We start from the raw sequence: 55,624 nt of genomic DNA, 5'->3' as shown, positions 1-55,624 counted from the left end.
AGCGACAAGTGGGGCGTGGGGGAGCGGGCGCCGGGCAAGCTGGTGTGGGCCGAGTTCGCCAAGTGACCACGGCCGCCGACCGGCTGTCGCCCCCACGCCGCCGGGGCGTGAACGCGACAGCCGGACGATGCGTCAGAGCCGCTCAGGCGTCCTGATGCCCAGCAGCGCCATGCCCTGGTGCAGGGTGCGGGCCGTGACGTCGCACAGGAACAGGCGGTTCTCCACCTGGGCCGGCGTCTCGGCCTTCAGCACCGGGCACTTGTCGTAGAACGACGTGTACAGCGAGGCCAGTTGGTACACGTAGGCCGCCAGCTTGTGCGGGGCGTGCTCGGCGGCCGCCTCGCGGACCGCCTCCGCGAACGCGTCCACGTGCAGGCCGAGGGCGCGCTCCGCCGCCGTCAGCTCCAGCTCCGGGCGGGCGGCCGGGCGGACCTCGCCCGCCTTGCGCAGGATGGACCGGATGCGGGCGTAGGCGTACTGGAGGTAGACGCTGGTGTCGCCGTTGAGCGAGACCATCTGGTCCAGGTCGAACTTGTAGTCCCGGTTCGCCGACGTCGACAGGTCCGCGTACTTCACCGCGCCGACGCCCACCTGGGCGCCCCGCTCGGCGATCTCCTCCTCGGACAGGTCCTGGGCCTTCTCCCGGACGACCGCCGACGCCCGCTCGATCGCCTCGTCGAGCAGGTCGACCAGGCGGACCGTCTCGCCCTCACGGGTCTTGAACGGCTTGCCGTCCTTGCCCAGCACCGTGCCGAAGGCGAGCTGCTGCGCCGTGACGTCCTCGCCCAGCCAGCCGGCCCGGCGCGCGGTCTCGAAGACCATCTTGAAGTGCAGGGACTGCCGGGCGTCCACCACGTACAGCAGGGTGTTCGCCTTGAGGTGGAACACCCGGTCGCGGATCGCGGACAGGTCGGTGGCCGCGTACCCGTAGCCGCCGTCGGACTTCTGGACGATCAGCGGGACCGGGTTGCCGTCCGGGCCGGTGACGTCGTCGAAGAAGACGCACAGCGCGCCCTCGGAGCGGACCGCCACGCCGGACTCCTCCAGGAGGCGGCAGGTCTCGGCCAGCATGTCGTTGTACCCGGACTCGCCGACGATGTCCGGGTCCCGGACCTCCATGTCCAGCTTCTCGAACACGGAGAAAAAGTAGATCTTCGACTCGTCGACGAACTTCTGCCAGACCGCGAGCGTGTGCGGGTCGCCTGCCTGGAGGTCCACCACCCGGCGCCGGGCGCGCGTCTTGAACTCCTCGTCGGAGTCGAACAGCCGCCGGGCGGCCTTGTAGAGGCGGTCCAGGTTCGACATCGCCTCCTCGCCGGACACCGCGGACGCCTTGTGGTCCAGCTCGTGCGGGTGCTCGTCCAGGTACTGGATGAGCATGCCGAACTGGGTGCCCCAGTCACCGATGTGGTGCCTGCGCACCACGGTCTCCCCGGTGAACTCCAGGAGCTGCACCACCGCGTCCCCGATGACCGCCGAGCGCAGGTGGCCGACGTGCATCTCCTTCGCCACGTTGGGCTGGGCGTAGTCGATCACCGTGGTGCCCGGCTGGTCGGCGTAGGGCGCGCCGAGCCGCCCGGCGGGGTCGGCGGCGCGCTCCGCGAGGTTCGCCACGATCGCCCGGTCGGTGACGGTGACGTTGAGGAAGCCGGGGCCGGAGACTTCGATCTCCCCGATCACGTCGCCGGTGACCACCCGCGAGACGACCTGGGCCGCCAGCTCCCGGGGGTCGGCCTTGGCCTTCTTCGCCAGCGCCAGGATCCCGTTGGCCTGGAAGTCCGCCCGGTCGCTTCGTCGCAGCAGCGGGTCCGCGTCGGCGCTCTGCGGCAGGGCCGCCGACAGGGCGTCCGCGAGGCGCTGGTGGACGGAGGCGGTGAGGGACGTGACCGAGGCCATAAGAAGGGGTGCCGTTCTCCTCGTGGGGGCAGATCGTCACCGCCAGTATCCCATGGGGGGTAAAGCGAATTCTCCGCCCGGCCGCCCAACCCGGGACCGCCCGCGGCCGTCCCCTGCGGTGAGAAGGCGTTTTCGCGGATGCGCCGCCGCCTGGGACAATGGCTCCTGCCGTGACGTCCGCACCGGCCGCCCACGGAGAACCGCCACAGAACCTTCGGACACAGAGGACGTAACGATCGTGGCTCAGAGCACCGAGACCACCGACTGGGTCTCCCGTTTCGCGGACGAGGTCATCGAGGAGTCGGAGCGTCGGGCCCCTGGCAAACCGGTCGTCGTCGCCTCGGGTCTGTCCCCCTCCGGCCCGATCCACCTGGGGAACCTGCGCGAGGTCATGACCCCGCACCTGGTCGCCGACGAGATCCGGCGCCGGGGCCTTCAGGCGCGCCACCTGATCTCCTGGGACGACTACGACCGCTACCGCAAGGTGCCGGCCGGCATCGCGGGCGTCGACGCGTCGTGGGCGGAGCACATCGGCAAGCCGCTCACCTCCGTCCCGGCCCCTCCCGGCTCGGCGCACCCGAACTGGGCGGAGCACTTCAAGGCCGCGATGGTCGGCCCGCTGGCCGAGCTGGGCGTGGAGTTCGACGGCATCAGCCAGACCGCGCAGTACACCTCCGGCGCCTACCGCGAGCAGATCCTGCACGCGATGCGGCGCCGCGGCGACGTCGACGCGATCCTCGCCCAGTACCGCACCAAGGCCAAGCCGGCCGCCAAGAAGCAGCAGAAGGCGGTCGACGAGGCGGAGCTGGAGGCCGAGGAGGGCTCGGGCGCCGCCGCCGAGGACGACGGCAGCTCCGCCGCGGGCGACTACTACCCGTACAAGCCGTACTGCGGCGGCTGCGGCAAGGACCTCACCGTCGTCACCGCCTACGACGACGACTCCACCGAGCTGACCTACGCCTGCACCGCGTGCGGCTTCTCCGAGACGGTGCGGCTCAGCGAGTTCGACCGCGGCAAGCTGGTCTGGAAGGTCGACTGGCCGATGCGGTGGGCGTACGAGGGCGTCGTCTTCGAGCCGTCCGGCGTCGACCACTCCTCGCCGGGCTCGTCGTTCCAGGTCGGCGGGCAGATCGTCGGGATCTTCGGCGGCGAGCAGCCGATCGGCCCGATGTACGCCTTCGTCGGCATCTCCGGCATGGCGAAGATGTCGTCCTCGCGGGGCGGGGTCCCCACGCCCGCCGACGCGCTGACCATCATGGAGCCGCAGCTCCTGCGCTGGCTGTACGCCCGGCGCCGGCCGAACCAGTCCTTCAAGATCGCCTTCGACCAGGAGATCCAGCGGCTGTACGACGAGTGGGACAAGCTGGCGGCCAAGGTCGCTGACGGCTCCGCGCTGCCCGGCGACGTGGCCGCGTACACCCGGGCGGCGGGCCCCGCCGCGGGCGAGCTGCCGAAGACCCCGCGCCCGCTGCCGTACCGCACGCTCGCCTCGGTCGCTGACGTCACCGCCGGTCACCAGGACCAGGCGCTGCGCATCCTCACCGAGCTGGACCCGGCCGACCCGCCGGCCTCGCTCGACGAGGTCCGCCCGCGCTACGACAGGGCCGAGGCGTGGATCAACGCGCACGTCCCCGCCGACCAGCGCACCGTCGTCCGCGCCGAGCCCGACGTCGAGCTGCTGAAGTCGCTGGACGAGGCGTCCCAGCAGTCGGTGCGGCTGCTGCTCGACGGGCTGGCCGCGCACTGGTCGCTGGACGGGCTCACCCACCTCGTCTACGGCGTGCCCAAGGTGCAGGCCGGGTTCTCCGCCGACGCCACGCCGAAGGAACTGCCGCCGGAGATCAAGACGGCCCAGCGGACCTTCTTCGCGCTGCTGTACCACCTGCTGGTGGGCCGGGACACCGGCCCGCGCCTGCCCACGCTGCTGCTCGCGGTGGGCCAGGAGCGGGTGCGGGCCCTGCTCGGGGAGTAACGCAGGACGGCCACGCGGCGGCCACGCGGCCGCGCGCCGCGCGGCCGGATACGGCGAGGGGGCGCCCGGTGGATTCCGGGCGCCCCCTCGGCGTGACGGGTGACGGGTGACGGGTGAGGGGCGGGGCCGAGGCGGGTCGGCGCTCCGCCGGGGGTCAGGCGATGTGGTCTTCCTGGAGTTCCGTGCTGTGGCGGTTGGCGAAGCGGAGGGCCATGCGGTTGGCGTCGTTCGGGGAGAGGGTGATGCCGAACGTCGCCTCGACGTCGCTCCGGAACTGGGCGCCGGTGGGGTAACCGCCGTCTATCGACTTGCGGAAGACGAGGTAGAGGTCCTCCTCCGTCGGCTCCGGCTCCACCACGCCTCCGCCGCCGCCCAGTTCGCGGGTGCGGTTGGGGCCCACCGGGCTGGGGAAGCCGCCGGTGTCCTCCGGGGAGGGCTGCGGGAAGTCCTGCGGCTGCGGGAAGTCCTCCGGTCGCCGGAAGTCCTGCGGCTGCGGGAAGTCCCGCGCCTGCGGGAAGTCCTCCGGCTGTGGGAAGTCCTGTGGTTGCTGGAAGTCCTCCGGCTGCTGGTCCTCGTACCAGTCCCCGTACTCGTCCTCCGGGACGTACTGGGGGTCCGGGGCGGGGCCGTAGCCGGGGGCGTAGTCGCCGTGGTAGTCCGCCTGCCGCTGGGACTTGAACCAGGGGCTCTGCTCGTCCGGCGCCGCCCCCGCGGGGGGCCCGGCGAGCTGTCCGCCCTGCGGCGCCGCCTGCCGCGGGGCGGCGGGCGCCTCGGCCGCGGGGCCAGCCGCCGCCACGGGTCCGGCGGCCGGCGCGGCCGTCACCGGGCCGGAGGCGGCGACCGGCTCGGCCGCCAGGGCGCCCGCGGCGGCCACCGGCTCGCCCGGCGGCAACTGGGGCTGCTGCGGGGCCGGGGGGAGCAGCGCGGGCTCGATGCCCGCCGCCGCCAGGCCCGCAGGGGCCGTCTCCATCAGCGGGACGCCGTAGCGGGCCAGCCGCAGCGGCATCAGGGACTCCACCGGGGCCTTGCGGCGCCAGGCGCGGCCGAAACGGGAGCGCAGCCGGGCCTGGTAGACGAGGCGCTCCTGCTCCAGCTTGATGACCTGCTCGTAGGAGCGCAGCTCCCACAGCTTCATCCGGCGCCACAGCAGGAAGGTCGGCAGCGGCGAGAGCAGCCAGCGCGTGATGCGGACGCCGTCCATGTGCTTGTCGGCCGTGATGTCCGCGATCCGGCCGACGGCGTGCCGGGCCGCCTCCACCGCGACCACGAACAGCACCGGGATCACCGCGTGCATGCCCACGCCCAGCGGGTCCGGCCAGGCGGCGGCGCCGTTGAACGCGATCGTCGCCGCGGTGAGCAGCCACGCCGTCTGGCGCAGCAGCGGGAAGGGGATGCGGATCCAGGTCAGCAGCAGGTCCAGGGCGAGCAGCACGCAGATGCCCGCGTCGATGCCGACCGGGAAGACGTAACTGAAGTCCCCGAAGCCCTTCTTGAGGGCGAGCGCGCGCACGGCCGCGTAGGAGCCGGCGAAGCCGATGCCGGCGATGATCACAGCGCCCGTCACGACCACGCCTATGAGAACGCGGTGCATCCGAGTCAGCTTCAGTGGCGCGGCCACCCGTACTCCCCTCCCCTTGCGGGCTGTTGCGCGCTACAGACTGGCACACTCGTGCGACGCGCGGACAGCCGGATCGGATTGCCCCGATCCGGCTGTCCTCTCCGGTCTCTCCGGTCAGCGCTTCTAGGCGGCCGTCTTCGACGGCGACGCCGACGCCGACTTCGGCCCCGAGGTCGCCTTCGGCCCCGAGGTCGCCTTCGGCTTCGGCTTCGGGGCCGACGGGGAGGGGGACGTGGAGGACGAGCCGGACGGGGCTGAGCCGCCCGAGGCGCCGCCGCCGTCCCCGTTGGCCTCGGACACCGCCGCCACGGCCTCCTCGGCGGCCTTCTCGGCGGCCTTGGTCAGGGCGTCCGCGTCCGGCGCCTTGTCGCCGGCCAGGCCCGCGCCGTTGTAGTCGACGGTGACGACCACGTTCGCCGCGCGGGTCACGACCGTCTGCTGCTTGAAGGCGCCTTCCTTCTTCTTCAGGTCGTAGCGCACCGCCGTCGCCTCGTCGCCCGTGCCGGACACCGGCACGGACGACGTCTTCTGCGCGCCCTCGGTGGACTTCGCGTCCTGGACCTGCTTCGCGTAGTACGTGTGCGCCTGCCGGTCGCCGGCGCCGCGCGCCGGGTCGGAGTCGAAACGCAGCAACGAGACGTTGAGCCAGCGGAACTGAGAGCCCTTCACCCCGTTGTTGACCAGGCTGCTCCAGGCGCAGCCGGCGCGCGCGGAGGCGTCGCTGCTGCGGCTCTCCTTGGCGGACTTCGCCCCCTTGGGCACCAGGGCGTCCAGCGTCTTGCCGGAGAGCGCCTCGCACGCCCCGGGCAGCTTCGCGTACTTCGCCGCCTGGACGGTCGGCGAGGCGCTCGGACCCGTCGGCGTCCCGGCGCCCGCGGCGGCCGTCCGCTGGGCGCCGTCGCCCGGCTCAGCGCTGGAGTCCGAGGAGCAGGCCGCCGCCAGCAGCATCACGGGGACGGCCGTCGCGCAGACAAGGACGCGGTTCAGCCGCTCGGCTCGCGGGTCACGCCGGGCACGCTGGTCTCGCTGGGCTGCTCGCTGCATGGTTCCTTCGCTCATCACGCTGGTGGTTCCTGCGGTCGGATCGGTTCCGAGGGGCCACGGTACGCGCTGCGCCAGCCGGGCGTTCGCCCTTCACGGGGGTCGCGGCACGCCGTCAAGTGGCCCGGAAGCGAGGTCAACCGCTCAGCGCGTCGGCCAGCCGTGCGGCCAGTTTCCCTGCCTTGTCCTGCATTTGCGCGCTGTCCGGGACCACGCCGAGGGCGGCCGGCTGCTCCTCGTACTCGACGGTCACGATGACGTTCGACGTGCGGAACGCCACAGTCACGGTGCGCTGCTTGGCGCTCGAACCGGAGCCGGCGAGCCGGTCGTCGAGGAACGCCTCGTCGCCCAGGCCGTCCAGGGTGCGGGGCTGGAGGTCGGCCGGGCTGGAGCTGGGGGAGCCGGCGCCGCCGTCGGCGGAGGAGCTGGGCGCGCCGGTGGGGGGCGCGGCCGGGGAGGACGGCGCGGCGGAGGAGAGGGACGCCGGGGCGCTGGGAGCGGCGGAGCCGGGTCCTCCGGGGGCGGGGGCGGCGGCCCGCGCGGGCAGGTCCGCGGCGGCCTGGCGGGAGGCGAAGACCGTCTGCGCCTGGCTGTCGTCGCTCACGGAGTCGTCGTAGGAGACGACCCGCTCGAAGTCGATGTGCAGGCGGTCGGTGGCCTCCGCGGAGTCCACCTTCCAGCGGCAGCCGACCTTGCGTTCGGTGTCGTAGGTGAGCGCGGCCTCGCCCTGGTACGCCGTGTCCCGCTGGTCGGCGTCCCGGATCTGCCGGATGCCGGGCAGCAGCGAGTCCAGCGTGCCGTGGCCGATCGCGCCGCAGGGCTCCGGGAGCGTGCGGTACTTGCCCGGCTGGGCCGCGGCGGTCGTCGTGCCGTCGCCCTGGGGGTTGGCGTCGTCCGTGCGGCCGTCGCCTTGCGAACCGCCGGTGCAGCCGGCCAGCAGCGCCGCGAGGAGCGCGGCAGCGCCGGGTACGTACGCCTTGCGCAGCACGGTCGGGCTCCCTTCGAAGGTGGGTCGGTCCGCGGTCCCCGCTGGTTATTCGGTTGCCGGACGGGGGCGGCCGCCGGAGACAATGTGTATCGCACGCGCTGCCGTGGACGCCGGTCCGATGCCCTGTTTCGCCGACCCTGGCGCCGTTATTGCGATGAGCGAGTTCTGAGAGCTTCTGTGCCTTTTCCGGGGGAATGAGGACGTTATGCCGTACGTGGAGATGCCGGGCGGGAAGGTGCCCATCCGGATGTGGGCCGACCCGGCGACGGTCGAGGGCCCGGCCCTCCAGCAGTTGCGCAACGTCGCGGCGCTGCCCTGGATCGAGGGCCTCGCCGTGATGCCGGACGTGCACTACGGGAAGGGCGCCACCGTCGGCTCCGTGATCGCCCTGCGCGGCGCGGTCTGCCCGGCGGCGGTCGGCGTGGACATCGGCTGCGGGATGTCGGCGGTCAGGACCTCGCTCACGGCCGGCGACCTGCCCGGCGACCTGTCCCGGCTGCGCTCGCGGATCGAGCGGGCGATACCGGTGGGGCGGGGGATGCACGCGGACCCGGTGGACCCGGCGCGGCTGCACGCGTTCCCGACGGCCGGCTGGGACGGCTTCTGGGGGCGGTTCGACGCCGTGGCCGAAGCGGTCCGGTTCCGCCGGGAGCGCGCGCACCAGCAGATGGGCACCCTCGGGTCCGGCAACCACTTCGTCGAGGTGTGCACGGACACGACCGGCGCCGTCTGGCTGATGCTGCACTCCGGGTCCCGCAACATCGGCAAGGAACTGGCCGAGCACCACATCGGCGTCGCCCAGACGCTCCCGCACAACCAGGGCCTGGTCGACCGCGACCTCGCCGTCTTCGTGGCCGACACCCCGCAGATGGCGGCCTACCGCAGCGACCTGTTCTGGGCGCAGGAGTACGCGCGCCGCAACCGCACGATCATGATGGCGCTGCTGAAGGACGTGATCCTCAAGGAGTTCAAGAAGGCCAGGCCCGTCTTCGAGCAGGAGATCTCCTGCCACCACAACTACGTGGCCGAGGAGCGCTACGACGGCGTGGACCTGCTGGTCACCCGTAAGGGCGCGATCCGCGCGGGGGCCGGCGACCTCGGGATCATCCCCGGCTCGATGGGCACCGGCTCGTACATCGTGAAGGGCCTGGGCAACGAGAGGGCGTTCCACTCCGCGTCCCACGGCGCAGGGCGGCGGATGAGCCGCAGCGCCGCCAAGCGCCGCTTCACCGCCCGGGACCTTCAGGAGCAGACGCGGGGCGTGGAGTGCCGCAAGGACTCCGGCGTGGTCGACGAGATCCCGGGCGCGTACAAGCCGATCGAGCAGGTCATCGACCAGCAGCGCGACCTCGTCGAGGTGGTGGCCCAGCTCAAGCAGGTGGTGTGCGTGAAGGGCTGACGTCGCGGGGGCCTCGCGGGGGGCGCGGTGACCTCGCGGGAGCGCGGTGACCTTGCCGGGGCGCGGTGACCTCGCGGGGGGCGGCGCTCCCGCGCGGGGCCGGCGCTCGCTGAGGTCAGGCGAAGGCCACCACGTCCGCCGGCCGGTCGAGCCACGGGCGGGCGGTCCCGTCCGGGCGGACGGTGAGGCCGAAGCGGGCGAGGTCCGGCCTGCCCTTCTCGCCCCACCACGTCAGAGCGCGCTCCACCTCGTCCCACAGTCGGCGCGGGCCGGACTGGCAGACCACGGCGTCCGGCTCGTCGGCGGAGAACGCGACGGCGGCCCATGACCGGCTCGTGAGGTCGAAGAACCATGCCTTCGCGGCACCGTCGCCGCCCTCGTTGACGACATGGGCGCAGTCCGGGACGCAGAGACCGGTCACGAACCGAGAGGACGTGTAGCGGCCCCCGAGGTCCGCGAGGGTGAGCCGCGTCCGGGACACGTCGGCGTCGCCCGGGAAGGCGGGGACGTGCCCGCGGAAGCGGTTCCAGTCGAGACGCTGAGCCCGGAGCTTCATGAACTCGACCATGGACAGGAACGGGCCGGACGCGCTTCCGTCCTCGTCCACGGTCAGCCGGACCAGCGCGTCCTGGTCGCTGTAGTGGGCGCCCCACGGGGCGAGGACGATCCCGCCCGGCCGGGTCTGCTCCAGCCAGCTCGGCGGGACGGCGCGCACGCCTGCCGTGGCGACCACGCGGTCATACGGCGCCCCGTCCGGCCAGCCGTCCCCGCCGTCGCCTCGGATCACCTGCGGGCTGAGTCCGGCGCGCTTCAGGGCGGCGCGGGCCTGCTCGGCCACGGCCGGGTCGATCTCGACGCTGACCACGTGCGAGCCGCCCAACCGGTGCGCGAGCAGGGCGGCGTTCCAGCCGGTGCCGGTCCCGACTTCGAGCACCCGCATGCCGTCGCTCACGTCCAGGTCGCGGAGCATGGAGGCCACGACGTAGGGCATGCTCGCGGAACTGGTCGCCACCGTGCCCGGCTCGCCGCCGGTGTGCCGGCCGTCGTCCCACTGGGTGACCAGGGGAACGTCCGCGTACGCGGCGCGCTGCCACGCCTCGGGGTCCTCGCCGCGGGCGACGCGAACGCTGCGGCCGGTGGCCATGTCGTACGGCCAGACGAGATCCGGCAGGAACCGCGCGCGCGGCGCCGCCCTGAACGCCTCGGCCCATTCGGGCGTCAGGGCGCCGATGCCGAGGAGGGACCGCACCAGCTCGTCGCCGGCGCGGTCGTCCTGCTCATGGGTGAGCGTCACTTACGGTGCTTTCCGTCGCCCTCGGGGCTGCCGCCGTCCGGGGGCGGCGGCGGGGGCGGAGTCCAGGGCTGACCGGGGACCTTGTCCTCCCCGTCGCCCCCGTTCCTCACGATCGGACCGTTCATCGTCGTGCCTCCCTTGGTTCGTGCGGAACACGTCAGGCGGTGCGTCGAACGGGGTGGTGCGCGTGGTTGCGGATCTCGACGTTCACGTCCGTGGCCTTCGAGAGATCCCCCTTGGCTCGGGCCTCCGCTCGCTCGCCGTCCAAGGCTCGGCACACGTCGCATCCGGGCGTCGGCTCCGGATCGGCTCCCAGGCTCAGCGGCAGTTCGACCGGCTGTGGCGGATAGGTCGGCGGGTCGGTCATGAGGTCGTCCCCTCGCACGTCGTACGCGTCGCGACCACGCTAGGGAGGCCGGGGCCTCAGCTCCCAGGCGATTGCACACAGTTGCACGTCGATTACGCGAGGGCGTCCCTGGCGTCCGTGATCAGCGCACGTGCCTTCGGGCCGTACACGGCCAGGTCCGCCAGTTGCGCGAACTCCTCGCCGTACATGGCCACTTCCCGGGGCTGCGTGAGGGTCAGGTAGCCCGACACCAGCTCGACGTTCACCTGCGCCGTGTCGTAGAGCCAGAACTCCTCCACGGGCATCCGGAGACGACGGAGCCCCGTGGGGACCACGCCCAGGCTGACGTTGGGGAGCGAGCCGACGGTGCGCAGGTGCTCCAGTTGCTCCCGCTGCGCCTCGGCGCCGCCCAGCGCGTTGCTCAGAACCGACTCCTCCAGCAGGAACGCGAAGCGGCGGTCGCCCTCGTACAGCACGCGCTGGCGTTCCATGCGGACGGCCACGGCGTCGGCCACGTCGTCGACCGCGACCCGGCGGCGCTGGACGGCGTGCAGGACGTCCTCCGTGTAGCCGTGGGTCTGGAGGAGGCCGGGAACGAGCCACGAGGAGTACGCCCGGAACCGGCGCGTGCGCTCGAAGAGCGGGCGGACGGCCTCCTGGGCACGCCGCAGACCCGCGCGCTCCATCCGGCGCCACTCGACCCACATGCCTTCCGCGGCGCGGAGCGAGGCGATCAGGTCGCCCGTCTGGTCCTCTCTGTCGCACGCGCGGCACCAGGCACGGATGTCGTCGGCGGACGGAGAGGTCTTGGCGGTGGAGATCCGGGACACCTTGGACGGGTGCCAACCACATGCTTCGGCGAGCTGTCTGCCGTCCAGCCCGGCGTCCTCGCACATCTCCCGAAGGCGATCGGCGAGGACCTGCCGGGCCGCCTGCACACTTGACGACTCTGCTGCGGGCACGGCGCGGACCGGTCAGACCGCTTGGTGCTCGGCGTGCTCGGCGTATTCGTAGTATTTGTCGTGCCCGTCGTGCCCGTCGTGCGGTGCGGCCGTCGTCCCGATCGTCTCGACCGCTGTGCTGACCATGTCCACGACCTCCGGTTCGGTACGCCACGCCCGGCTCACCATGGTCGCCCACTCCCGCCCCGTGCGCCCTCCCTCACCCTGAACGGGTGCGTGTCGAAAAGAAGTCCGCGTGGTCTTCAGGCCGTCAGGTCCCGGCCACGAGGTGCGGGCCAGCCGTCAGGTCCCGGCGGGCAGTCGCTTCTCCAGCAGGGCGACCGCGTACGGGCTGCCCGCGCCGTCGGTCTTCGCGCGCTGCTCGCCGACGACCGTGTAACCCGCCGCCTCGTAGTAGGCGCGCAGGCGGCGGTTGGCGGCCAGGCAGTCCAGGCGGGCGTAGGGGCGGCCCGCCGCGGCGATGCGGGACTCTGCCTTCGCCAGCATCCGGCGGCCCGTTCCGGGCGGCGCCGCGTGCGGTGCGGTCATCAGCCGGTGGACGTAGCCCGCGTCGGCGGGGCGCGGGCCCCAGGTGTCGGGGTCCTCCCACCACAGCTCCCAGGCGCCGGCGAGACGGCCCCCGGCGCAGGCGAGCCACACCTCGCCGCGCTCCATGCGGGTGCGGAAGTGCGCCTCGTCCTTCTCGCCCGGCTTCCACTGGTCGATGCCGCGGGCCAGTTGCCACAGCGCGGCGGCGTCCCGCAGTCGGACGAGCGCGGCGGCGTCGGCGGGGGCGGCCAGGCGGTGGGTCAGCGGCGGCGAGGCGTCGTCCGGGGCCGGTCTCCCGTCGGGGGAGGGGTGTCCGTCCACGATGGTCGTCTCCAGGGGTGCGTGTTCGGGGGCGCCGTGTCCCGGGGTGTCGTGTCCGGGGGCGCCGTGTCCCGGGTGTCGTGTTCAAGGCGCCGAGTCCAGAGGCGCCGTCTCCCGGCCTTCCGGCCTCCCCCGTCCGGGGCGGCCGGTCGCGTTCAGGGGCCGCGTCCGTCGGCGCGGGCGGCTCAGCGCTCGCGGTGCACCTTGGTGTTCGACGCCTGGGCGCGCGGGCGCAGGACCATCAGGTCGACGTTGACGTGGCTGGGCCGGGTGACCGTCCAGGCGATGGCGTCCGCCACGTCGTCGGCGGTCAGCGGCTCGGCCACGCCCTCGTACACCTTCGCCGCCTTCTCCTCGTCGCCGCCGTAGCGGGTCAGGGCGAACCCCTCCGTCCTGACCATGCCGGGCGCGATCTCGATGACCCGGACCGGCTGCCCGACGATCTCCAGGCGCAGCGTCTCGGCGAGGACGTGCGCGCCGTGCTTGGCGGCGACATAGCCCGCGCCGCCCTCGTACGTGCCCAGTCCGGCCGTGGAGGAGACCACGATCACCGTGCCGTCGCCGCTCGCGACCAGCTTGGGCAGCAGGGCCTGGGTGAGGTTCAGGGTGCCGATGACGTTCGTCTCGTACATGGTGCGCCAGTCGGCCGGGTCGCCGGTGGCGACCGGGTCCGCGCCGAGCGCGCCCCCGGCGTTGTTGACCAGCACCCCGATGCTCTGGAAGGCCGTGGCGAACTCGTCGACGGCCGCGCGGTCGGTGACGTCGAGCTGGTAGGCCGCGGCGGAGCCGCCGGAGGCGTTGATCTCCTCGGCGAGCGCCTCGACGCGGTCCTTGCGGCGGGCGGTCAGCACGACGCGGTAGCCGGCGGCGGCGAGCCGGCGGCCCGTGGCGGCGCCGATGCCGCTGCTCGCACCGGTGACGACGGCGACGCGGGAGGCGGCGGGCGGTACGGCGCTGGCCATGGGCTGCTCCTCGGGAGTCCGGTGTCCGGTGTCCGGTGGGGTCTGGTGGTGTCTGGTGGTGTCTGGTGCGGTCCGGTGTTCGGTGTCCTGTGGTGTCCGGTGTCGTGTGACGTCCGGTGGTGTCCGGCGTCCGGTGTCCGGGCGGTCGCGGTACGGCTGTTCTCGCCGCCTGGACACCGGCGGCGGCACGACTGTCCCCGCCGCCCTGACCGGCGGCGCGATCGGTCTCTCCCAGCCTAGGCGAAGTTCAGCCGCCGTTCCTCGGGGCCCACATGATGACCGCCATGCCGGCCAGGCAGATCAGCGCACCGGTGAGGTCCCAGCGGTCGGGGCGGTAGCCGTCGGCGACCACGCCCCACAGGATCGAGCCGGCCACGAAGATCCCGCCGTAGGCGGCCAGGATGCGGCCGAAGTGGGCGTCGGGCTGGAAGGTGGCGACGAAGCCGTACGCCCCGAGGGCGAGGACGCCGCCCGCCGCCCACAGCCAGCCGCGCTGCTCGCGCACCCCCTGCCACACCAGCCAGGCGCCGCCGATCTCGAAGAGCGCGGCGACGACGAACAGGGCGGCGGAACGGAGGATCGGCATACGGGCAGCTTGGCACGCGGCCTGTCGCGCGGCGCCCGTGCGCCTCTCCCGGGGGGCGCTGTGCACCTGTTCCGGGCGGGCCGGTGCCCCCCTCCCGAGCGGGCCGGTGCGCCTCTCGCTCGGGCGGGCCGGTGCGCCCCTCCCGGGCGGGGCCGGCCGGTCCGGGGGAGTGCCGGGCCAGGGGAATGCCGGCCCGGGGAATACCGTCGGGGCGGGCGCCGTTCTGCCCATATAGTTGAACGATGAACAAAATGAAGGGCGAGTGACCATGCAGTTCGGGATCTTCAGCGTCGGCGACGTCACGCCGGACCCCACGACCGGCCGTGCCCCGACCGAGCGCGAGCGCATCAAGGCCATGGTCGCCATCGCCCTGAAGGCGGAGGAGGTCGGGCTGGACGTCTTCGCGACCGGCGAGCACCACAACCCGCCGTTCGTGCCGTCGTCCCCCACCACCATGCTCGGCTACATAGCCGCCCGCACGGAGCGGCTGCTGCTGTCCACGTCCACCACGCTGATCACCACCAACGACCCGGTGAAGATCGCCGAGGACTACGCGATGCTCCAGCACCTGGCCGACGGCCGGTCGGACCTGATGCTGGGCCGCGGCAACACCGGGCCGGTCTACCCCTGGTTCGGCCAGGACATCCGCCAGGGCATCAACCTCGCCGTCGAGAACTACGCGTTGCTGCACCGGCTGTGGCGCGAGGACACGGTGGACTGGGAGGGCCGGTTCCGCACCCCGTTGCAGGGCTTCACCTCCACGCCCCGCCCGCTGGACGACGTACCGCCGTTCGTCTGGCACGGCTCCATCCGCTCCCCGGAGATCGCCGAGCAGGCCGCGTACTACGGCGACGGCTTCTTCCACAACCACATCTTCTGGCCCGCCGAGCACACCAAGCGCATGATCGAGCTGTACCGGACCCGCTACGCCCACTACGGGCACGGCGGCCCCGAGCAGGCGATCGTCGGCCTCGGCGGCCAGGTGTTCATGCGCCCCAACAGCCAGGACGCGGTGCGGGAGTTCCGCCCCTACTTCGACAACGCCCCGGTCTACGGCCACGGGCCCTCCCTGGAGGAGTTCACCGCCCAGACGCCGCTGACCGTCGGCTCGCCGCAGCAGGTGATCGAGAAGACGCTGTCCTTCCGCGCGTACGCGGGCGACTACCAGCGCCAGCTCTTCCTGATGGACCACGCGGGCCTGCCGCTGAAGACCGTGCTGGAGCAGCTCGATCTCCTCGGCGAGGAGGTCGTGCCGGTGCTGCGCGAGGAGTTCGCCAAGGGCCGTCCCGAGGGCGTGCCGGACGCGCCGACCCACGGGTCGCTGCTGGCCGCGCGACGGCGGGAGGCGACCGAGGCAGCCGCTGACGGAGCGACTGGGGAAGTGAAGGAGGCAGCGGTATGAGGGTGGTCGTCGTCTCGGCGGGGCTGAGCGTCCCGTCCTCCACGCGTCTGCTCGGCGACCGGCTGGCCGCCGCGGTCGCCGGCGCCGTCGGGGCCGACGTCGAGGTCGAGGTGATCGAGCTGCGCGACCTCGCCGTGGCCGTCGCGCACCACCTCGCCAGCGGCTTTCCCGGCCCCGCCCTGGCGCGGGCGCTGGACGCGGTGACCGGCGCGGACGGGCTGATCGTGGTCACGCCGGTGTTCTCGGCGTCGTACAGCGGACTGTTCAAGTCCTTCTTCGACGTGCTCGGGGCGTGGGACCAGGACGCGCTGCGGGGCAAGCCGGTGCTGGTCGCCGCCACCGGCGGCACGGCCCGGCACTCCCTGGTCCTGGACTACGCCCTGCGCCCGCTCTTCGCCTACCTGCGCGCCGTGGTCGTGCCCACCGGCGTCTACGCGGCCTCGGAGGACTGGGGCGCGGAGGGGCTGCCCGAGCGGATCGAACGGGCGGCGGGGGAGCTGGCGGCGCTGATGAGGGGGGTGTCCTCCGGGGCGGCTTTCGGGGCGCCTGCCGGAGCGGTGCTCGGGGTGCCTTCGGGGGCGGTTGTCGGGGTGCCCTCCGGGGCGGTTTCCGAGGCGGCCTCCGGGGCGGTTTCCGGGTCGCTTTCCGGGACGGTCCTCGGAGCGCCTTCCGGGGTGGCCGAGGCGGCGGGGCCGTCGGCGAGCGGTCGCGTCCCGGGCGAGCGGGGGCGGGACGGGCGCGGTGCGGACGAAGACGGGGCGGCCGGGCGCCGTGTGGCCGGAGACGGCGCCGCGTCGGGCCGTGTGGACGAAGACCGGGCCGATCAGGCCCGGACCGGCGGGTTCACGGTCGTCCCCTTCGCGGAGCAGCTCGCCGCGCTGCGCGGAGGGCTGACCCCGGCCGGGGCGGTGAAGGGCGGCTGAGGCCGAGTCCGTGAGCGGCGGGTGGAGCCGGGCCGAGAGGCCGCAGGCGGCGCCCGGTCGGTCAGAGCCGGTGGAGCCGGGGCGGTGAGGGGCGGCTAAGTCAAGCCCGTGAACGGCAGGTGGAGCCGGGACCGTAAGCGGCACATGGCACCGAGCCGGGAGAGGCGTGGTGCGGCCGTGTCGGTGAGAGCCGGGTAAAAAGGGTGATCGTCACCCTGCCCGCCCGGCTCGCCCCGCCCTGACCTTGGCAGACTGGTCGCGTGCCTCAGACCGTGCTGCTCGCCGAAGACGACCGCGCCATCCGCCACGCCCTGGAGCGGGCCCTGACGCTGGAGGGCTACGCGGTGACGGCGGTCGCCGACGGCGTCGAGGCGCTCGCGCAGGCGCACAAGACCCCGCCGGACGTCCTCGTCCTGGACGTGATGATGCCCGGCATCGACGGGCTCCAGGTCTGCCGGGTGCTGCGCGCCGAGGGCGACCACACCCCGATCCTCATGCTCACCGCCCTGGTCGAGACCGCCGACCGGATCGCCGGCCTGGACGCCGGCGCCGACGACTACGTCGTCAAGCCCTTCGACGTCGAGGAGGTCTTCGCCCGGCTGCGCGCCCTGCTGCGCCGCACCGGCTCGCCCGGCGCCGTACCGGCCCCCGCTCCCGCCGCCGAGGGCGCGCCCGCGCGGGAGGCGCACCTGCCCGAGCGGCAGATCGAGGCCGCCGGGATCCGGATGGACCTCCAGGCCCGCCGGGTGTGGCGCGGCCCGCGCGAACTGGAGCTGACCCGCACCGAGTTCGAGCTGCTCGAACTGCTGGTGCGCAACGCCGGGATCGTCCTCGACCACTCCACCATCTACGACCGCATCTGGGGCTACGACTTCGGGCCCGGCTCCAAGAACCTCGCCGTCTACGTCGGCTACCTGCGGCGCAAACTCGACGCGCCGGACGCCCCGCAGCTCATCCACACCGTCCGGGGTGTCGGGTACGTGCTGCGGGAGGACTGAGTGGGCCGCCTCGCGCGCCTGCTGGGCCGCTCCCGTCCCCGGCTGTCGTCGCTGAGGACCACCTTCGCGGTGACGTTCGCCCTGGTCACCGCGGCCGTCACCATCCTCGTCGGCATCCTCTCCTACGACTCGGCCGCGCGCCTGGTGCGGGTGGACGAGCAGTCGGTGTTCACGCAGGTCGTGCAGGACGTGCAGGACGAGGTGCGGCGCCACGCCAGCACGCCCGACGACTTCATCTCCTCACGGCCCGGACACGACGTGGTCCGGCCCAGCCGCACCGACGTGCAGGTGCTCGGCGGCCGGGGCGAGATCGTCGACCACGGCAGCCCCGAGCTGCCCGTCACGGCGGCCGACCGGACCGTGGCGTCCGCCGCCGACGCCGGGCGGACGGTGCAGTACAGGGACGTGGCCGTCGCCGACGACGCCTACCGCATCGCGACGGTCGGACTCGGCCGCGGCCGGGGCGCGGTGCAGGTCGCCCAGGAGTTCAGCGACACCGAGGACCTGCTGCGGGCGCTCCAGCAGCGCACGCTCATTCTGATGGGCGCCGTCGTCACCGCGGCCGGACTGTGCGGCTGGTGGCTGGCCCGCCGCATCACCCGGCGGCTGATCCTGCTCACCTCCGCCGCCGAGGACGTCGCCCGCACCCGGCGCCTGGGCATCCAGGTGCCCGTCACCGGCTTCGACGAGGTGGCCCGCCTCGGCCGCTCCTTCGACCGCATGCTGGGCCGCCTCGCCCAGTCCGAGGAGGACCAGCGCCGCCTGGTCCAGGACGCGGGCCACGAACTGCGCACCCCGCTCACCTCGCTGCGGACGAACATCTCGCTGCTGCGCCGCATCGACGAGCTGCCGCCCGCCAGCCGCGAGGAACTGGTCGCGGACCTCTCCCAGGAGGCCCGCGAACTCACCGACCTCGTCAACGAACTGGTCGACCTCGCGGCGGGGCAGTCCGACGCCGAGCCGCCGCAGCGCGTCGACCTCGCCTCCCTCGCGGAGGAGGTGGCCGGCGTCGCGCGCCGCCGCACCGGACGCGACATCGCCGTCCGGGCCAGCGGCGACACGACGGCCGACGGGCGCCCCGGCATGCTCCAGCGGGCCCTGTCCAACCTGGTGGAGAACGCGGCCAAGTTCGACCGCGGCGGCACGGATCCCATCGAGATCGCCGTCCTCGGGCCCGCCCGGCCGGGCGCCGTCCGCGTCGAGGTGCTGGACCGCGGGCCCGGGATCGCCGAGGGCGACCTGCTGCGCGTCTTCGACCGCTTCTACCGCGCCGCCGACGCCCGTTCCCTGCCCGGCTCGGGCCTCGGACTGTCCATCGTGCGGGAGGTCGCCCTGGCCCACGGGGGCGCGCCGTTCGCCTGCCGGCGTGCGGGCGGCGGGGCGGTGATCGGTTTCACGATCGGCGCGGAACGCGACCGCGACCGGGACCGCGGCCACCAGGACGCCAGGGGAACGAGCCACGGCCCACGCCCGACCGGGGGGTGAGCCGCGGCGCGGCGGCCGAGTCACCGTCCGGCGTGGCTGTCGGGCCGTCGTCCGGCAGGGCGGGTGAGCAGCCGTGCAGCGTGGCAGGTGAGCCGCTGTGCAGCGCGGCGGCCGAGTCGCTGTCCGGCGTGGCTGTCGGGCGAGGAGCGGCCTCGGCGCGCGTAGGATGCGGCGGCTCAGAGAGCGTCCGCTTGGCGTGACTGCCGAGCGGACGCCTGGTGCGGCCGTCGAGTCACCGCCTGGCGCACCCGCCGGGCCACCGCCCGGTGCGGCCGCCGAGCCACCGCCGGGCACGGCGCGCGCCCGGCGGTCCACGACAACGCCGCGGTCCCGGTGAGCCCCCGCCCGCGTCGCTCAGCGGCCGCGCGGCCGCCCGGAGCGGGCGTTCAGGACGCGTCGACCTCCGTGTCCGCCGGGCGCGGGCCCCGGCGCCGGGCGAAGGCGGGGAGGGTCGGCGGCGTCAGGAAGCCCTCGGCGCGGGCGCTGGCGATCCCGATGCGCGGGATGTCCGCGCTCTTGGCGAAGAGCAGGAAGCGCGGCTCCCAGACCGGCCGGTACTTGGCGTTGGCGCGGTAGAGCGACTCGATCTGCCACCAGCGGGAGAAGAAGGTGAGCACCGAGCGCCACAGCCGCAGCACCGGACCCGCGCCGAGCCGGGCGCCGCGCTCGAAGACCGAGCGGAACATGGCGAAGTTGAGCGAGACCCGCCGTGCGCCGATCTCCCCGGCGCGCAGCAGCAGTTCGACGACCATGAACTCCATCAGGCCGTTCTCGGAGTCCCGGTCACGGCGCATCAGGTCCAGGGACAGCCCCTGCTCGCCCCACGGGACGAAGCTGAGCAGCGCCCGCGGCTCGCCGTCGGCGTCCCGGCACTCCAGCATCACGCAGCGGCCGTCGCCCGGGTCGCCCAGCCGCCCGAGCGCCATCGAGAAGCCGCGTTCGGTGGCGCCGTCGCGCCACTGGTCGGCGCGCGCGACGAGCAGGGCCATCTCGTCGTCCGGGATGTCGCCGTGGCGGCGGAGGGTGACGGTGTATCCGGCCCGGCGCACCCGGTTGTGCGCCTGGCGCACGACGCGCATCGCCCGGCCCTCCAGGCTGAAGTCGGCGACGTCGACGATGGCCTCGTCGCCCAGTTCGAGGGCGTCCAGCCCGTGCCGGGCGTAGACGGTGCCGGCCTCCTCGCTGGCGCCCATCACGGCGGGCGTCCAGGCGTGCCGGTGGGCCTCGGCCAGCCAGGCGTCGATGGCGCCGGGCCACGCCTCGGGGTCCCCGATGGGGTCGCCGGAGGCGAGGCTGACGCTGCCGACCACGCGGTAGGTGACGGCGGCCTTGCCGGTGGGGGAGAAGAGGGCGGCCTTGTCGCGGCGGAGCGCGAAGTAGCCCAGCGAGTCGCGCTCGCCGTGCCGGTCGAGCAGTTCGCGCAGCTTCGCCTCGTCCTTCTCGGTGAGCAGGTCGCGGCCGCGGGGCGAGCGGAAGCAGACGTACAGGACTAGCAGGAACGTCGCCGCCATCAGGGCGTTGATGGTGATGTCCACCCAGCGGGGCGCGTGCACGGCGGGGACGCGGTCGGCGAGCGGGCCGACGCTGACGCCGCGCAGCAGGGCGTAGAGGAGCTTGTCGGCGAGGGACGCGCCGCCGGTCGCCTTGTTGGTGGCGTCCACCAGCCAGGTGCCGACGCCGCCGGTGACGAGGACTCCGGCGACGCCGACGGCGAGCGCGAGCCGGGGGTTGGAGCGGTCCCCGATGGCGTAGAACTCGCGCCGCCCGATGAGCAGCGCGGCCACGAACAGCGCGGTGAGCGCCGCGGAGACCCAGTTGAAGCCGTGTTCGCGGAAACGCGCCTGGGTGAGGGCGAGGGCGTAGAGCGCGAGGAGCGGACCGGCGAGCAGCAGGTTGAACAGCCACGCCGCTCGCTTGCGGCGGCGCATCACCATCGCCAGGAACAGCGCGAGCGCGGCCGAGACCAGGCCGGCGGTGGCGAGATAGGGCGTGAAGAACTCGCCCGCGTTGTGCGCGTGCACCTTCTCGCGGAACGGCAGCGACAGCACCGCGGCGATGTTGAGCACGGCGAGCAGCCGCAGGTACCAGACGGTGGCCGCGGCGGCCCGCGCGCGCAGGCGGGGCCCGATGTGGTTCCGTGAGGAGCCGTCAGAGCCGCGCTGGGAGTCGCGCTGCGTGGGGATGAGAAGCGAGTTCAAAGCGGGCATGGGTGACACGTCACCTCGAAGGGGGCCGGTGAAACCGACCGGAACCGGATGGAGTGGGCGGCGCTTGAACGCCAGGGCGGGCAGCAGCCGACCCTACTGTTCAGGTCAAAGGTAAGGAACAGGGGTACGGCTGCTTACCCGCCGGGTATGGGTGCGGGATCGCCGCCGCTCCCGGCGGAGACGGAGCGGCCCCGACCGGGGCTCGGGCGGCCCCGCCGCGCGCGGGACGGGTTACGCCACCCGAGTGCGGTGACCGGAAAGGACCGGGAGGGCGAGAAAGGGACCGTAAGGAGCCGGAGAGGACCGTAAAGGTCCGTAAGGCGCCGAAGATGCCCGTAAGGGACCGGAAATTACCGGAAAGGCCCGGAAAGCATCGGCGAGGTTCACCGGCTAGCGAAGCCCGGCGCGGCGCCTCGCGCGGCTGAGCACCGGACGCCACGCGCTGTCCGGCACGCCTTTTCAGCCACGGCACTAGGCCGGACGGGGGACGTCGCCCTCGGCGGGGGCTTCGCCGCCGCCGCGCGCCGCGTCGGCCGCGCGTCTGCGGGACGCGGTCAGCAGCCAGGCGAGGTTGCCGACCGCCGCACCGGCTGCGACCGCGGCGACGATCACGCCCGCCGTCGCGAAGCCGTCGCCGAACAGGTGAGGCCGCCTGTCCAGGCTGTGCAACCCGAACCCGCACAGCTCGTACACCCCGACGGCCGCGACCGCGAGGCTCACGGCGAGCAGCGCGACGGTCGGCCCGAGCCGGCCCACCGCCTCCTCGCCGTCCGGCGCCGGACAACGCGCTTGCTGCATGGGTCCCCCGGAAGCTGTTGGTTGGCGAGCCGGACCCTACAGTACGTAGTGCCTCCCCACATTACGCAGTGCCTCCGCACAGTACGGTGTGCCTCCGCTCGCGCCGGTGGAAGCGGAAGCGCACACCCGCCGGGGACATGGCGCGCGCGGGGCGCCGTAGGCGAAGCCGACCAGGGGGCGTGACGAACAGGCCAGACGGGGCACCGCCGGTTTCCGGTGCCGGGCCGCTTCACACCACCCCGCTGCTACGGTCTCGCCCATGGCCCTCTCGTTCTCCGCCGTTCAGGACGTTGATCTACGGGTGCAGCCGGTCGACGAGGTGCTGGAGCGCGTCGCACGCTCTCTCCGCACGCGTTTCCTAGGGGACACGGTGGTGCGCAAGCGACGGTCCGTGGGGGCTCGTACGGATCGTGCCACCTGGGTGCGGATCGAGCGGCGCTCGCTCGCCAAGATCACCGATCAAGGGTGGAACGGCACGGAAGCCGCTGCCCGGCTGAAGGGCGTCGCCATGCCGGCGTGGCGGCAGTGTGTCGTCTGGCAGGACGAGGACGGTCCGGTGATGTGGCGGGCCGACGAAACAAGCCTTCTGCCGGCCGCACCCCTGGGAAGTGCCGTCCTGAGCGATCCTCCGGGCCTTCCCGAGGAGTGGTGGAGCGGGCTGAACGCATCCCTGGACGCGCTGGCCGGGCACGAGACCGGGAGAGTCGCCACCCCCGACACCGAAACCATCACGCAGGATCTGGTCACCACGTCGATCCGAGGCGTCTTCTCCGACGGCTTCGATGCGACCGTCCGTCGCTGGGCGCCGGCCCACGCCGATCTGAACTGGGCGAACGTGACGGGGCCGGTGTACAGCCTCTTCGACTGGGAGGACTGGGGCAACGCGCCGCGGGGACTGGACTCCGCCTCCCTCTGGGCCGCCTCGCTCGCCGTCCCCGCCCTCGCCGACCGCGTGCGACAGGAGCGTCGCCACGACTTCGACAGCAGGGACGGCAAGCTGATGACGCTGTTCGTGTGCTCGAAGATCCTCGGGCCGCACGCCCACCCGCAGGACCCTCGGCGGGAGCCCGCGCAGCACATGGCGGATCAGGTCGTCGAGGAACTTCAGGCTGGCTGAGCACGCGGGCCCTCCTTGAGGAGACGCCGGTACTCCTGGACCGTCCTGTCGTCGACCTCGCCCGCCAGAGCACCGACGAGTTCCCGCAAGTGGGCCGGATCGTCGGTGCCCACGGCGACGGTGTCGACCCTGGGCAGGCGGTACGCGGCACGGAAGGCCGCCTGGGCGCGGGAGAACCGGCGACCGTCCCGGAGGAAGACCCGTGGGTCGAACCGGGACCACACCGCATCGCTGCCGGCGCCCCCGAAGGGGCTCATTCCCCAGACCTGATCGTGCTCCAGAGCCCATGCCCTGGTGAGGGCCTCCGCGCTCTCCAGGGTCCTCGTGCCGACGAGCAGGCCGGCGCGGACCATGAGGACGGACGGTGTCGGTACGGTCGGGTCGATCAAGTGGGGCAACGGCGCCGGGTTCCATGACGCGACGCCCCACGCGGCGCACACACCTGCCGCCGCGGCGTCGTCCAGAGCGGTGCACGCGCCCGCCAGCACGTCCCGTTGGTTCGAGCCGGCCCTGTTCAGGGAGTGCTCCGGGTTGTGCAGGAACACCAGGTCCGGCTCCCGGCCGAGGTCTTTGACCGTCTGTTCCACGGCCGCGCGCAGTCGCACGGGGTCGAGGGAGTGCTGCGTACCGCCCGGTCTCTGGAAGTAGCCGACCTTGGTGGAGACCGCGAACGCGGGCAGCAGGTCTCCGGCGGTCCGTGCCAGCATCTGGTGGGAGTGGAATCCCAGGTAGTTGGTGCTGGTGTCGAGTGCGGTCACGCCGAGGTCCAGCGCTCCTGCCAGGAGGCGGCGCTCGTGACGAGACCGGTGTAGCCCGAGGACAATTCGGGGGTCAGCACCGCGCACAGCTCCTCCTTCACCAGGATCTCGGCGACCTCCGCCACGTCGGCGCCGGCCGCGGCGACAGCCCGCTCCAGCGCGACCGGCTCGCCGCTCAGCAGCAGACGCAGCGCGGGCAGGGCCCCGGCGGCGAGGGTGATCCTCTTTCCCGAGGCCACGACGTCGACAGTCCCGCCGTTCTCCTCGATCCGGGGAGGGAAGTGTGTGGTGCACACCACGGCGTCGAGCGACCCGAGGACGTCGAGGAACGGCACGTGCCGGGGCAACGTCGTCTCCCGCTGGTACGCGGCGAGGAAGTCGGCCGGGGAGCGTTCGGCGAGCAGTGCGCTGGCGGCCTCCATCAGCGCCATGTCGTCGGGGCCGTGTCGGCGGTCGAGGTCGTGTCGGAATATCTCCTGCTCGCGGCACCAGTCGGCGAGCCATGCGAACCAGCTCGCTCCGGTCCGCTTGGTGATGCCGAAGGTGACGTGGAGGCTCTTCCCGGTTCCGCTGCCGGTCCGCGTCGCCTGGTGCCAGTGTCCGCGGGGGATGTGCATGACGTCGCCGGTCCGGAGGGCGCCGGACCAGACGACCTCGTCGCTCGGGGTGGCGTTGGGGTCGGAGTCCCGATACATGGGAACCGCTCGGGAGGTGGAACGCACCTCCCAGTCCTTCTCCCCCACGACCTGCACGATGAGCACGTCGTGGTCGTCCCAGTGCAAGGGGAAGCCGGCGGCGTCGTTCGTAGTCAGGTAGGCGTTGACCTGCACCCGCTCGTGAGACCACCACTGCAACGCCCGGCAGGCCACCTCCATGGTCGGGTCGAAGACGTTGGCCTGGTCGAGGATGAGCGTCGCGCCTTCGCCGAGCAGCCTGCCGAGGCTGCGCATGTCGACCATGGGGATGCTCTGCCCCCGGGGGCTGACGCTGTCCGTGAAGTAGACGGCCGGGTGCACCTCCTCGCCCTGCTGGAAGCACCGGATCTGCGGGCGGTTCAGACTCCTGCGCATGGCGATGTCGAGCAGGCGGTTCGGGGTCAGGAGGCGGGAGACGAGTTCGGCGTCTCCGATGCTTCCCCGTGCGAAGCGCCTGCCCAGCTCATCCGCCCCGCTCCAACCGAGTGCCGTCTCGATCGCGCTGATCAACCGATGTTCCATCCCCGTGTCCTCCATGGGTTCGACCACGTGATGCGGACACGGCCGGGGCCGACACGACACGTCGTGCCGACCCCGGCCGCCTGGCGCTATGCGCCGTCGTGCAGGTTGCCGTCGCCGCCGGGCCACGGCGCGTCGCCGGAACTGCCGGAGTTGTCGGACCGGAGACCGTCGTACCGATCGTGGACGGCGGTCAGCTCCTCCACCGCCACCAGGAGGCCCGTGCGGGCCGGAGGCGGCGTCGTTCGCTCTTCCACCTCGTGCTCCTTCCTCATCGGGTTTCCCGCCGGGGGATCCGGCGGGAGGTCATGGCCGTCCCACGGCCGGGAAAGAGTCGGAATTCCGTGGGACGGCGGTAATCGGGCGGCGTGAAGCCGAGGCGCCGGGACCGCCTGCCGCTTACCGCCATGCCGCGTGGCCGGTCAGCGGCGGAACGGCCGCGTCCTGCCGGATGCCGGTTGCCGTTCGCGCCGGTCCCACAGCGCCCCGGCCGCCGGTTCAGGGTCGCCTGTGACCGGATCCACGTCACGACGGCTGGGCCTGTAGACGACATCGCGACCAAGAGGCCGAACCCGGCCGGACCGCGTGCCGCCCGGTCACGCGGCGGCCGGCGTGAAGAACTCGGGCCCGGCGCCCGTCCGGCCTCCCGCCCGTGTGGTGGGCAAGTCACGCGGGACGCCGACACGAGCGACGGACAGCGGTGCGGGAAGCGCGAGTTCAGCCCATACACGCTTCCCGCGGTCGGTGGGCTCCCAGGCCCAGGACAACGCGAGGAGACCGACCAGTGACAGGCCGCGCCCGCTCTCGGCGTCGGCTCCGCCGTTGGCCGCCCGTGGAGCAGCCGTGCTGCCGTCCAGAACGTCGATCACGAGACGCCCCGTCGAGTGGTACAGCGCCACGGTGATCGGCCCGGCCCCGTGGATCACGGCGTTGGCGATGAGTTCCGAGGCGACGAGACGGATGGCGTCGACCGTTTCCTCGTCCAACGGCACGCCCCAGGCGCGCACCCTTTCGACGATGTCGCGCCGGGCCAAGGGCACTTCGCTCTCCGTACCCGCGAGAACGATTCGATGGATGAGCGTGGGCATGGCAAACGCCTCCGAGGAAAGGGGGGGCGGCTCCACTCCGACGGGGCGAGGAAACGGAACCGCCGATCTGAGAAGCCGTTCCGAGAGCGGCCCCCCTACGGGCCAACCGTCAGCGGCTGATACCGAGTCAACGGCTCCTGTCCGCAAGCCGGAACGTTTCCAGGGGGTTTCTCCTGGAGACGACGCTCTCCTCGAAGCCGAATACGACAAGTAGCCTCACCACTAAGCCTTGAGGGGATGACGGGGGGATGACATGCCCAGTGAGTCATTAGCAGCTCATCCGTTGAGCTTCCTCCTCCAGACGCACGGCTGGGGGAAGGCCGAGTTCGCCCGCATCATGCAGAAGCACGGAACGTCGCTCGGCATCCCGCTGACGACGAACCGTACGACCGTGTGGAAGTGGGAACAGGGCCAGGAACCGGACACGGACGCCCAGCGCGTCCTCGCCGATCTGCTGCGCGTGCCCTACGAACGGGCTAGAGCGCAAGGATGGCCTCGCTGGCTCCCCGTCTGGGAGGTCACGGGGCTCACCGCTCCCTGGACCGAGGCCGGCACCGTCGAGGCGTTGTCCGATCTCGTGGGGAGTGGTCGCATGGATCGTCGTGGCTTTCTCACCATCACCGGCTCCGCCCTGACGGGTCTCGCGGCGAGCTGGGTGGACGCACCCTCCGCAGTCGCCGCGGCCCTCAACGGCGACCGGGTCACCGACACGATGGTCGCCACGGTCGAGCAGCGCGTCAGCACCCTCCGCACCCTCGACGACCAACTCGGCGGCGCTCGTCTGCTGGACCAGGCACGAGGTGACCTTGCCGTGGTCACCGGCCTCCTCGGCGGCGGCCGCTACACCGACAGAGTCCGGCTCAGGCTGTACGCGCTCGCCGCCCGCGTCACACACCTGACCGGCTGGATGGCGTACGACGCCGGACTGCGCTCCGCGGGCCAGCGCTACTGCATCGGCGCCCTGCGCAGCGCCCGCACCGCCGGTGACGACGCCTTCGGAGCCTTCGTCCTCGCGGAGATGGGCATGCACGTCTCCGAAGCGGGACGCACCGCCGACCGGGTCGCCCTCATCACCACCGCCATCGACAACGCACCACGGACGCTGTCCCCCGCCACCCAGTGCTTTCTGTATCTGCACAAGGCCGAGGCGTCCTCCCGCGACGGCGACCACCGCGCCGCCGGCACAGCACTCCACCACGCCACGTCGCTATGGGAGCGCGGAGCGGCCGAGGAGACGCCTGACTGGCTCGACTGGTTCGGCGAAGCACAACTGAGGTCGACCGAGGGCAAGGTCCTGCTGCGCGCCGGCCAGGTGGAACGCGCGACGAGCTCCCTGGAGACCTCCGTGACGGGCGCGGCGCCACGGGACAAGGCCGTACGCTCCAGCCGCCTGGCGGAAGCGAGACTCACCGGCGGCGACCTGGAGGGAGCCCTGGACGCCGCCCACCACGGCGCCGAGCTGCTGGAGGACAGCGTCAGCTCCGTGCGAGCCCTCGACCGTCTCAAGGAGTTCTCCGCGCGGCTCGGACCGCACAAGTCCGTCCCCTCCGTACGCGAGTTCCGCGAGCGTCTGCACGAACTGCCGACTGCCGTCTGAGCGCCGCAGGAGCCGACTGCCGTCTGAGCGCCGCAGGATGGGCGGCGAAGTCAGCCTGCCCAGTCATGCCGTTCATCCCGGCCGTTTGCCAGGATGAACGGCATGACGACGATCCACGGTGAGGTGGGGCCCGGGTTCGAGCCGGTGCGCGAGGCGTTCGCGGCGAACTTCGCCCGGCGCGGTGACCTCGGCGCGGCCGTGTGCGTGTACCGGCACGGTCGGCCGGTGGTGGACCTGTGGGGTGGCGTCGCCGACCCCGAGACCGGTCGCCCGTGGACACGCGACACGCTGCAACTGGTCTACTCGGCGACCAAGGGCGCGACCGCGACCGCCGCGCACCTGCTGGCCGAGCGCGGCCTGCTGGACCTGGACGCCCCGGTGGCCGAGCACTGGCCCGAGTTCGCCGTGAACGGCAAGGCGGACATCCCGGTGCGCTGGCTTCTGTCCCACCAGGCCGGTCTGGTCGCACTGGACCAGCCCGTACCTCTTGAAGAGGCGCTGGCCTGGCATCCCATGACGGCGGCACTGGCCGCCCAACGCCCCCAGTGGACCCCGGGAACAGCGCACGGATACCACGGTCGGACATGGGGCTGGCTGGTCGGCGAGGTGGTCCGACGGGCCTCCGGCCGCTCACCGGGCCGCTTCTTCGCCGACGAGATCGCGGCGCCCCTCGGGCTGGACTTCTTCATCGGCCTGCCCGAGGCAGAACGCGCCCGAGTCAGCCGCATGGCGTACCAGCGCCCGTCCGTCGACCTCACCGCCGTCCCCGCCGACTCCGTCCCCGAGGGACTGCGCGAACAGGTCGGCGCCTGGCGCGACCCGGACTCACTCAGCAACCGAGCCTTCGCGGTCACCGAACCGGCCGAGATCGACTTCGACTCACCGGAGGTACAGGCCGCCGAGCTCCCGTCCTCCAACGGCATCGGCACCGCGCACGCGCTCGCACGGATGTACGCCGCACTGATCGGCGAGGTGAACGGCGTGCGCCTGCTCACCCCGGAGACCGTGGCGGCGGCCACTGCGGAGCAGGCCGGCGGGAAGGACCAGGTGATGCTGATCCCGAGCCGGTTCGGCTCCGGATACATGCTGCCCACCGAGTCCACCCCGATGATCGGCCCGAGCTCTTTCGGCCACACCGGGCGCGGGGGATCGCTCGCCTTCGCAGACCCTGAGTACGGCGTTGCCTTCGGCTATGCGATGAACCACATTGTCGGAGGGGCTGACGACGCGCGTGCGGATGCGCTGGTGGGCGCGGTGCGCAAGTCGCTCGCATAGGGGGAGAGCCACCGGAGACCGACCGGTCACGGCCTCTCCCCGCACATGACGAGGGCGGAGCCCGAAAGCCCCGCCCAAACCGCATGAAAACCAGCTCAGGGCCACACCAGGCAATACGGCTGATGTCCCGCCTCGTGCAGCCGGTGGCTGAAGTCCTGCCACTCGTGCAGCAGCCGGTACACGTTGAACGCGTCTCCCGGGCCGCCGCGGTCGGGGACGGTGGACCAGATGAAGGCGGCCGCGCCGACCGCTTCCTCGCCGATGTCGCGCAGGGGGTCGACGACGGTCATGGGGAGCTTGACGACGGCGTAGTCCGGGTGCAGGACGACCAGTTCCAGGGGCGGCACCTTGTGCAGGGGGACGCCTTCGATGCCGGTCAGCACCATCGCGGCCATCGTCTCCGGCTTGATCTTGGTGAACATGCCGTTCATGCCCAGCTCGTCGCCGCCCAGCTCTTCGGGGCGCATCGAGATCGGGACGCGGGCCGCGGTCGCGCCGTCCGGTGCGCCGAAGTACTTGTACGTCACCCCCACCCGACCACCATTCCCGCTTCCCGCCCGGAGGCGGTCGACCCGGCGGTCGTGCCGCTCGGGCTCACCCGGCGCCCGGTGCGCTCCGGTCGCCTGCTCCGCGTCGCGCCGGTGTCTTCCCCGACGGGCACGCCGAGGACCGAGGTCATCAGTCCCCTCGCCCAGTCCGCCACCGCGATGCATATCTCCACCCGACTGCTTTTCTAGGACGTGCGGCCACCGCCACGCAACCCGATCATCGTGTCAGTGACCTCCCCCACGGCCGCACGCCGAAACGTGCGCTGAAACATACGGCCCGCGGGATCCCAGAGGATCTTCCCGGCCCTCGACACGAACGTCCGTGCCGTCCACTCTCCATACGTACGGGGAGCCCAGTTTCTCAGATAGGCGGCGACGAATCCGCTTCTTCACGCCTGCTGATCTTGGAACATCGGCCTCCGGCCGCCCGCACCGCCCCCCGCCCCGGCAACCAGAACGCCGGCCGCCCGCATTCCCGGCCGCTCGCATTCCCGGCGGGCCGGATCCGCCGCACCCCGGCCCGCCGACGCTCCGGCCGCGTGCTCCGCCGGGCGGGGCGCTGCCTCCGGGACCGCGACCGCCCTGGCCTACCCTGAACAGGACGCCGCCCACCGGGTCACGCGACCTCGACGAACGCGACGGACGCTGAGACCCCAGCACGCCCAGACCGCCGAGCAATCGTGAGAACCCCCACGCCCGCGAGAATCGCCAGAATCGCCAGTACCCCGACACCCGCGAGAATCGCGAGAACCCCGACAGCCCCGGGAACCCCTACACCCCGGGGACGCCGACAACCCAGAGAACCCCAGCAACCCCGCCACCCCTGACAGCCCCTAAGAACCCCCGACACCCCGAAGAACCCCTAGAACCCCCGAGAACCCCGACACCCCCGAGAAATCGGAGAAGCCGCAGGTCATGAGCGAACTGCCCTACCCCTACGAAGCCCCCCTCTCGCAGGCGCTGTTCGACCGTGCGGCGGCCGTCACGCCCGGCGGCGTGAACTCGCCGGTGCGCGCCTTCCGCGCCGTCGGCGGCACGCCCCGGTTCATGGTGTCCGGCAGCGGCCCGTACCTGACGGACGCCGACGGCCGGGAGTACGTCGACCTCGTGTGCTCCTGGGGGCCGATGATCCTCGGGCACGGCCGGCCCGAGGTGATCGCCGCCGTGCAGGAGGCGGTCGCGCGGGGCACCTCCTTCGGCACGCCCGGCGAGGGCGAGGTCGCGCTCGCCGAGGAGATGACGGCGCGCGTCGCGCCCCTCCAGCAGGTCCGGCTCGTCTCCAGCGGCACCGAGGCCACGATGTCCGCGATCCGGCTGGCCCGCGGCTTCACCCGGCGCGGCAAGGTGATCAAGTTCGCCGGCTGCTACCACGGGCACGTCGACTCGCTGCTCGCCGCGGCCGGTTCCGGCCTCGCCACGTTCGCGCTGCCCGACACCCCCGGCGTCACCGGCGCCCAGGCGGCCGACACGATCGTGCTCCCCTACAACGACCTCGACGCCGTACGGGCCGCCTTCGCCGCACACCCGGACGAGATCGCGTGCGTGATCACCGAGGCGTCGCCCGGCAACATGGGCGTCGTGCCGCCGCTGCCCGGGTTCAACCAGGGGCTGAAGGACCTGTGCCGGGAGAACGGCGCGCTGTACGTCTCCGACGAGGTCATGACCGGCTTCCGCACCAGCCGCGCCGGCTGGTACGGCGTCGACGGGGTCGAGCCCGACCTGATGACCTTCGGCAAGGTGATGGGCGGCGGCTTCCCCGCGGCGGCGTTCGGCGGCCGCGCCGACGTGATGGCGCACCTGGCCCCGGCCGGGCCCGTCTACCAGGCCGGCACCCTCTCCGGGAACCCGGTCGCCACCGCCGCCGGGCTCGCCCAGCTCCGGCTGCTCGACGAGGCCGCCTACGCCACGGTGGACGCCGTCTCGCAGCAGATCCAGGCGCTGGTCTCCGGGGCGCTCACCAAGGAGGGCGTCGCGCACACCGTGCAGAACGCCTCCAACATGTTCTCGGTGTTCTTCACCGACCGTCCGGTGCGCGACTACGACGGCGCCAAGGCGCAGGAGTCGTTCCGCTTCACCGCCTTCTTCCACGCGATGCTGGCGGGCGGCGTCTACCTGCCGCCGTCCTCCTTCGAGTCCTGGTTCGTCTCCACCGCCCACGACGACCAGGCCCTCCAGCGGATCGCCGACGCCCTCCCGGCGGCGGCGCGGGCGGCTGCGGAGGCCACGGCATGAGCAACGACGCCAACGACGCCAACGGCATCGGCGCCGGCGACGCCGGCGAGGACGTCACCATCGTCCACCTGATGCGGCACGGCGAGGTGGAGAACCCCGACGGGGTCCTCTACGGGCGGCTGCCCGGCTACCACCTGTCCGCGCTGGGGCGGCAGATGGCGGAGCGGGTCGCCGAGCACCTCGCCTCCCGCGACGTGACCTACGTCGCCGCCTCGCCGCTGGAGCGAGCGCAGGAGACGGCGACGCCGATCGCCAAGGCGCACGGGCTCGACATCGGGGTCGACGACCGGCTGATCGAGGCGGACAACGTCTTCCAGGGCAAGACCTTCGGCGTCGGCGACGGCGCGCTGCGCCGGCCGGCGAACTGGAAGCACGTGCTCAACCCGTTCAAGCCGTCCTGGGGCGAGCCGTACGCCGACCAGGCCGCGCGGATGACGGCCGCGCTGGACGCGGCGAAGGACCGGGCCCGCGGGCACGAGGCGGTGCTCGTCAGCCACCAGCTCCCGATCTGGGTCGTGCGCTCCTACGCCGAGCGGCGGCGGCTGTGGCACGACCCGCGTCAGCGGCAGTGCACGCTCGCCTCGCTGACCACGTTCACCTACCGGGGCGACCGGATCGTCTCCGTGGGCTACACCGAGCCCGCCCGCGACCTGGTCCCGGCCCACCTCCTCGCGGGCGCGAAGCCGGTCAAGGGGAAGAAGGGCGCTGGCCCGCAGGGGAAGGCGTTCGGGGCGTAGCCCCCAGCCGCTCGCGGGGACGGTCCCGGCCGTCCCCGCGTCCGGCTCGGACCGCCCGTCCCCCCGTACGGGCCGCTCGGACCGCCCGTCCGACCCGTACGGGCCCGGCGTTCCCCCCCCACGTACGGGCCCGGCCCCCCCGTACGGGCCCCCCGTACGGGCCCGGCGCCCCCCGTACGGGGCACGGGCCCAGACGCCCCCGCCCGTCCCCGAGAACGGCGCCGTCCCGCCGCCCCAGGTGGACGAGATGTGAAGTCCAGGTGAGTCTTCTTCCGAAAACGGACAGTTTCGACAACATTGTTGTGAAGCTTGTCAGGGCCAGCGCAACCTTTCCGTCTCTCGCGGCCTCTCAGTGGGTGACCACATCAGAGGGCGCGACCGATCGGGGACATCATGCGCACCTTCTCCCGGAGGGGAGCACTCGGCTTCGGCGCGGGCGCGGCGGCGGCCGCCGGGCTCGCGGCCTGCGGCCACCACACGGCGGCGGACGGCGCGGACCGCGCCGGCGCCCCCAGCGGCGCCGGGGCCGGTGCGCACGGCCATTCCGCGTCGCCCGCGGCCCAGTTGATCGGGGACGGCTCGACGTCGTTCACCGGCAAGCAGCCGCACCAGCCTGCCGCGCCCACCCCGCTGGCGCCGGGGGAGACCCCGCCGCAGTTCGTCGTCTTCTCCTGGGACGGGGCCGGCGAGGTCGGCAACGGCCTGTTCCCGCGCTTCCTCGACCTGGCCAAGCAGCATGACGCGCACATGACCTTCTTCCTATCCGGGCTCTACCTGCTCCCGGAGGACAAGAAGCGCCGCTACGCCCCGCCGAACAACCGGATCGGCGCCTCCGACATCGGCTACCTGACCGACGAGCACGTCAAGGCCACGCTCGCCAACGTCCACCGCGCCTGGCTGGACGGCCACGAGATAGGCACCCACTTCAACGGCCACTTCTGCACCGGCTCCGGCACGGTCGCGCACTGGACGCCGCAGCAGTGGCGCAGCGAGATCGACCAGGCGAAGTCCTTCGTCAAGGAGTGGAAGACCAACACCGGCTGGCACGACCTGCCCGCGCTGCCCTTCGACTACGAGAAGGAACTCGTCGGCGGCCGTACGCCCTGCCTGCTCGGCCAGGACAACCTGCTGCCCACCGCGCGCGCCCTGGGCTGGCGCTACGACGCCTCCTCGCCCGGCGGCCGCCAGACCTGGCCGGTGAAGCGGATGGGCGTGTGGGACCTGCCGCTTCAGCAGGTGCCGTTCCCCGGCCGCAGCTTCGAGGTCCTCTCGATGGACTACAACATGCTCGCCAACCAGTCGGTGAACTCCACCAAGGCGCCCGCCTACCACTACCCGGCCTGGCGCAAGCAGTCCGCGCAGGCGTACATCCAGGGCTTCCAGCGGGCGTACGAGACGAACCGGGCGCCGTTCTTCGTGGGCAACCACTTCGAGCACTGGAACGGCGGCATCTACATGGACTCCGTCGAGGAGGCGTTCAAGCACATCGCCGCCGAGAAGGAGAAGGGCGCGGACGTGCGGCTGGTCTCCTTCCGGCAGTTCGTCGACTGGATCGACGTGCAGAAGCCCGAGGTGCTGGCCAAGCTGCGCACCCTGGACGTCGGGCAGCGGCCGGCGGGCGGCTGGAACGCGTTCATGAAGAGCGCCCCGCCGTCGAGCCCGACGTCGAGTCCGACGGCGGCCTGAAGGCAGCCTGAAATGCGGTTTTCCGCCCGAGAGGGGGGTGGGCGTGAGCCCCGGGCACGGCATGCGAAACTTTTCACATGAGTGCCGTCAGCCGCGCCCCCCGCAGCTCGATGCGGGCGTACCGCACGTCCCGAACGCAGCGCACGCGCCCCGCGTGCGTGCGCGGCCGCGCCGCCCTGCTCGCCGCCGGGACGGCCGTCGCGGCGCTCGCCCTGTCCGCGTGCGGCTCCGGCGGCACCTCCGGCGGCTCGGGCGACACCAACTTCATCACCGGCTCCGACGGCATCGCGACCGTGCCCCAGGGCGACCGCAAGCCCGCGCCCGACCTGTCCGGCAAGACCATCGACGGCAAGCAGCTCGACCTCGCCTCCTACAAGGGCAAGGTCGTGGTGCTCAACGTCTGGGGCTCCTGGTGCGCGCCCTGCCGGGCCGAGGCGCCCAACCTGGTCAAGGTCGCTGAGGACACCGCCGCCGAGGGCGTGCGGTTCGTCGGCGTCAACACCCGCGACACCAGCACCCAGCCGGCCACCGCCTTCGAGCAGAGCTTCGGGGTGCCGTACCCGAGCCTGTACGACCCGACCGGCAAGCTGATGCTCCGGTTCAAGCGGGGCACCCTCAACCCGCAGCTCATCCCGACCACGATCGTCCTGGACCGGAACGGGAAGATCGCGGCGCGCGCCCTCCAGGGGCTCAGCGAGGAGAAGCTGCGCAAGATGCTCGACCCGGTCGTCGCGGAGAAGTGACCGCCGTGCTCCTGGCCGCGGCCTCTGACCCCAACCGGACGGTGTTCAGCGGCGCCCTGCTGCTCGCGCTGCCCGTCGCCCTGCTCGGCGGGCTCGTCTCCTTCTTCTCCCCGTGCGTGCTGCCCCTGGTCCCCGGCTACCTGTCCTACGTGACCGGGGTCACCGGCACCGACCTGGCGGAGGCCCGGCGGGGGCGGATGGCGGCCGGCGCCGCCCTGTTCGTGCTCGGCTTCACCGTGGTGTTCGTCTCCGGCGGCGCGCTGTTCGGGTTCTTCGGGCAGACCCTCCAGGACTACAAGGGGACCCTGTCCAAGGTGCTGGGCGTGCTCATGATCCTCATGGGCCTGTTCTTCTCGGGCATGCTGCCGTGGCTGACGCAGCGGGAGTTCCGCCTGCACAGGCGTCCGGCGGCCGGCCTGGTCGGCGCGCCCGTGCTCGGCGCGCTGTTCGGGGTCGGCTGGACCCCGTGCATCGGCCCTACGCTGGCCTCCGTGGTGGCGCTCTCCTCCGACCAGGCGAGCGCCGGGCGCGGCGCCCTGCTGACCGTCGCCTACTGCGCCGGGCTCGGCATCCCGTTCGTGCTCACCGCCGTCGCCTTCCGCAAGGCCCTGGGCGCGTTCGGCTGGGTCAAGCGCCACTACGTCTGGGTGATGCGCCTGGGCGGGGCCATGATGGCGGTGACCGGTGTGCTGCTGCTGACCGGCGTCTGGGACCGTCTGGTGCAGCAGATGCAGACCTGGTCCACCGGCTTCACTGTGGGGATCTGAACCATGAGCAAGACGACAAGCGACGCGACCGCCGACGAGAGGGCGGCGGCCGCCGCCGCGTCCGGCGACGAGGAGAGGGCGGCCGCCCTCGCGCCCGACGCCGACGAGAGGGCGCCCGCAGCCCCCGCGCCCGACGGCGACGACGACCTGGGAGCGGCCGGATCCCAGCTCTCCACCGCCCCCGTCGAGACGGCCGTCCCGGGCTCCTTCGGCGGCGTCCGCGCCCCGGGCCTGACCGGCTGGCTGGCCTGGACCGGGCGCGAGACCGTCGGCTGGGCGCGCTGGTTCTGGCGGCAGCTCACCTCCATGCGGGTCGCGCTGCTGCTGCTGTTCCTGCTCTCCCTCGGCGCCATCCCGGGCTCGCTGATCCCGCAGAACGGGACCGCCGCGCTGAAGGTCGAGGCGTTCCGGCAGGCGCACACGACGCTCGCGCCGCTCTACGACGAGCTCGGGCTGTTCCACGTCTACAGCTCGGTGTGGTTCTCCGCGATCTACATCCTGCTGTTCGTCTCCCTCATCGGCTGCATCGTGCCGCGCACCTGGCAGTTCACCGGCCAGTTGCGCAGCCGCCCGCCGGGCGCCCCCAAGCGGCTGTCCCGGCTGCCCGCCTACGCGACCTGGCGCACCGCCGCCTCCCCGGAGGAGGTCCGCGAGGCCGCGCTGAAGGCGCTGCGCCGCCGCCGCTTCCGCGCTCACGTCGCCGGCGACGCGGTCGCCGCCGAGAAGGGCTATCTGCGCGAGGCCGGCAACCTGCTCTTCCACATCGCGCTGATCGTGATGCTGGTCGCCTTCGCCTGGGGCCAGTTGTTCAAGACCGAGGGCGACAAGCTGATCGTCGAGGGCGACGGGTTCGCCAACACGCTCACCCAGTACGACGACTTCAAGTCCGGCAACCTCTTCGACGACGACGACCTGGTGCCGTTCAGCTTCGACCTGAAGAAGTTCACCGCCACCTACGAGCGCAACGGCCCCAACAAGGGCACCGCGCGCACCTTCGAGGCGGCCGTCGACTACAGCCTCGGCGCCGACGGCAAGGCCACCCGCAAGGTCATCCGGGTCAACCACCCGCTGGAGATCGGCGACGCGAAGGTCTACCTGGTCAGCCACGGCTACGCGCCCACCGTCACGGTCCGCGACGGCAAGGGCCGCGTGGTGCTGCACCAGGCCGTGCCGATGCTGCCGCTGGACGCCGACGAGACCTCGCAGGGCGCGATCAAGGTCTTCGACGGCTACCGCGACCCCCAGGGCAAGGAGGAGCAGCTCGGCTTCTCCGCGTTCTTCGTGCCCACCTTCGCGGGCGCCGGGAAGGGCACGATGTTCTCCCAGTTCCCCGCGCTGGACTTCCCCGTCCTGGCGCTGGGCGGCTACCACGGCGACCTCGGCGTCGACAGCGGCCTGCCGCAGAACGTGTACCAGCTCGACACCAAGGACCCGGCCCTGAAGCCGTTCAAGGACGCCCGGGGCGACATCCTCAAGGCGCGTCTGCTGCCCGGTGAGACGATGAAGCTGCCGAACGGCGCCGGGTCGGTCACCTTCGACAAGGACGTCAAGGAGTGGGCCGGCTTCCAGGTCGTGCAGCAGCCCGGCACGGACTGGGCCCTGGCCGGCGCGCTCGGCGCGCTCGCCGGTCTGGCCGGCTCGCTGTTCATCCAGCGCCGCCGGGTCTGGGTGCGCGCCGTGCCCGGCGCCGACGGCGCCACGACCGTGGAGATCGCCGGCCTCGGCCGCAGCGAGTCCGCCAAGCTCCCCGAGGAGATCGGCGACCTGGTCTCCCTGGTGCACGACACGGCACCCGCCCGCCAAGACGCCGACCCCGCCCCGGAGCCGGACGCCGACACCCCCGCACCCTCCGAAGGGGCTGAGAAGAAGTGACTCCCGCAGCGACCGCGCTTGCCTCGGCGGCCAACGAGCATCTCGCGCACACCAGCAACACGCTGATCTACTCCTCGATGGCCGTCTACGGCCTCGCCTTCTTCGCCTACATCGCCGAGTGGCTGTTCGGCAGCCGCAGCAAGGTGGCCCGCACCGCCGCCGCGCTGACCGCCGCGCAGGCCCCGGCCGAGAAGCGGGCCCCGGCGGTGTCGGTGCGCTCCGCCGGGGGCGCCGCCGTGCTGGAGCGGCCCGAGGTCGTCGTCCGGTCCGCGGCCGGGAAGCGGGACGTGCCCGACGGGCCCGGCGCGCACGGCGGCGACGAGCAGGGCGACCTGTACGGGCGGATCGCGGTCTCCCTCACCGCGCTCGCCTTCGTCGTCGAGCTGGCCGGAGTGGTCGCCCGCGCGGCCTCGGTGCAGCGGGCGCCGTGGGGCAACATGTACGAGTTCAACATCACCTTCTCCACGGTCGCGGTCGGCGTGTTCCTCGGGCTGCTGGCTCTGCGGAAGAACGTGCGCTGGCTCGGCCTGTTCCTGACCACCACGGTCCTGCTCGACCTCGGCCTCGCCGTCACCGTGCTCTACACGGCGAGCGACCAGCTCGTCCCGGCGCTGCACTCGTACTGGCTGTACATCCACGTCTCCACCGCGATCTTCTGCGGCGCGGTGCTGTACGTCGGCGCGGTCGCCACGCTGCTGTACCTGTTCAAGGACTCCTACGAGAACAAGCTGGCCGGCGGCGGCAGGCCCGGCGCCTTCGCGACCTCCGTCCTGGAGCGGCTGCCCGCCTCGGCGACGCTGGACAAGTTCGCCTACCGGGTCAACGCGGCGGTCTTCCCGCTGTGGACGTTCACGATCATCGCGGGCGCCATCTGGGCCGAGTCGGCCTGGGGCCGCTACTGGGGCTGGGACCCCAAGGAGACGTGGGCGTTCATCACCTGGGTCGGCTACGCCTGCTACCTGCACGCCCGCTCCACGGCTGGCTGGAAGGGCCGCAAGGCCGCGTACATCGCGCTCATCGCCTTCGCGTGCTTCCTCTTCAACTACTACGGCGTGAACATCTTCGTGAGCGGCAAGCACTCGTACGCGGGCGTCTGACGCTGTGACGCTCTGACGCGCGCGGCGCCCGCGCTCCCGGGCGCGTGCGCGTTCACCCGAACGGCGGCACGCTGGTGTCATGACCAGATCCCCCGAACAGGCCGCGCCCGGCGCACCGGACGCCGGCCGGACGCGCGGGAGGGCGCGCCTGCTGCACTTCCTGGTGCGGCTCCCCCGCCCGATGGAGGACGCGTGGCCCGCCCTGGCCAGCGCGGAGGGACTGGCGACCTGGCTGACCCCGGCCGCGCTGGAGCCCCGCCTGGGCGGCGCGGTCCGCCTGCACGGCCTCGGCGCCGGCCGCATCACCGCCTGGGACGTGGACCGCGTGGCCGAGTACACCCTGGACAACCCCGCCCGCCTCCGCTTCCACCTGGAACGCGACGGCGACCACGCCAGCGTCCTCCGCTTCACCCTCGAATGCGACGCCGAGAACGCCTCAGAGGCGGCATGGCGCGACCGATTCGAACATCTGATCGACACACTGGAGCACGAACCCGGCGTTCCCTAGCAGGTCTCCCTAGGGCGCCTGATCCCCGATGTCCTCGTGCCACAGGTCCGGGCGGCGGTCGATGAAGTCGGTCATCAGTGCGACGCACTCCGGGTCGTCCAGGAGAACGATCTCCACGCCGTGCCGGGCCAGCCAGTCGTGGCCGCCCTGGAAGGTGGCCGCCTCGCCGACGACCACACGGGAGATGCCGAACTGGCGGACCAGGCCGGTGCAGTACCAGCAGGGCGAGAGAGTGGTCGCCATCGTCGTCCCGGCGTACGAGCGCTGCCGTCCCGCGGCGCGGAACGCGGCCGTCTCCGCGTGCGTGGCCGGGTCGTCGTCCTGGACGCGCCGGTTGCGGCCCCGGCCGAGGAGGGCGCCGTCGGCGCCGTAGAGCGCGGCCCCGATCGGGACGCCGCCCTCCGCGAGCCCGGCGCGGGCCTCGGCGACGGCGGTCGCCAGCATCGCGCGTGCCTGTGCCCGGTCCATGAACGCCCCGCTTCCGTCGCAGTCGCCCGCAGTGCCGTTGCCTGCGGCGCCGCCGCCCGTCCTGCGCAGTCTGGCCGTCCTGCGCAGTGTGCCCGCCCAGGCCATCCCCCGCACCCTGCCACCTGCCACCTGCCACCTGCCACCTGCCACCTGCCACCTGCCACCTGCCACCGGCCACCGGCCACCCGCCACCGGCCGCCCGCCACCGGCCGCCCGCCACCAAGCGCTCGCCCTACCCCGAACTCCCCTCCCCACCTGCCCAGTCGGCGTGCCTCTTCCGACCCGCCGGGGCTGGGGCGGACCCGGTGGCAGGGGTGGGGGAGGCCGTGGAAGATACTGGGACGCATGGCTTACGACGATCTTCGCTCCCTGCTCAGGGCGCTGGAGCGCGAGGGCGACCTCAAGCGCATCAAGACCGAGGTCGACCCGTACCTGGAGGTAGGGGAGATCGTCGACCGGGTGCAGAAGTCCGGCGGCCCCGCGCTGCTCTTCGAGAACGTGAAGGGCTCGGCCATGCCGCTGGCCATGAACGTCTTCGGCACCGACCGGCGGCTGCTGAAGGCGCTGGGCCTGACCTCCTACGGCGAGATCAGCGAGAAGATCGGCGGCCTGCTGCGCCCCGAGCTGCCGCACGGCTTCGTCGGTGTGCGCGAGGCGTTCGGCAAGCTCGGCGCGATGGCGCACGTGCCGCCGAAGAAGATGAAGCCGGGCGACGCCCCCGTACGGGAGGTCGTGCTGCGCGGCGACGACGTCGACCTCGACCGGCTGCCCGCGCTGTTCACCTGGCCCGAGGACGGCGGCTCCTTCTTCAACCTCGGGCTCACCCACACCAAGGACCCCGAGACCGGCGTGCGCAACCTGGGCCTGTACCGGCTCCAGCGGCACGACAAGCGCACCATCGGCATGCACTGGCAGATCCACAAGGACAGCCGCAACCACTACCAGACGGCCGCGCGTCGCGGCGAACGGCTGCCGGTGGCCATCGCGTTCGGCTGCCCGCCCGCCGTGACGTACGCCGCCACCGCCCCGCTGCCCGGCGACATCGACGAGTACATGTTCGCCGGGTTCGTCGCGGGCAAGCGGATCGAGATGGTCGACTGCGAGACCGTGCCGCTCCAGGTCCCGGCGCAGGCCGAGGTGGTCCTGGAGGGCTGGCTGGAGCCCGGCGAGACGCTGCCCGAGGGCCCGTTCGGCGACCACACCGGCTTCTACACCCCGCAGGAGCCCTTCCCGGCGCTGACGATCGACTGCGTCACGACGCGCAGGCGGCCGCTGCTCCAGTCGATCGTGGTCGGCCGGCCGCCCACCGAGGACGGGCCGCTGGGCCGCGCGACCGAGCGCTTCTTCCTGCCCCTGCTGAAGATCATCGTGCCGGACGTCGTGGACTACCACCTGCCCGAGGCGGGCGGCTTCCACAACTGCGCGATCGTCTCCATCGACAAGAAGTACCCCAAGCACGCCCAGAAGACGATGCACGCGGTCTGGGGCGCGCACATGATGTCGCTGACCAAGCTGATCGTGGTCGTCGACGCCGACTGCGACGTGCACGACCTGCACGAGGTCGCCTGGCGGGCCCTGGGCAACACCGACTACGGCCGCGACCTCACGGTGGTCGAGGGACCCGTGGACCACCTCGATCACGCCTCCTACCAGCAGTTCTGGGGCGGCAAGGCGGGCATCGACGCGACGCGGAAGCTGCCCGAGGAAGGGTATGCGCGGGGGTGGCCGGACATGGTGCTGTCCGACCCGGACACGGCGGAACGCGTGACGCGGCGCTGGAAGGAGTACGGGCTGTGAGCAGCGAGGCCGTCCTGAACGGAGGCAGCGCGGACGACGGTCCCCGCGCGCGCGGGGGCGTTCCGGCGTTCCTGCGCCTGGTGATGATCGAGCACTCCGTGTTCGCGCTGCCCTTCGCGTACATCGCCGCGCTGACCGCGATGTACGAGTGGGACCGCAACGTCCACTGGGTGCGGCTGCTGCTCGTCACCGTCTGCATGGTGGGGCTGCGCACCTTCGCCATGGCGGTCAACCGGATCATCGACCGGGAGATCGACGCCCGCAACCCGCGCACCGCGCAGCGGGAACTGGTCACCGGCGCCATGTCCGTGCGGCACGCCTGGACCGGGGCGCTGATCGCCTTGGTCGTCTTCCTGGCCGCGGCGGCCCTGCTGAACCCGCTGTGCCTGGCCCTCGCGCCGGTCGCGGTGGTCCCGATGGTGGTCTACCCCTACGGCAAGCGGTTCACGAACTTCCCGCAGGCCATCCTCGGTCTCGCCCAGGCGATGGGCCCGATCGGCGGCTGGCTGGCGATCAGCGGCCAGTGGTCGTGGAAGGCGGTGATCCTCGGCCTGGCCGTCGGCGTCTGGATCGGCGGCTTCGACCTGATCTACGCCTGCCAGGACGTGGAGACGGACCGGGAGGTGGGCGTGCGGTCCGTGCCCGCCCGCTTCGGCGTCCCGGCGGCGATCTGGGGCGCCCGGGTCTGCCACGCCGTCACGACGGCCCTGTTCGTCTGGTACGCCCTGGCCACCCACGCCGGTCCGTTCTTCTGGCTCGGCCTGGTCGTCGTCGGCGCGGCCTTCGTCTACGAGCACCGGATCGTCCGCCCGCACGACCTGTCCCGGCTGAACAGGGCGTTCTTCTCGACCAACGGTTTCATCGGCATCAGCCTGTTCGTCTGCGCGCTGATCGACCTGCTCCTGCGCGGGCTGACCGTCTGACACGTCCGAGCGACCTGGGCCGGAAAGTCCGTCGGGTTTTCGCCACGCCCCCCGGGCGGCGCCGCACGGGCTCGGCCCCCGACGGCGCCCCACGGCACCTGACGGCCCCGACGGCTGGAAGCGACCCCACCCCGACTGAACACCTCTCGGCGCGCCGGTACGCTCAAGGTGTGAACGCAGGGGAATCGCAGCGAACGCCTTGGATCCTGGGGGTGTCCGGCGCGTCCGGCACGCCGTACGCGGCCGCGGTGCTGCGCGCGCTGCTGGAGGCCGGGCAGAGCGTCGACCTGGTGGTCAGCCGGGCCTCGCGGCTCACCCTGCTGGACGAGACCGGCGTCTCCTTCCGGGACGCCCACTGGCGCGAGGACCTGCGCGCCTGGCTGTCCCAGGGCGCCGACGGCACGCCCGGCGCCTTCGCCGACGTCGACGTGTCCGACGTACGGCACTGGAGCGCGGGCGACCTGGCGGCCGGGCCGTCCTCGGGGTCGTACCCGGCCCGGGGCATGCTGATCGTGCCCGCCTCGACGGCCTGCGTGGCCGGGGTCGCGCTCGGGCTGTCCAAGGATCTGCTCCAGCGGGCCGCCGGCGTGACCCTCAAGGAGCGCCGGCCGCTGGTCGTGGCCCTGCGGGAGACCCCGCTGAGCGGATCGACGCTGCGGCAGCTCGTGGCCCTGGACGACGCGGGCGCCACCGTCCTGCCCGCCTCGCCCGCCTTCTACGCCGGGGCGCGGCACCTCCAGCACCTGGTGGACTTCGTCGCCGGGCGGGCCCTGGACGCGGTGGGCGTGCCGCACCGGCTCTACCGCCGCTGGGAGGGCGATCTCGGCGCCGCCCGCAGCGCGTGAGCGGCGCAGGCGGCGGCCCTCCCGGCGCCCCGCTCCCAGCGGTTCCCGCAGCGGTTCCGGCGGCGGTTTCCGCAGCAGTTCCCGCGGTTCCCACAGCAGTTCCCGCGGCGGTTCTCTCAGCGGTTCTCTCAGTCACATCGGATCACGTCACTTCACGTCGATCCCCTCGGATCTCTCCAGCGGAAGGCTTCGATCGCATGGACGCGGTGGACAGACAGCTCATCCAGGCCCTGAGAGAGAACGGCCGGGCCTCCTACGCGGAGCTGGGGCGCCTCGTCGGCCTGTCGGGACCGAGCGTCACCGACCGCATCAACCGGCTGGAGGCGGCCGGGGTCATCACCGGCTACCGGGCCACCGTGGACGCGCCCTCGCTGGGGCTCGGCGTCACGGCCCTGATCGGCATCTCGCTCTCGGACGCCGCCGACCACGAGGAGGTGGCCCAGCGGCTGAAGGACCTGCCCGAGATCGAGGACTGCTGGTTCATCGCGGGCGACGACTCCTTCATGCTCAAGGCGCGCGCCGCGGACGTCGACGGCCTGGAGAGGATCATCCGGCGGCTGTCCGGCACCAAGGGCGTCTCCCGCACCCGGACCACGATCGTGCTGTCCACGAAGTGGGAGAACCGGGTGGGCCGACTGCCCGAGGAGGTCTGACGACGGCGGGCCGCCGGCCTGGGCGTACGGTGGGCGGTTGACGCAGTCTGCCGCAGTCCGTCGCAGGCGCTTCGCAGAGCTGGGAGAGAGGTAACCCATGGACGTCGGGCTCAAGCGCGAGCTGGAGGAGAAGGTCCGCGGCGGTGAGCGGCTGACCCGCGAGGACGGCATCGCGCTGTACGAGTCGGACGACCTGGCGTGGCTGGGCGGTCTCGCCCACGAGGTGCGCACCCGCAAGAACGGCGACGTGGTGCACTTCAACGTCAACCGCCACCTCAACATGACGAACGTGTGCACCGCCTCCTGCGCCTACTGCTCCTTCCAGCGCAAGCCGGGCGAGAAGGACGCGTACACGATGCGCATCGAGGAGGCCGTGAAGCTGGCCAAGGCGATGGAGGGGGAGAACCTCACCGAGCTGCACATCGTCAACGGCCTGCACCCCAACCTGCCCTGGCGCTACTACCCGCGCTCGCTGCGCGAGTTGAAGGCCGCGCTGCCGCAGGTGTCGCTGAAGGCGTTCACGGCCACCGAGATCCACCACTTCGAGACGATCTCCGGGCTGAGCGCCTCCGAGATCCTGGACGAGCTGATCGAGGCGGGCCTGGAGTCGCTGACCGGCGGCGGCGCGGAGATCTTCGACTGGGAGGTGCGCCAGCACATCGTGGACCACCGCACCCACTGGGAGGACTGGTCCCGCATCCACCGCCTGGCGCACGAGAAGGGCCTGAAGACGCCGTGCACCATGCTCTACGGGCACGTCGAGGAGCCGCGCCACCGCGTGGACCACGTGCTGCGGCTGCGTGAGCTTCAGGACGAGACCGGCGGCTTCCAGGTCTTCATCCCGCTGCGCTACCAGCACGACTTCGTCGACGTGCGGGACGGCAAGGTCCGCAACCGGCTCCAGGCGCGCACCACGATGGCGACCGGCGCGGAGGCGCTGAAGACGTTCGCCGTCTCGCGGCTGCTGTTCGACAACGTGCCGCACGTGAAGGTGTTCTGGGTGATGCACGGCGTGCAGACCGCTCAACTCGCGCTCCAGCACGGGGCGGACGACATGGACGGCTCGGTCGTCGAGTACAAGATCACCCACGACGCGGACTCCTACGGCACCCCGAACAAGCTGACCCGGGACGACCTGCTGGAGCTGATCCGCGACGCGGGCTTCCGCCCGGTGGAGCGCAACACGCGTTACGAGATCATCCGCGAGTACGACGGCCCGGACGCGGGGCGCCGCGAGTCGCCGCAGCCGATGCGGGTGTGACACGGGGGTGACGCGGGCGGCGCCGTCGGCTCGGCGGCTGCCGCCGACCTGAAGGTTTGCCCGCTTTGCCACCCCCCTGAACGATCCTGGGCGAGGCGTGCTTCACTGGACGGCGGACTCGTGCACACGCTGGGGACGCCGGGCGCGCCGCACCGCGCGCCACCGCCGCACCGGCCGGAACCGTTCGCGAACGGAAGAATGGACAGAGATGCTCCGCTACACGCTGATGCGCCTCGGGATCTTCGTGGGCTGCCTCGTGGTCGTCTGGGGCCTCGTCTACGCCGGTCTCGTCCCCAGCGGCCGCAACGGCTCCAACGCCCTGTGGATCCCGCTGCTGGCCCTCGTGATCTCGGCCCCGATCAGCTTCGTCGTGCTGCGCAAGGAGCGAGACCGGGCGTCGATGCAGGTGTCCGCCCGGGTGGACCGGATGCGGGCGAACATGAACGCCGACGCCAGCGCCGAGGACCTGGCCGACGAACAGGCGCGGTCCCGCACCGAGAACCTGGCCGACGAGCAGACGCGGACCCGCACCGAGGACCCGGCCGACGAGCAGACGCGAGCCCGCACCGAGGCGTCCTGACCCGCCGCCTTCCCTGACCTCTCCCGGCTCGCGGACCTCTCCCGGCTCGCGGCGCCGCGAGCCGGGTTTGGCATGTCCGGGGGGACGTCGAGGGGCGGCACGTTCGGGTCCGCTAGGTCGGGGGTCGCATGTCCTGGCCCCGCAGATCCGGCCCCCGTAGGTCCGGCCCCCCCCCGCAGGTCCGCCCCCCCCAGGCCCGGCCCCCCATATCCGGGCCGCGCATGTCCGGGGGCGGCCAGGCGTCAGCCCCTCCCATACGCCTGACGCGACGGCAAGTGCCCTGCACGCGGAAGTCGACGGTCCCGCCGCCTGGGCCGGAGGCCGTCCCGGTGTGCGCACATCCCCGGCTCCGGACCGCCGCCCCACCCGCGCCGAAGCGCCACGGACTCCTCACGAGCGCGTCGTACGATCCCCGGTGCCACCGCAGGTGACGCGCGGGCCGCACGCGCGCGGACCGCCGGTGAACGACTCGGGGCGCGCCGCTCGTATCCCATGCAGCGAAGCGGTACCTCCACCGCACTCCCCAGGAGCTGCCATGCCCATCTCGTACTCGTCGTCCCCGTCGTCCGCCGGCGCCCCGGGGCCGTCTTCCGGCGGGCGGCACGACCACGACCACGACCAGGACCGGGACGGCGCCGCCGCGTTCGCCGAGCCGCAGACCCGGCGGCTGGACGGCGAGGTGCGCGAGGCGTACGTGCCGCCGCTGGTGGCCCGGGTGACCCACGGCTCGCTGGCCGACCTGCCGTTCGAGAACGCGGGCGCGGACCCCGGGCGCGCCGTGCTGAGCCGCCGCACGGAGCAGGGCGGCTGGACGGACGTGACCGCCGCGCAGTTCGCCGCCGAGGTCCAGGCGGTGGCCAAGGGCCTGATCGCGGAGGGCCTGATGCCGGGCGACCGGATCGCGGTCATGGCGCGCACCCGGTACGAGTGGACGCTGCTGGACTTCGCGGCCTGGGCCGCCGGGCTGGTCACCGTCCCCGTCTACCCCACGTCCTCGCTGTTCCAGACCCGGTGGATCCTCCAGGACTCCGGCGCGGTGGCCCTGGTGACCGAGACCAGCGGCCAGGCGGCGGCCCTCGGCCCGGAGCGGGCACGCCTGCTGGGCCTGCGGCACATCTGGACCATCGAGCAGGGCCACGTCGACCGCCTGGCGGACCTGGGCGCCGCGACCGTCTCCGACCAGGAGATCGACGTGCGCCGGGGCGTCCTGAGCCCCGACACCCTGGCCACCGTCGTCTACACCTCCGGCACCACGGGCCGCCCCAAGGGCTGCGCGCTGACCCACGGCAACTTCCTTGCCGAGGTCGACAACGCGATCGAACTGCTCTACCCGGTCTTCAAGAGCAGCGCCGGACAGACGCCCGCGACCCTCCTCTTCCTGCCCCTCTCGCACGTCTTCGGCCGCATGGTGGCGGTGGCCTGCGTCCGCGCCGGGGTGCGGCTGGGGCACGCGCCGAGCATGGCGGCCGACGACCTGCTGGCCGACCTGGCGAGCTTCCGGCCGACGTTCCTGCTGGCCATCCCGTACATGCTGGAGAAGATCCACAACAACGCGCGGGCCTCCGCCGAGCGCGGCGGCCGGGCGTCCTCCTTCGACCGCGCCGCCGACGTCGCCCGCCGCTTCGGCGAGGCGGTGGAGGCCCGCCAGCACGGCACGGGCCCGGGACCGGGCCGCGCCCTGCGAGCGGCCCGCGCCGTCTACGACCCCCTGGTGTACCGCCGCATCCGCAACGCCCTCGGCGGGCGGCTGCGGCAGGTCATCTGCGGCGGCTCCCCGCTCGGCCGCCGCCTGGCCGCGTTCTACGCCGGGGTGGGCATCGACGTCTACGAGGGCTACGGCCTCACCGAGACCACCGGCGCGGCGACGGTGACGCCCCCGCACCGGCCCCGCCTGGGCACGGTGGGCCGCCCGCTGCCGGGGACCCGGGTGCGGATCGCCGCGGACGGCGAGGTGCTGCTGAGCGGCGGCCAGGTGTTCCGCGGCTACTGGGACCCGCACGCGGGCGGGGTGGTCCCGGCGACCCAGGACGGCTGGTTCCCGACCGGGGACATCGGCCGCCTGGACGACGAGGGGTATCTGAGCATCGTCGGCCGCAAGAAGGAGATCCTGATCACCGCGGGCGGCAAGAACGTGGCCCCCGCGCCCCTGGAGAACTGGCTGCGCTCCCACCCCCTGATCTCCCAGTGCATGGTGCTGGGCGACGGCCGCCCCTACGTCTCCGCGCTGATCACCCTGGACCTGGACGGCGTCTCCCACTGGCGGCGGATGAACGGCAAGCACCCGGTGCCCGCCGAACTCCTCACCGACGACGCGGATCTGGCGGCCGTGCTGCAACGGGCGGTGGACGAGGCCAACAAGCTGGTCTCCCGCCCCGAGTCCATCCGCCGCTTCGCCGTCCTCCCGGTGGACTTCACCGAACAGGCGGGCCATCTGACCCCGTCGATGAAACTGCGCCGCGAGGCGGTCATGCGCGACTTCGCCCACGAGGTGGACGACCTGTACGCGCCCTGACCCGCGGTCCGCGGCCGGCCTTGCCGCCGGACCCCCTCAGCGGGTCGGGTAGTCCGTGTAGCCGCGGGCGTCGCCGCCGAAGAAGGTGGCCGGGTCCGGGGCGTTGTACGGGCCCTCGGTGCGCAGGCGCTCCGGGAGGTCGGGGTTGGCCAGGAAGAGGGCGCCGAAGGCGATGAGGTCGGCCGTGCCGTCCTCGATCAGCGCGAGCGCGCGGTGGTCGGTGGGGCCCTCGGTGGCCGGGTTCAGCACGAACGGTCCGGAGAACTGCTTGCGCAGGGCGAGGGTGGTCTCCCGGGCCTCGGGGCCGTGCTCCAAGACGTGCAGGTAGGCCAGGCCGAGCCCGTCGATCTCCTTGACCAGCGCCTCGTAGACGAGCTGCGAGTCGGGCTCTGAGATGTCGTTGTACGGGTTGCCGGGCGACACGCGCAGGGCCGTGCGTGCGGGGCCGATCGCGGCGGCCACCGCGTTGACCGTCTCCACGGCGAAGCGGATCCGGTTCTCCACCGAGCCGCCCCACTCGTCGGTGCGCTGGTTGGCGCCGGACGCGAGGAACTGGTGGATCAGGTAGCCGTTGCCCCCGTGCAGTTCGATCCCGTCGAATCCGGCTTCGACCGCGTTGCGCGCGGCCTGCGCGAAGTCCGCGACCGTCTGCCGGACCTCGGCGCCGCTCAGCTCGTGGGGGACGACGAAGTCCTTCATGCCGTCGACGGTGAACAGCCGGCCGTGGGCGGCCACCGCCGACGGGGCGACGGGGACGAGGTCGTCGGACAGCAGAGAGGGGTGGCCGATCCGGCCGGAGTGCATGAGCTGGGCGAAGATCCGGCCGCCGGCAGCGTGCACCGAGTCGGTGACCTCGCGCCACGCGGCGATCTGCTCGGCGCTGTGCAGGCCGGGGGTGAAGGGGTAGCCCTGTCCGACGGGGGACGGCTGAACCCCCTCGGTGATGATCAGGCCGGCGGAGGCGCGCTGGGTGTAGTACTCGGCGACGAGGCTGGTCGCGACGCCGCCCTCGCCCGCGCGGCTGCGGGTCATGGGGGACAGGGCGAAGCGGTTGGGGAGGGTCGTTCCGGCCAGGTGCACCGGCTCGAAGGCGCTGGTCATGTCTGCCTCACAGCTATAGTTGGTCGGCCAATTATTGACCGTGGGATGCAGCGTACCCCATTAATTGGCCGACCAAGTAAAAACTTCGGAGCGGTATGATGCGCGACGACGGGGTGTTCGGACGACCCTCGGGTCACCCGCCAGGACGACCCCGCGGAGTCAGGGCCCGACCAGAACCTCGCCTGAAGAGACCTGAAGAGACCTGAAGAGACCTGAAGAGATCCGGGAGGAGAGCTTCATGACCGCGGAACCCGGTCAGGAGTCGCACGGCGCACTCGGGTGCGCGGCGAAACCCAGCGCCGCACTGGACGGGCCGGTCAGCCACGCGATCAGCCGGGTCTCCCGACTGCACCGGATCGCGGCTGGCCGCGTCCTGCGGGACCTGGGACTGCACCCGGGGCAGGAGTTCGTCATGATGCACCTCTGGGACAACGGCGCGGTCCGCCAGTCCGAACTGATCAAGGCGGTCGGGCTGGATCCCTCCACGGTGACCAAGATGCTTCAGCGCCTGGAGCACTCCGGCCACGTGGCCCGCCGCCCCGACCCGGCGGACCGGCGGGCCTCCCTGGTCGAAGCCACCGACACGAGTTCCAGCCTCCTCGTCGAGGTCCGCCGGGCATGGGGCGAGCTGGAGCGCCAGACCTTGGGAGGCCTCGACGCCGCGGAACGCGCGGAGCTGGCGCGTCTGCTGGGCAAGGTGGAGGCCGCTCTGTGTCCGGAGGCCGCCCGGGGCGGGGGCGAGGCGAGCGGCGGCGCGCTCGGGGAACCGCCCGGGTCGGCGTGTTCCTTGCCTGGGTCACCGGCCCGGGACGGGCTCTGATCGACCGTCGGCTCCCCTGCCCGGCCACAGCGCTAGGCGCCCGCCTGCGCCTGCGCCTCCGCCTCCGCCGAGGTCTCCACGCCCCCCCTACGCCGAGGTCTCCGCGCTCGCCTCCGCCGACGCGCCCGCCCCCGCCGAGGCGGGATCCTCCGGTTTGCGGGCTATCAGGTGCGCCTGGGGGACTTGCTCGCCGGCGGGCTCGTCGGGGGAGCGGACCGTGTGGGAGCGCAGGGCGAAACCCGCGTTCTCCAGGAGTCGTGCCATCTGCTCCGGGCGGCGGCGCTGGAAGTCCAGGGTCACGGAATGGCCGAAAGCCTCCTCATAGCGGCGCGGCTCGTCGCCGACCTGGAAGCCGATCAGGAGGTGTCCTCCGGGCGCCAGGACCCGGTGGAACTCGGCGAACAGGTCGGGCAGCCGCTCCGCGGGCGTGTGAATGGAGGAGTACCAGGACAGCACTCCGGCGAGCCCCCCGTCGGGGAGGTCCAGCTCCAGCATGGAGCCCTGCTCGAAGCGCAGCTCAGGATGCTCGCGGCGGGCGACGGCCAGCATCGACGCGGACAGGTCCACGCCGAACGCCTCCGCCCCCAGCCCGGCCAGGAACCCCGTGACGCGTCCGGGCCCGCATCCCAGGTCGGCCAGGCCCCGGCCCGCCCCGCGGGCCGCGCCCGCCGCGACGAGTTCGGCGAACGCCGTCAGCACCGCCCGGTCCAACGGCGCGGCGGCGAGCTGCCCGTGGAAGCGCGCGGCGTAGTCCTCGGCGATCGTGTCGTAGAAAACGCGGGTGGCGGCCAGGAAGTCGGTCATGGCCGCGGACTGTAGCGCGGGCCACTGACAGAGCCCTGAGAGGCGGCCGCCCGGCGCCCGGAAGGTGTTCATCCGGAATTCACCGGAGCGAAAGAAGCGGCCGCCCCGCGCGCGGAGCGAAAGAGGCGGCCGCCCCGCGCGCGGAGCGAAAGAGGCGGCCGCCCCGCGCGCGGGGCGCTGGGCGGCCGAAGGCAGGAGCCCCGTCGCCTGGCGGCGCGGGGCTCCTTGGGTACTGCAATCAGACCTGGTGCTGTGCGGGGTTCGCTCAGACCGGGGTGACGTTCTCCGCCTGCGGGCCCTTCGGACCCTGCGTCACGTCGAAGCTCACCTGCTGGTTCTCTTCGAGGGAGCGGAAACCATTCGCGTTGATCGCGGAGTAGTGGACGAAGACGTCCGGGCCGCCGCCTTCCTGGGCGATGAAACCAAAGCCCTTTTCGGCGTTGAACCACTTCACGGTTCCGGTAGCCATAAGCCCTCCTTGGGCCCAAAGGGTCGCCCTGCTCCAGAACCTGCAAGTGTGAAAACGAGATCGCCGCACAACTGCATACGTCTGAAAAAGATCAGAGCCCGCGGTCACATGCTCCGCAGGCTCTGTACTGCAAGGGAAACCAAACTGCAACTTGATGGCGAGCCTAGCATGCGGACCCCGGAAAGCAAGAGGGGGCAAGATCACGTCACCCGGATGTTTGAAGCCTCTGGCGAGAACTTGACGCACAGTCCTCTACGGCGGATCGCCCGCGCACGCCCGAGCGGGTGACGGCGGACCCGGCCCCAGGGGCGGCGGCGGGGCCGCCGAGGCCGGGGTCTAGTCTCGCGAGGTGGACACTTCTCGCACCCGGCCGCGCGTCGGCCACATCCAGTTCCTCAACTGCCTTCCCCTGTACTGGGGGCTCGCGAGAACGGGCACGCTGCTCGACTTCGAGCTGACCAAGGACACCCCGGAGAAGCTCAGCGAGAAGCTGGTGCGCGGCGACCTCGACATCGGGCCGATCACCCTGGTCGAGTTCCTGAAGAACGCCGACGACCTGGTCGCCTTCCCCGACATCGCGGTGGGCTGCGACGGCCCGGTGATGTCGTGCGTGATCGTCTCGCAGCTCCCGCTGGACCGGCTCGACGGCGCCCGGGTCGCCCTCGGCTCGACCTCCCGCACCTCCGTGCGCCTCGCCCAGCTCCTGCTCGCCGAGCGGTACGGGGTGACCCCGGACTACTACGCCTGCCCGCCCGACCTGAGCACGATGATGCAGGAGGCGGACGCGGCGGTGCTCATCGGAGACGCCGCACTGCGCGCCAACCTGCACGACGGCCCCCGCTACGGCCTTCAGGTGCACGACCTCGGGCAGCTCTGGAAGGAGTGGACGGGCCTGCCGTTCGTCTTCGCCGTCTGGGCCGCGCGCCGCGACTACCTGGAGCGGGAGCCTGCCATCACCCGCCAGGTGCACGAGGCGTTCCTGTCCTCGCGCAACCTGTCCCTGGAGGAGGTCGGCAAGGTCGCGGAGCAGGCGGCCCGTTGGGAGTCCTTCGACGAGCGGGTCCTGGAGAAGTACTTCACCACCCTCGACTTCAGCTTCGGCGCCGCGCAGCTCGCCGCGGTCGAGGAGTTCGCCCGGCGCGTCGGCCCGACGACGGGCTTCCCGGCGGACGTACGGGTGGACCTGCTCAAGCCGTAGGGAGGAACCGGCGCCGGAGAGAGCCCGGCGCCGAACCCTCCGCGCGCGCGGGCCCGGCGCCGAACCACCCGCGCGCGCGAGCCCGGCGCCGAAAGCTCAGCGCCAGCGCCCCCCGCCGAACCCCCTGGTCCCGAACCCCCTGGTCCCGAACGGCCTGGCGTCGGCCGGGGAAAGGCGCTGGCGTAGGCTGGCCCCGTCCGTGACGAGTCCTGCGAGAGGTACGCCGGTGACCGAGAAGGCCGCACTCCAGTCCGTTCTCGACCGCGCAGCCGCGGGCGGCCGGATCAGCCCCGAGGAGGCGCTCGACCTCTACCGCGACGCCCCGCTGCACGCGCTGGGCGCCGCCGCCGACGCCGTGCGCCGCCGCATGTACGCGGGGACCGAGCACATCGCGACGTACATCATCGAGCGCAACATCAACTACACGAACGTGTGCGTCACCGCGTGCAAGTTCTGCGCCTTCTACGCCGCGCCCAAGGACACCGCCAAGGGCTGGACCCGCGACCTCGACGACATCCTGCGCCGGTGCGCGGAGACCGTGGAGCTGGGCGGCACGCAGATCATGTTCCAGGGCGGCCACCACCCGGACTACGGCGTGGAGTACTACGAGAAGCACTTCAAGGCCATCAAGGACGCCTACCCGCAGTTGGTCATCCACTCGCTGGGCGCCTCCGAGGTCGAGCACATGGCCCGCCTCTCCGGAGTCGGCGTCGAGGAGGCGATCAGCCGCATCCACGCGGCCGGGCTCGACTCCTTCGCCGGCGCCGGCGCCGAACTGCTGCCCGAGCGCCCGCGCAAGGCCATCGCCCCGCTGAAGGAGTCCGGCGAGCGCTGGCTGGAGATCATGGAGACCGCGCACCGGCTGGGCGTGGAGTCCACCTCCACCATGCTGATGGGCACCGGCGAGACCAACGCCGAGCGCATCGAGCACCTGCGCATGATCCGCGACGTGCAGGACCGCACGGGCGGCTTCCGCGCCTTCATCCCGTACACCTACCAGCCGGAGAACAACCACCTGAAGGGCCGCACTCAGGCGACCCTCTTCGAGTACCTGCGGATGATCGCCATCGCCCGCCTGTTCCTCGACAACGTCCGGCACATCCAGGGCTCCTGGCTGACCACCGGCAAGGACGTCGGCCAGCTCACCCTGCACTACGGCGCCGACGACCTGGGCTCGATCATGCTGGAGGAGAACGTCGTCTCCTCCGCCGGCGCCAAGCACCGCTCCAACCGCATGGAGATCATCGAGCTGATCCGCAGGGCCGGGCGCGTCCCCGCCCAGCGGGCCACCACCTACGAGCACCTCGTCATCCACGACGACCCGGCGAACGACCCGGTCGACGAGCGCGTGATGTCCCACATCTCCTCCACCGCCCTCGCGGGCGGCACCGCGCACCCCGAGCTGAAGCTGCTCGCCTCCAACTGACGTAACTGTGCTGACGATCCACCGCCCGCTGACCGACGACGCCTGCTCGGTCGTGGTCGACGGCGGCCGGATCGCCGCGCTCGGGCCGTACGGCGAGCTGTGCGCGGCCCACGGCGAGCGCGCCCGGGTCCGCGAGTGGGCCGGGGCCCTCGTCCGAGGGCGGCACGAGCCGGACGCCGTACGGCAGTTGGAGACGCTGTACTGGCCCGATCCACGCGAGGCCGCTGAACTCGGCTCGGCGCCGCTGCCCGCCGCGTCCGTCCCGATGACCGACGCCCGGTGGGGCGCGAGCGCCCGGCGCGGGCTCCAGCGGATGCTGGGGCGCGGGGTGACGGCCGTCGCCGGGCCGTTCGCCCGGCCGCCGGTCCAGACCGCCGTCCGGCGCTCGGGCGTCCTCGTCGGCGCCGCCGCCCCGGCCCTCGTGCCCGGCGCCCGCGCCGACTTCGCCGTGCTCGCCGAGGACGGGAGCTGCGTGGTGACGGTGGTCGGGGGACGGCTCGTCTACCGCCGGGCATAAATACGACTTTGGCGGTTGGGTCCACAGCGAGACGCGGCGCGCTTACTCTCAGCAATGGAGAGAGGGGTGGACGTCCCATGGTGAACCTCAAGCAACTCGACCCCAGCGCGTCGCCGTTGGACTACTACGGCGCGGAACTGCGCCGCCTGCGCGAGGCGGCCAGCCTCAGCCAGGCCGAGCTGGGCCACGCCGTCTTCTGCACGGCGTCCCTGATCGGCCAGATCGAGACGGCGCTGAAGGTGCCGACGCGGGACTTCTCGGCACGTGTGGACGCGGCGCTGGGCACGGATGGGATGTTCTCGCGGTTGGTGGGGTTGGTTCTGCGGAGCCAGTTACCTACGTGGTTCCAGCCGTACGCGGAGATGGAGTCGAAGGCGAGTTACATCTCGGCGTACGAGGCGCAAGTCATCTACGGGCTGTTGCAGACCGCGGAATACGCCAGCGCCGTGCTGGGTGCACGGGAGTGCGATGCTCTTGACGCCCTGGTCGAAGCCAGGCTTGAGCGACAGCGCATCCTGAACAAGGACAGTACGCCGCTCATGTGGGTCGTGCTGTCTGAGGCGGTGCTGCACCAGGAGATTGGTGGCCGCGACGTCATGCGCGATCAGCTCAAGCACCTCGTTGTGGCCCAGCAACGTGAATGGTTGCGCGTACAGATTCTGCCGTTCACGGCAGGTGCTCACGCCGGGCTGCCGGGCTCCTACACGATGCTGCGCTTCGAAGACGACCCGGACATCGTCTACACCGAGGACTTCGTCCAAGGGCACATGACGGCTAATCCGCAGGCCGTCAAGGAGGGTTCGCTCCGTTACGATCTCATGCAGGCTGCCGCCCTCTCCGTGGAGGAGTCGACGGAGCTGATCGCCAGCGTGATGGAGGAGCGTTATGGGCACCAACCCGATCCCGGCGGAGTGGCAGTGGCGTAAGTCGTCGTACAGCAGCGACACCGGCGGGAACTGCATCGAGTGCGCTCCTCTCAACGGCGCCGCCTGGCGCAAGTCCTCCTATAGCGGCGACACCGGCGGTGAGTGCGTCGAGTGCGCCGACCTCTCCGCCCACGTAGCCCTGCGGGACAGCAAGAACCCGGCCGGAGGCTGCCTCACCCTCGCTCCGGCGGCCTTCGCGCGGTTCGTCGGGGCGGCGGTGCGGGGCGAGCTGTAGGCCCGCGGGGGCGGCTGCGGCAGACGAAGCGGTGGCACACGTACGCCGCCGGCGCCCCGTCCGCCAGGGGGCGGTCGGCGAGCAAGGGGAACTCGTCGCCGCCCGCCGTGCCGCAGGCGACGAC

At 72.4% G+C, this 55,624-nt stretch carries 51 protein-coding genes and 3 pseudogenes (2 of these 54 only partly in view); 31 read left to right on the top strand and 23 right to left on the bottom strand.

Going from position 1 to position 55,624, the window contains the following annotated elements; all coding sequences use genetic code 11:
• Positions 1-66, top strand: the final stretch of a protein-coding gene (locus ABZ861_RS13485) for an ATP-binding protein (protein ID WP_361628535.1). Its footprint begins 324 nt before the window's first position; the window shows 66 of its 390 coding nt (coding positions 325-390); its start codon lies off the left edge, out of view; the stop codon is at positions 64-66.
• 66 nt (positions 67-132) lie between these two features.
• Here the strand turns inward: ABZ861_RS13485 and argS are convergent, their stop codons facing one another.
• Positions 133-1,896: an arginine--tRNA ligase gene (argS, locus tag ABZ861_RS13480; protein WP_361628532.1), complete on the bottom strand. Its 1,764-nt coding sequence runs from the start codon at positions 1,894-1,896 to the stop codon at positions 133-135.
• Between the two features lie 238 nt (positions 1,897-2,134).
• Here argS and lysS point away from each other — a divergent pair, with 238 nt between their 5' ends.
• Complete coding sequence (gene lysS / locus ABZ861_RS13475; protein ID WP_361628529.1) at positions 2,135-3,868, top strand: lysine--tRNA ligase; 1,734 nt, start codon at positions 2,135-2,137, stop codon at positions 3,866-3,868.
• 154 nt (positions 3,869-4,022) lie between these two features.
• Here lysS and ABZ861_RS13470 read toward each other — a convergent pair whose 3' ends face one another.
• From ABZ861_RS13470 to ABZ861_RS13460, 3 genes are all read right to left on the bottom strand, one after another.
• The gene (locus ABZ861_RS13470) at positions 4,023-5,459 is read right to left on the bottom strand and encodes a DUF2637 domain-containing protein (protein ID WP_361628526.1); all 1,437 of its coding nucleotides are present in this window, start codon (positions 5,457-5,459) and stop codon (positions 4,023-4,025) included.
• Positions 5,460-5,609: 150 nt separating this feature from the next.
• On the bottom strand, positions 5,610-6,545 hold the full coding sequence (locus ABZ861_RS13465) for a DUF3558 domain-containing protein (RefSeq protein WP_361628523.1): 936 nt from the start codon (positions 6,543-6,545) through the stop codon (positions 5,610-5,612).
• Between the two features lie 118 nt (positions 6,546-6,663).
• Complete coding sequence (locus tag ABZ861_RS13460; RefSeq protein WP_361628520.1) at positions 6,664-7,515, bottom strand: DUF3558 domain-containing protein; 852 nt, start codon at positions 7,513-7,515, stop codon at positions 6,664-6,666.
• A gap of 205 nt (positions 7,516-7,720) precedes the next feature.
• On the opposite strand from ABZ861_RS13460, the gene ABZ861_RS13455 reads away from it, so the two are divergent.
• Positions 7,721-8,914 (top strand): RtcB family protein, encoded by a 1,194-nt coding sequence (locus ABZ861_RS13455; protein WP_361628517.1) that lies wholly within the window; start codon positions 7,721-7,723, stop codon positions 8,912-8,914.
• A gap of 115 nt (positions 8,915-9,029) precedes the next feature.
• On the opposite strand, the gene ABZ861_RS13450 is transcribed toward ABZ861_RS13455, so the two are convergent.
• The 7 genes and pseudogenes from ABZ861_RS13450 to ABZ861_RS13420 form a co-directional block, all read right to left on the bottom strand.
• Positions 9,030-10,208: a methyltransferase domain-containing protein gene (locus ABZ861_RS13450; RefSeq protein ID WP_361628514.1), complete on the bottom strand. Its 1,179-nt coding sequence runs from the start codon at positions 10,206-10,208 to the stop codon at positions 9,030-9,032.
• Between the two features lie 157 nt (positions 10,209-10,365).
• Positions 10,366-10,575, bottom strand: a complete 210-nt coding sequence (locus ABZ861_RS13445; protein ID WP_361628511.1) for a hypothetical protein — start codon at positions 10,573-10,575, stop codon at positions 10,366-10,368.
• Positions 10,576-10,667: 92 nt separating this feature from the next.
• Entirely contained in the window at positions 10,668-11,516 is an 849-nt protein-coding gene (locus ABZ861_RS13440) for a helix-turn-helix transcriptional regulator (protein WP_361628508.1), read from the bottom strand.
• Between the two features lie 12 nt (positions 11,517-11,528).
• On the bottom strand, positions 11,529-11,684 hold the full coding sequence (locus ABZ861_RS13435) for a hypothetical protein (RefSeq protein ID WP_361628505.1): 156 nt from the start codon (positions 11,682-11,684) through the stop codon (positions 11,529-11,531).
• A 114-nt stretch (positions 11,685-11,798) separates the two neighbouring features.
• Positions 11,799-12,320, bottom strand: a pseudogene (locus ABZ861_RS13430) (GNAT family N-acetyltransferase); the annotation flags it as partial.
• A 230-nt stretch (positions 12,321-12,550) separates the two neighbouring features.
• On the bottom strand, positions 12,551-13,327 hold the full coding sequence (locus ABZ861_RS13425) for an SDR family NAD(P)-dependent oxidoreductase (RefSeq protein ID WP_361628502.1): 777 nt from the start codon (positions 13,325-13,327) through the stop codon (positions 12,551-12,553).
• 247 nt (positions 13,328-13,574) lie between these two features.
• A complete protein-coding gene (locus tag ABZ861_RS13420) occupies positions 13,575-13,913 on the bottom strand; it encodes a YnfA family protein (RefSeq protein ID WP_361628499.1) in 339 nt (112 codons plus the stop codon).
• A gap of 268 nt (positions 13,914-14,181) precedes the next feature.
• Between ABZ861_RS13420 and ABZ861_RS13415 the strand changes: the two genes are divergently transcribed.
• From ABZ861_RS13415 to ABZ861_RS13400, 4 genes and pseudogenes are all read left to right on the top strand, one after another.
• The gene (locus ABZ861_RS13415) at positions 14,182-15,315 is read left to right on the top strand and encodes an LLM class flavin-dependent oxidoreductase (RefSeq protein WP_361628675.1); all 1,134 of its coding nucleotides are present in this window, start codon (positions 14,182-14,184) and stop codon (positions 15,313-15,315) included.
• Positions 15,312-15,839, top strand: a pseudogene (locus ABZ861_RS13410) (CE1759 family FMN reductase); the annotation flags it as partial. The gene ABZ861_RS13415 and the pseudogene ABZ861_RS13410, both read left to right, overlap by 4 nt.
• A gap of 659 nt (positions 15,840-16,498) precedes the next feature.
• Complete coding sequence (locus ABZ861_RS13405; RefSeq protein ID WP_361628496.1) at positions 16,499-17,236, top strand: response regulator transcription factor; 738 nt, start codon at positions 16,499-16,501, stop codon at positions 17,234-17,236.
• Positions 17,237-18,721: a HAMP domain-containing sensor histidine kinase gene (locus tag ABZ861_RS13400; protein WP_361628493.1), complete on the top strand. Its 1,485-nt coding sequence runs from the start codon at positions 17,237-17,239 to the stop codon at positions 18,719-18,721.
• Positions 18,722-19,107: 386 nt separating this feature from the next.
• On the opposite strand, the gene ABZ861_RS13395 is transcribed toward ABZ861_RS13400, so the two are convergent.
• Both ABZ861_RS13395 and ABZ861_RS13390 read right to left on the bottom strand, forming a co-directional pair.
• Entirely contained in the window at positions 19,108-20,928 is a 1,821-nt protein-coding gene (locus ABZ861_RS13395) for a phosphatidylglycerol lysyltransferase domain-containing protein (RefSeq protein ID WP_361628490.1), read from the bottom strand.
• Positions 20,929-21,399: 471 nt separating this feature from the next.
• On the bottom strand, positions 21,400-21,726 hold the full coding sequence (locus ABZ861_RS13390) for a hypothetical protein (protein ID WP_361628488.1): 327 nt from the start codon (positions 21,724-21,726) through the stop codon (positions 21,400-21,402).
• 259 nt (positions 21,727-21,985) lie between these two features.
• On the opposite strand from ABZ861_RS13390, the gene ABZ861_RS13385 reads away from it, so the two are divergent.
• Complete coding sequence (locus tag ABZ861_RS13385) at positions 21,986-22,843, top strand: hypothetical protein (RefSeq protein WP_361628485.1); 858 nt, start codon at positions 21,986-21,988, stop codon at positions 22,841-22,843.
• On the opposite strand, the gene ABZ861_RS13380 is transcribed toward ABZ861_RS13385, so the two are convergent.
• The 4 genes from ABZ861_RS13380 to ABZ861_RS13365 form a co-directional block, all read right to left on the bottom strand.
• Positions 22,831-23,688 (bottom strand): aldo/keto reductase, encoded by an 858-nt coding sequence (locus ABZ861_RS13380; RefSeq protein ID WP_361628482.1) that lies wholly within the window; start codon positions 23,686-23,688, stop codon positions 22,831-22,833. The genes ABZ861_RS13385 and ABZ861_RS13380 overlap by 13 nt on opposite strands.
• A complete protein-coding gene (locus ABZ861_RS13375; RefSeq protein WP_361628479.1) occupies positions 23,598-24,818 on the bottom strand; it encodes a cupin domain-containing protein in 1,221 nt (406 codons plus the stop codon). The genes ABZ861_RS13380 and ABZ861_RS13375 overlap by 91 nt, the downstream gene beginning before the upstream one ends.
• Before the next feature lie 86 nt (positions 24,819-24,904).
• Complete coding sequence (locus ABZ861_RS13370; protein WP_361628476.1) at positions 24,905-25,072, bottom strand: hypothetical protein; 168 nt, start codon at positions 25,070-25,072, stop codon at positions 24,905-24,907.
• Between the two features lie 339 nt (positions 25,073-25,411).
• Positions 25,412-25,903, bottom strand: coding sequence for an ATP-binding protein (locus tag ABZ861_RS13365; RefSeq protein ID WP_361628473.1), 492 nt, complete (start codon positions 25,901-25,903; stop codon positions 25,412-25,414).
• 253 nt (positions 25,904-26,156) lie between these two features.
• Between ABZ861_RS13365 and ABZ861_RS13360 the strand changes: the two genes are divergently transcribed.
• Both ABZ861_RS13360 and ABZ861_RS13355 read left to right on the top strand, forming a co-directional pair.
• Complete coding sequence (locus tag ABZ861_RS13360) at positions 26,157-27,500, top strand: transcriptional regulator (RefSeq protein ID WP_361628470.1); 1,344 nt, start codon at positions 26,157-26,159, stop codon at positions 27,498-27,500.
• A gap of 102 nt (positions 27,501-27,602) precedes the next feature.
• Complete coding sequence (locus ABZ861_RS13355; RefSeq protein ID WP_361628467.1) at positions 27,603-28,775, top strand: serine hydrolase domain-containing protein; 1,173 nt, start codon at positions 27,603-27,605, stop codon at positions 28,773-28,775.
• Positions 28,776-28,870: 95 nt separating this feature from the next.
• Here ABZ861_RS13355 and ABZ861_RS13350 read toward each other — a convergent pair whose 3' ends face one another.
• The gene (locus tag ABZ861_RS13350; protein ID WP_361628464.1) at positions 28,871-29,488 is read right to left on the bottom strand and encodes a hypothetical protein; all 618 of its coding nucleotides are present in this window, start codon (positions 29,486-29,488) and stop codon (positions 28,871-28,873) included.
• A gap of 750 nt (positions 29,489-30,238) precedes the next feature.
• Here ABZ861_RS13350 and hemL point away from each other — a divergent pair.
• From hemL to ABZ861_RS13310, 8 genes are all read left to right on the top strand, one after another.
• Entirely contained in the window at positions 30,239-31,555 is a 1,317-nt protein-coding gene (gene hemL, locus ABZ861_RS13345; protein WP_361628461.1) for a glutamate-1-semialdehyde 2,1-aminomutase, read from the top strand.
• A complete protein-coding gene (locus ABZ861_RS13340; protein ID WP_361628458.1) occupies positions 31,552-32,292 on the top strand; it encodes a histidine phosphatase family protein in 741 nt (246 codons plus the stop codon). Before hemL ends, ABZ861_RS13340 begins: the two co-directional genes overlap by 4 nt.
• Positions 32,293-32,685: 393 nt before the next feature.
• Complete coding sequence (locus tag ABZ861_RS13335; protein WP_361628455.1) at positions 32,686-33,978, top strand: hypothetical protein; 1,293 nt, start codon at positions 32,686-32,688, stop codon at positions 33,976-33,978.
• Positions 33,979-34,055: 77 nt separating this feature from the next.
• Positions 34,056-34,721, top strand: coding sequence for a TlpA disulfide reductase family protein (locus ABZ861_RS13330; protein WP_361628452.1), 666 nt, complete (start codon positions 34,056-34,058; stop codon positions 34,719-34,721).
• A 5-nt stretch (positions 34,722-34,726) separates the two neighbouring features.
• Positions 34,727-35,488, top strand: coding sequence for a cytochrome c biogenesis protein CcdA (locus ABZ861_RS13325; RefSeq protein ID WP_361628672.1), 762 nt, complete (start codon positions 34,727-34,729; stop codon positions 35,486-35,488).
• Between the two features lie 3 nt (positions 35,489-35,491).
• Positions 35,492-37,360, top strand: coding sequence for a cytochrome c biogenesis protein ResB (locus ABZ861_RS13320; RefSeq protein ID WP_361628449.1), 1,869 nt, complete (start codon positions 35,492-35,494; stop codon positions 37,358-37,360).
• Complete coding sequence (ccsB, locus tag ABZ861_RS13315; RefSeq protein WP_361628446.1) at positions 37,357-38,457, top strand: c-type cytochrome biogenesis protein CcsB; 1,101 nt, start codon at positions 37,357-37,359, stop codon at positions 38,455-38,457. Before ABZ861_RS13320 ends, ccsB begins: the two co-directional genes overlap by 4 nt.
• A gap of 79 nt (positions 38,458-38,536) precedes the next feature.
• Complete coding sequence (locus tag ABZ861_RS13310) at positions 38,537-38,965, top strand: hypothetical protein (protein WP_361628443.1); 429 nt, start codon at positions 38,537-38,539, stop codon at positions 38,963-38,965.
• A 9-nt stretch (positions 38,966-38,974) separates the two neighbouring features.
• Here the strand turns inward: ABZ861_RS13310 and ABZ861_RS13305 are convergent, their stop codons facing one another.
• On the bottom strand, positions 38,975-39,433 hold the full coding sequence (locus tag ABZ861_RS13305; protein ID WP_361628669.1) for a nucleoside deaminase: 459 nt from the start codon (positions 39,431-39,433) through the stop codon (positions 38,975-38,977).
• A 345-nt stretch (positions 39,434-39,778) separates the two neighbouring features.
• Here ABZ861_RS13305 and ABZ861_RS13300 point away from each other — a divergent pair, with 345 nt between their 5' ends.
• From ABZ861_RS13300 to ABZ861_RS13270, 7 genes are all read left to right on the top strand, one after another.
• A complete protein-coding gene (locus tag ABZ861_RS13300; protein ID WP_361628440.1) occupies positions 39,779-41,230 on the top strand; it encodes a menaquinone biosynthesis decarboxylase in 1,452 nt (483 codons plus the stop codon).
• Between the two features lie 14 nt (positions 41,231-41,244).
• Positions 41,245-42,153: a menaquinone biosynthesis prenyltransferase MqnP gene (mqnP, locus tag ABZ861_RS13295; RefSeq protein ID WP_361628666.1), complete on the top strand. Its 909-nt coding sequence runs from the start codon at positions 41,245-41,247 to the stop codon at positions 42,151-42,153.
• A 170-nt stretch (positions 42,154-42,323) separates the two neighbouring features.
• Positions 42,324-42,998, top strand: coding sequence for a UbiX family flavin prenyltransferase (locus ABZ861_RS13290; RefSeq protein WP_361628437.1), 675 nt, complete (start codon positions 42,324-42,326; stop codon positions 42,996-42,998).
• A 197-nt stretch (positions 42,999-43,195) separates the two neighbouring features.
• Positions 43,196-43,651, top strand: a complete 456-nt coding sequence (locus ABZ861_RS13285) for an Lrp/AsnC family transcriptional regulator (RefSeq protein WP_361628434.1) — start codon at positions 43,196-43,198, stop codon at positions 43,649-43,651.
• Between the two features lie 97 nt (positions 43,652-43,748).
• Positions 43,749-44,912 carry an aminofutalosine synthase MqnE gene (mqnE, locus tag ABZ861_RS13280; RefSeq protein WP_361628431.1) on the top strand — a complete coding sequence of 388 codons (1,164 nt, stop codon included), beginning with the start codon at positions 43,749-43,751 and terminating at the stop codon, positions 44,910-44,912.
• Positions 44,913-45,120: 208 nt separating this feature from the next.
• A complete protein-coding gene (locus ABZ861_RS13275; RefSeq protein WP_361628428.1) occupies positions 45,121-45,492 on the top strand; it encodes a DUF4229 domain-containing protein in 372 nt (123 codons plus the stop codon).
• A gap of 535 nt (positions 45,493-46,027) precedes the next feature.
• Positions 46,028-48,004: an AMP-dependent synthetase/ligase gene (locus ABZ861_RS13270; protein WP_361628425.1), complete on the top strand. Its 1,977-nt coding sequence runs from the start codon at positions 46,028-46,030 to the stop codon at positions 48,002-48,004.
• A gap of 36 nt (positions 48,005-48,040) precedes the next feature.
• On the opposite strand, the gene ABZ861_RS13265 is transcribed toward ABZ861_RS13270, so the two are convergent.
• Entirely contained in the window at positions 48,041-49,105 is a 1,065-nt protein-coding gene (locus ABZ861_RS13265; RefSeq protein ID WP_361628422.1) for an alkene reductase, read from the bottom strand.
• Between the two features lie 238 nt (positions 49,106-49,343).
• On the opposite strand from ABZ861_RS13265, the gene ABZ861_RS13260 reads away from it, so the two are divergent.
• A complete protein-coding gene (locus ABZ861_RS13260; protein WP_361628419.1) occupies positions 49,344-49,925 on the top strand; it encodes a MarR family winged helix-turn-helix transcriptional regulator in 582 nt (193 codons plus the stop codon).
• A gap of 87 nt (positions 49,926-50,012) precedes the next feature.
• On the opposite strand, the gene ABZ861_RS13255 is transcribed toward ABZ861_RS13260, so the two are convergent.
• On the bottom strand, positions 50,013-50,729 hold the full coding sequence (locus ABZ861_RS13255) for a methyltransferase domain-containing protein (protein ID WP_361628416.1): 717 nt from the start codon (positions 50,727-50,729) through the stop codon (positions 50,013-50,015).
• 265 nt (positions 50,730-50,994) lie between these two features.
• Positions 50,995-51,198, bottom strand: a complete 204-nt coding sequence (locus tag ABZ861_RS13250; RefSeq protein ID WP_007490911.1) for a cold-shock protein — start codon at positions 51,196-51,198, stop codon at positions 50,995-50,997.
• Between the two features lie 349 nt (positions 51,199-51,547).
• Here ABZ861_RS13250 and ABZ861_RS13245 point away from each other — a divergent pair, with 349 nt between their 5' ends.
• From ABZ861_RS13245 to ABZ861_RS13225, 5 genes are all read left to right on the top strand, one after another.
• Complete coding sequence (locus ABZ861_RS13245) at positions 51,548-52,396, top strand: menaquinone biosynthesis protein (protein WP_361628413.1); 849 nt, start codon at positions 51,548-51,550, stop codon at positions 52,394-52,396.
• A gap of 226 nt (positions 52,397-52,622) precedes the next feature.
• On the top strand, positions 52,623-53,822 hold the full coding sequence (gene mqnC / locus ABZ861_RS13240; RefSeq protein WP_361628411.1) for a cyclic dehypoxanthinyl futalosine synthase: 1,200 nt from the start codon (positions 52,623-52,625) through the stop codon (positions 53,820-53,822).
• A 7-nt stretch (positions 53,823-53,829) separates the two neighbouring features.
• Positions 53,830-54,339, top strand: coding sequence for a hypothetical protein (locus ABZ861_RS13235; RefSeq protein WP_361628409.1), 510 nt, complete (start codon positions 53,830-53,832; stop codon positions 54,337-54,339).
• 77 nt (positions 54,340-54,416) lie between these two features.
• Positions 54,417-55,265, top strand: a complete 849-nt coding sequence (locus ABZ861_RS13230; RefSeq protein ID WP_361628406.1) for a helix-turn-helix transcriptional regulator — start codon at positions 54,417-54,419, stop codon at positions 55,263-55,265.
• Entirely contained in the window at positions 55,225-55,500 is a 276-nt protein-coding gene (locus ABZ861_RS13225) for a DUF397 domain-containing protein (RefSeq protein ID WP_361628403.1), read from the top strand. Before ABZ861_RS13230 ends, ABZ861_RS13225 begins: the two co-directional genes overlap by 41 nt.
• Here the strand turns inward: ABZ861_RS13225 and ABZ861_RS13220 are convergent.
• Positions 55,439-55,624: pseudogene (locus tag ABZ861_RS13220) on the bottom strand (hypothetical protein) (its annotated part continues 44 nt past the right edge of the window); the annotation flags it as partial. The gene ABZ861_RS13225 and the pseudogene ABZ861_RS13220 sit on opposite strands and share 62 nt — an antisense overlap.

Origin of the sequence: Streptomyces sp. NPDC046985, assembly GCF_040644415.1 — a bacterium.
Lineage (GTDB): Bacteria > Actinomycetota > Actinomycetes > Streptomycetales > Streptomycetaceae > Streptomyces.
The sequence above is the reverse complement of the archived record's forward strand: the minus strand, read 5'-3'. Positions and strand labels throughout refer to the sequence as shown.

What these genes read in the sequence shown, in the direction of transcription:
- argS (WP_361628532.1), bottom strand. Translation starts at nt 1,896, where the DNA reads ATGGCCTCGGTCACGTCCCTCACCGCCTCCGTCCACCAGCGCCTCGCG.
- ABZ861_RS13470 (WP_361628526.1), bottom strand. Translation starts at nt 5,459, where the DNA reads ATGCACCGCGTTCTCATAGGCGTGGTCGTGACGGGCGCTGTGATCATC.
- ABZ861_RS13465 (WP_361628523.1), bottom strand. Translation starts at nt 6,545, where the DNA reads ATGAGCGAAGGAACCATGCAGCGAGCAGCCCAGCGAGACCAGCGTGCC.
- ABZ861_RS13455 (WP_361628517.1), top strand. Translation starts at nt 7,721, where the DNA reads ATGCCGTACGTGGAGATGCCGGGCGGGAAGGTGCCCATCCGGATGTGG.
- ABZ861_RS13445 (WP_361628511.1), bottom strand. Translation starts at nt 10,575, where the DNA reads ATGACCGACCCGCCGACCTATCCGCCACAGCCGGTCGAACTGCCGCTG.
- ABZ861_RS13435 (WP_361628505.1), bottom strand. Translation starts at nt 11,684, where the DNA reads ATGGTGAGCCGGGCGTGGCGTACCGAACCGGAGGTCGTGGACATGGTC.
- ABZ861_RS13425 (WP_361628502.1), bottom strand. Translation starts at nt 13,327, where the DNA reads ATGGCCAGCGCCGTACCGCCCGCCGCCTCCCGCGTCGCCGTCGTCACC.
- ABZ861_RS13420 (WP_361628499.1), bottom strand. Translation starts at nt 13,913, where the DNA reads ATGCCGATCCTCCGTTCCGCCGCCCTGTTCGTCGTCGCCGCGCTCTTC.
- ABZ861_RS13415 (WP_361628675.1), top strand. Translation starts at nt 14,182, where the DNA reads ATGCAGTTCGGGATCTTCAGCGTCGGCGACGTCACGCCGGACCCCACG.
- ABZ861_RS13395 (WP_361628490.1), bottom strand. Translation starts at nt 20,928, where the DNA reads ATGCCCGCTTTGAACTCGCTTCTCATCCCCACGCAGCGCGACTCCCAG.
- ABZ861_RS13390 (WP_361628488.1), bottom strand. Translation starts at nt 21,726, where the DNA reads ATGCAGCAAGCGCGTTGTCCGGCGCCGGACGGCGAGGAGGCGGTGGGC.
- ABZ861_RS13385 (WP_361628485.1), top strand. Translation starts at nt 21,986, where the DNA reads ATGGCCCTCTCGTTCTCCGCCGTTCAGGACGTTGATCTACGGGTGCAG.
- ABZ861_RS13375 (WP_361628479.1), bottom strand. Translation starts at nt 24,818, where the DNA reads ATGGAACATCGGTTGATCAGCGCGATCGAGACGGCACTCGGTTGGAGC.
- ABZ861_RS13365 (WP_361628473.1), bottom strand. Translation starts at nt 25,903, where the DNA reads ATGCCCACGCTCATCCATCGAATCGTTCTCGCGGGTACGGAGAGCGAA.
- ABZ861_RS13360 (WP_361628470.1), top strand. Translation starts at nt 26,157, where the DNA reads ATGCCCAGTGAGTCATTAGCAGCTCATCCGTTGAGCTTCCTCCTCCAG.
- ABZ861_RS13355 (WP_361628467.1), top strand. Translation starts at nt 27,603, where the DNA reads ATGACGACGATCCACGGTGAGGTGGGGCCCGGGTTCGAGCCGGTGCGC.
- ABZ861_RS13350 (WP_361628464.1), bottom strand. Translation starts at nt 29,488, where the DNA reads ATGCATCGCGGTGGCGGACTGGGCGAGGGGACTGATGACCTCGGTCCT.
- hemL (WP_361628461.1), top strand. Translation starts at nt 30,239, where the DNA reads ATGAGCGAACTGCCCTACCCCTACGAAGCCCCCCTCTCGCAGGCGCTG.
- ABZ861_RS13340 (WP_361628458.1), top strand. Translation starts at nt 31,552, where the DNA reads ATGAGCAACGACGCCAACGACGCCAACGGCATCGGCGCCGGCGACGCC.
- ABZ861_RS13335 (WP_361628455.1), top strand. Translation starts at nt 32,686, where the DNA reads ATGCGCACCTTCTCCCGGAGGGGAGCACTCGGCTTCGGCGCGGGCGCG.
- ABZ861_RS13330 (WP_361628452.1), top strand. Translation starts at nt 34,056, where the DNA reads ATGAGTGCCGTCAGCCGCGCCCCCCGCAGCTCGATGCGGGCGTACCGC.
- ABZ861_RS13320 (WP_361628449.1), top strand. Translation starts at nt 35,492, where the DNA reads ATGAGCAAGACGACAAGCGACGCGACCGCCGACGAGAGGGCGGCGGCC.
- ABZ861_RS13310 (WP_361628443.1), top strand. Translation starts at nt 38,537, where the DNA reads ATGACCAGATCCCCCGAACAGGCCGCGCCCGGCGCACCGGACGCCGGC.
- ABZ861_RS13305 (WP_361628669.1), bottom strand. Translation starts at nt 39,433, where the DNA reads ATGGACCGGGCACAGGCACGCGCGATGCTGGCGACCGCCGTCGCCGAG.
- ABZ861_RS13300 (WP_361628440.1), top strand. Translation starts at nt 39,779, where the DNA reads ATGGCTTACGACGATCTTCGCTCCCTGCTCAGGGCGCTGGAGCGCGAG.
- ABZ861_RS13285 (WP_361628434.1), top strand. Translation starts at nt 43,196, where the DNA reads ATGGACGCGGTGGACAGACAGCTCATCCAGGCCCTGAGAGAGAACGGC.
- mqnE (WP_361628431.1), top strand. Translation starts at nt 43,749, where the DNA reads ATGGACGTCGGGCTCAAGCGCGAGCTGGAGGAGAAGGTCCGCGGCGGT.
- ABZ861_RS13275 (WP_361628428.1), top strand. Translation starts at nt 45,121, where the DNA reads ATGCTCCGCTACACGCTGATGCGCCTCGGGATCTTCGTGGGCTGCCTC.
- ABZ861_RS13270 (WP_361628425.1), top strand. Translation starts at nt 46,028, where the DNA reads ATGCCCATCTCGTACTCGTCGTCCCCGTCGTCCGCCGGCGCCCCGGGG.
- ABZ861_RS13265 (WP_361628422.1), bottom strand. Translation starts at nt 49,105, where the DNA reads ATGACCAGCGCCTTCGAGCCGGTGCACCTGGCCGGAACGACCCTCCCC.
- ABZ861_RS13260 (WP_361628419.1), top strand. Translation starts at nt 49,344, where the DNA reads ATGACCGCGGAACCCGGTCAGGAGTCGCACGGCGCACTCGGGTGCGCG.
- ABZ861_RS13255 (WP_361628416.1), bottom strand. Translation starts at nt 50,729, where the DNA reads ATGACCGACTTCCTGGCCGCCACCCGCGTTTTCTACGACACGATCGCC.
- ABZ861_RS13250 (WP_007490911.1), bottom strand. Translation starts at nt 51,198, where the DNA reads ATGGCTACCGGAACCGTGAAGTGGTTCAACGCCGAAAAGGGCTTTGGT.
- ABZ861_RS13230 (WP_361628406.1), top strand. Translation starts at nt 54,417, where the DNA reads ATGGTGAACCTCAAGCAACTCGACCCCAGCGCGTCGCCGTTGGACTAC.
- ABZ861_RS13225 (WP_361628403.1), top strand. Translation starts at nt 55,225, where the DNA reads ATGGGCACCAACCCGATCCCGGCGGAGTGGCAGTGGCGTAAGTCGTCG.